Raw genomic sequence first — 57,671 nt, 5'->3', positions numbered from 1 at the left:
ATCAATTACGATATCATTCACGGGCTAGCGATGGAAGCAAGAGAGAAGCTCGGCAAGGTTAGACCTCTTTCCATCGGTCAGGCTTCGCGGATTTCCGGCGTAACGCCTGCTGATCTGTCGATCCTCCTCGTTCACTTGGAACATTACAACCGAGTTACCGCGGCGGCTCACGGATCATGACGGACGCTATTCAGCAGCAATTTTCGCAGCAGGCCGCAGGATTAGGGATTCAATTAACGGATCGCCAACACGCTCAATTCGAAACCTACTTCAATCTATTGGTTGAGTGGAACGAAAAAATGAATTTAACAGGAATAACGGAACGGGATGCCGTTTATGAGAAACATTTTTACGATTCGCTAACGATTGCGGGAGCTGTACAATTTGATAAAATGCAATCGCTAGCGGACATCGGTTCGGGCGCAGGATTTCCTTCTATTCCGCTTGCGATCGTGTATCCACATTTGCAAGTGACGATCATTGACGCGCTAGCGAAGAGAATTAAGTTTTTGGAGGAAGTGACTTCGCAGTTAGGGCTAACTAAAGTACTTTGTTTACACAGCCGCGCGGAGGATGCAGCTCGTAAGAGAGAGCATCGTGATCATTACGATGTCGTAACCGCAAGAGCCGTAGCGCGCTTGGCCGTACTCAACGAATTTTGTTTACCTTTCGTACGTCCGGGCGGATTATTCATTGCCATGAAAGGCACGGACATTTCCGCCGAAGTGGATGAAGGTCGTTATAGTTTAGCGAAGTTAAACGGGAAAATTCAGAACGTCAAGCAACTAACGTTACCAACAGAGGGCGCGGAACGACATTTAGTCATTTGTTCGAAGAAAGACCCGACTCCCGCAGCTTATCCTCGCAAAGCTGGAATACCGCTTAAGAGTCCGTTAATTAAGTCGTCTTCCTCTTTGAATTTCAACTAGAATAGATACGTTTAACGAATGTTCCACGTGAAACATCCCTCCGGAAAGGGGGACAATGTTTCACGTGGAACATTTTTACGTTTACGGAGACTATTTAAACGTGATATCCTAGAATAGGATTGCTAGATTAGGTTGTATCTTAACGATTTCGGGCTTGAAAGTTTTTTCTCAAGCAGGAAATCGGGTTGGAATAGCGAATATAATAGAATAACAGATCAGCGTGCCGCTTATGCGCCTCACGACGCATATTGTCGGCGCTTTTTCGTCGCTATGGACCAAATATCCGCCTATCTTACTTAATGTGGTGATCCGAGAGAAATGAAAGAGCAATTCTCAAGACTGCTCGGTTTATCTGACCGCAGCAATCAGGAAGAAGTTAAACAATTACCGATACATGAGATCGTGCCGAGTCCTTATCAACCGAGAACGGTGTTCGATGACGATCGGATCGATGAGTTATGTCAAACGATCAAGACTCATGGGATTATACAACCGATCGTAGTTAGAGTACGTGACGGGAAGTTCGAAATCATTGCCGGCGAACGTCGTTGGCGAGCGGTAACGAAGCTTGGGATGGATTACATACCGGGAATCGTTAGAGAAATCAATGATTCGCAAGCTGCTTCTGTAGCGTTAATAGAGAATCTTCAACGTGAAGGATTAACTGCTCTTGAGGAAGCCATTGCCTATCAAAAACTTATCGATTTACACCAGTTGACGCAAGAAAGCTTGGCACAACGATTGGGCAAGAGCCAATCCACGATCGCCAATAAGATACGATTGCTGCAATTAGGCGAAACGGTAAGGCTTGCCTTGTTGGAAAGAAAAATTACGGAACGTCACGGAAGAGCGCTTCTTTCTCTGCCAGACGAAGAAATGCAAAATAAAGTACTAAACGAGATCATCGAGAAGGAACTTAACGTTAAACAGACGGAAATCCGGATCGCGTTCTACTTGGAAGTTGCAAAACCTAAGAAAAAACGCATTTCCTTCACGAAGGATGTACGTCTTGCCTTGAATACGATTCGGCAATCCGTCGATATGGTTAACGGATCCGGGATACCGATTAAGGCTAGCGAAAAAGACTGCGATGATCATTATGAGATTATCATCCGAATTCCTAAGCGTTAATTCATTTGCGGATGCCCTTGTTAGAAATATACGCTGCCATTGAGCGGAAGTTGGTAAGCGTTGCGGGGGTCCGTTTTTTGTTTTCGAACATTCGTTTAATCTTCATCCGGCGTCTATGAAGGTGTTTGATATTTGTTTCATTAATATTGAGGTGAATTAGGTTGTCTAAAATAATAGCGATTGCCAATCAGAAGGGCGGGGTCGGTAAAACCACGACATCGGTTAATCTCGGCGCTTGTCTTGCTTCTCTTGGCAAACGAGTTCTGATTGTCGATATCGATCCCCAAGGCAATACGACAAGCGGAATCGGAATTAATAAAGCGGACGTGAATTATTGTATTTACGACGTGTTAATCAACGAAGTTCATCCTAAACAAGCGGTTTCGGATACGGAAATCCCGAATCTTAAGATTATTCCGGCAACGATTCAATTGGCTGGAGCGGAAATCGAACTGGTGCCAACGATGTCGCGGGAAATTCGTCTTAAGAAGGCATTGGCGCTTGTTCGCGGCGATTTCGATTACGTTCTGATCGATTGCCCACCATCCTTGGGGATATTGACCATTAATTCACTCACGGCGGCGGATTCGGTGCTAATACCGATTCAATGCGAGTATTACGCATTGGAAGGGTTAAGCCAGTTACTTAACTCGATTCGACTCGTTCAGAAACACTTGAATACATCGTTGCAGATCGAGGGCGTGTTGTTGACGATGTTCGATGCTCGCACGAATCTAGGTATTCAAGTTATTGAAGAGGTAAAGAAGTATTTTCAACAAAAGGTGTATCAGACCGTTATTCCGCGTAACGTAAGACTTAGCGAAGCTCCGTCTCACGGACAATCGATTATTACTTATGATCCGAAGTCCAAAGGTGCAGAAGTGTATCTCGAGTTGGCGAAGGAAGTGATCTCTTATGAGCAAGCGGCTAGGTAAAGGGTTAGATGCGCTAATTACTTCTCTTTCTATTAAAGAAGACGATAAGGTCGTTGAAATTCCGTTAACGCAGCTCCGCGCCAATCCCTATCAACCTCGTAAAACGTTCGATCCGGATGCGATTAAAGAGCTTGCGGAATCGATACGCGAGCATGGCGTCATTCAACCGATCGTTGTACGTCAAGCATTGGTTGGATTTGAGATAATCGCGGGAGAGAGAAGGTTCAGAGCTTCTCAATTACTGGGCAATGCAACCGTGCCTGCGGTTGTCCGAACATACAATGATCAGCAAGTCATGGAAATTGCATTAATAGAGAACGTGCAACGGGAAGATTTGAACTCTATCGAAGTGGCGGTCGCTTATCAAGGGATCATGAATCAGTTCAAACTTACGCAAGAAGAACTGAGCCTTAAGGTAGGGAAATCGCGTTCCCACATCGCAAACTTTCTCCGGTTGTTAGCACTTCCCGATGAAATCAAAGATTATGTTTCACGTGGAACATTATCGATGGGTCATGCGAGAGCGTTGGCGGGAATTAAAGACGAGTCCGTTAAACGCGAATTGGCGAAACAATCCGTGGCTTCCGAGTGGAGCGTGCGCGAATTGGAAGAGGCGGTTCAGAATACGGAGGCCAAGGTCAACGTAAAAGCGAAAGCCAAGGCGAAATCGAAGAAACGGGATCCATTCCTGGAGGAACTCGAAGAGTCGCTTCGCGAAAAATTTCAAACGACGGTTCGCATTAAAGCGAATAAAGATAAAGGTAAAATCGAGCTTTCCTATTTCGGGAAGAACGATTTGGAGCGTCTACTAGAATTGCTTAAAGCGTTGGCATAGTATGGAATAATCGATAGCATACCCAAGTTGTAATCTTCCTAAGGAAGCATTAAACTAAGGTATGCTATTGTTGCGTTTAGGACGGTGAAAAACGAATGATGGAATCGAAAAAAATAATCTATTTAGACAATGCCGCAACAAGCTGGCCGAAGCCTCCGACGGTAGCGGAAGCTATGGAGCGCAGCATGAGAGAGAGCGCGGCCAATCCGGGGCGCGGCAGTCATGCGATGGCCGTTAAAGCGAGTAGGGTGCTGTTCGAGACCCGCAAACGGTTAGCTAGGTTGTTCCGAATAAGTAATCCCAACGATATTGCATTCGCGTTGAATACGACGCATGCATTAAATCTTGCTATTCAAGGGATGTTGAAGCAAGGGGACCATGTAATTGCGACGACGGTAGAACACAATTCGGTCAGACGGCCTCTCGAAGCTTTGAAAAGGAAGCTGGGCATTCAAGTTACTTATATCGGTACGGATGCCAAAGGGTTATTGAATGTAAAAGAAGTAGAGCGTGCAATCCTTCCGAATACGAAAATGATCGTAGTTACGCATAGCTCGAATTTGCTAGGTTCTATCATTCCCGTTGCGGAGATCGGTGAAATCGCGCGCCGAAGGAACGTCAAGCTGCTTGTTGATGCGGCTCAAAGCGCAGGGGTGTTGCCGATTGACGTTGAGGGCATGGGAATCGATCTGTTAGCTTTTCCGGGTCATAAAGGTCTGATGGGTCCGCAAGGGACGGGAGGGTTGTACATCCACCCTAATCTGGAGCTTGAGCCTCTGATGCACGGAGGGACGGGGAGTAAGTCGGAAGCGCCTGAGCAACCGACGATTCGACCGGATCGATATGAAGCAGGAACTCAGAATACGGTCGGTCTAGCGGGACTGTCGGAGGGCGTCGGGTTTATTTTAAAAGAAACGACGGAAGTTATTCACAACCAAGAGCAACGATTAACCTTCCAACTCATGGAGGGGCTGCAGGGCATTCCGGGAATAACATTGCTCGGTCCGGATATCGGGGTGGAGCGTACGGCCATTGTGTCATTCTTGTTGGAGGGCGTTGATCCGTCGGAAATGGCTTTTCTGTTAGATCAACAATTCGGGATAGCGGTGAGGGCAGGATTTCATTGCACGCCTTTAGGACATGAGACTGCAGGGTCATACGAGACGGGGGCCGTACGCGCCAGTCCCGGATATTTTACGGAAAAATCGGAAATCGTATCAATGATAGAGGCGGTCGAGGAGATCAGCCGGAACCTGAGAAACGGAAAATAAGATCAGAGCAAGGGATGACGGGGGAGACAGGAAACATGGAAGGTTGGAATGAACAAATCGTGATCGCCATTGCGGCAGGTGTAGGTCTGCTGCTCTTGATATTATTCATATGGCTCATAGTCGTCACAAGTAAATTGAGGAAGTTAAAAGAAGCTCAGCGCAAGATCGTTGGAGATACGGGCGTACACAACATGGAAGAGGTTATGAACGCATTGCATGAAAGAATCTCGTCCATGGATAATCGGCAGCTTGTTCAAGGCGAGAAGCTGGAGCAACAAGAAAAACGCCTATCGACCTTGAAAGGGCGAATCGGCGTTCATCGGTTTAACGCGTTCTCGGATTCCGGAAGCGATCTTAGCTTCTCGGTAGCCTTCATTAATGATGATCAAGACGGGGTCGTCATCACCGGCATTCATGGTCGGGAACAAACGTTCCTGTACGCGAAGCCGATCGACAAAGGACAATCTGCCTACATGCTGACGCCGGAAGAGAAGATCGCGATCAATCTGGCAACGCAAAAGGGATAACCGAACTACTGCTACTGTTACTGCGTGTCTTATGTACAGCGCTTAATAGACTTTGAGCAATGATTTCCGACATCTTCACGACGAGATTTAAGCGGGTGTTCTGAAGGACGAAATATTCCATGAATCCTCCGACGTTCACGATGCCGGTCATATGGATATCTCCAACAGGCGGCAGCTCCTTGTTAACGCCTGCTCCGGGCCTTACGGGACCGGATCCGACTTGTATGCATCCGACGCTGGATACTTGTCCAAGACAGGCGTCTACGGCGATGACGAAGGGTTGCCGCGAGCTTCTCGAGATCTTAAGCAAGGTATCCCCTAGGTTCATGGCGTGTACCGGCTCCTCCAGGGTGCCGTAGAGATCGAAGGAAGTGCTGTATTCCCTAGCTAGTGCCGTGCCGACTAATGGTCCTAGAGAGTCTCCCGTGGAGCGATCGGTACCTACGCATACGATGACGATCCGACGATCTTGCGGTAACGCATCTAAATAATATTCAAGATTCTGCGACAGTCGGTTTAAGACGGTTGGTTCGTTAAAAGGAATCTTTAAAGAGAGCGCCGCTGAATCCGGTGCGGAGCCCGGACGTTTCTCCCACGCGCCGTTCATTCGTCCGATTCGCCTCCTACCCTAGTATGTTACTAGTATATGGACGAAAGAGCGTATTTATACTTGGACGACAAGCATAAATAGATTTGGCCGACCTGGGACGGCCAATAACGACGAAAAACCAATAAATTCCGAATCGCTTAGAAAGGATAAGGATTGTAAGTTTGTTATACTTGTAAGCAGGAGGTATTCGCGATGGACACTCTCTTAATCGCCTTCGATTCCACTCAACAAGCGCTGCGAGCGGAGATGCTCCTCGAGTATGCGGATATCGAAATCGACATTTGTCCGACACCGAAAGAAATCACGGCGGGGTGCGCTTTATCGATTGCGTTTCCTAGCCTCGAATTGGATCAAGTCAAACTAATTATTCTATCGGAAAACGTAGAGATCAGGGGTTTGTTCGAGAAAACGCCGGACGGATATTCGGAGATTGCTTGATACGATACGCAAGAATAGTTTTTTTAGTAAGGAGATTTGAAGTATGCGTTCTTTATATGCAGTAGAACAAGTTGTCCCCCACAAAAACCCGTGGAATCAATTCATTGATCAGATATGGGATATGATTCGCGATACGGAAATGTGGACGTCGGCGTCTATGGTACTTCTGCGGATTATTTTGATCTTTGTCATCACCCGGCTCGTCTTGATCGTCGTCAACCGATTCATCGATCATGTGACGCACGAGAAAAAATCGAAGCGGTTAAAGCTGAGAGTAAGACGCGTTCAGACGATGGCCAGGTTGATGAAAAATACGGCTTCGTATATCTTTAATTTCATAGCGATCCTCCTCATCCTAGGAGAGTTTAATATTCAGATTGCGCCTTTACTCGCCGGCGCGGGTGTAATCGGGCTGGCCATCGGCTTCGGAGCTCAAAGTTTGGTCAAAGACGTCATTACCGGATTTTTCATTATTTTCGAGGATCAGTTTGCCGTAGGGGACGTCATTCAGTCGAAGGATTTCAAAGGGACGGTCGAGATGATCGGACTGCGCGCCACAAGGATAAGAAATTGGACGGGCGAGGTTCACATCATTCCTAACGGCCTCATTAATGAAGTGACGAATTTTTCCGTTAATCCTTTGCTCGCGGTTATCGACATAACGATTGCTTATGAGAACACGATTGAAGAAATGATGAATACGATCCGGGGCGTTCTCGTCCAAATTAACGATGCTAACATTACGGCTACACCCGAAGTGCTAGGCATCCAGACGTTGGCGCTGAACCAGATGACGATACGAATTACGGCCAGGTGTAAACCGAACACGACCGGAGAAGTGACCCGGTTAATTAACACGGAGCTTAAGAAGGCATTCGAAACGTCAAGGACGGAAGCGACTACGTAATGTCGTCAATAGGATCGAACATGCGGGGTCGGGGGAGGGAAACTTAATGGAGCGGAAACAGTTTGAACTCGGCGATATCGTGCTAATGAAGAAGCAGCATCCATGCGGAGCGAATGAGATGGAGATCATCCGTATGGGGATGGATATCCGGATCAAGTGCGTAAAGTGCAAACATAGTATTCTTCTTCCTCGCGCCAAGTTCGAGAAGAGCCTGAAGAAGGTTTTGAAGTCGGCCGGTGGGGATCCACAGGGAGAAGGGGAGTAAACAACGGAGCGAAAATATGGATGAACGATCCAGTTGCATGTCCGTCCATTATTTGATATTATTATTCTTGCTGCGGAGAGGTACCCAAGAGGCCCAAGGGGGTTGACTCGAAATCAACTAGGCGTCGCGAGGCGTGCGTGGGTTCGAATCCCACTCTCTCCGCCATATAAGAAAAACGAGCCCGATTCCTGAAAAGGAATCGGTTTTTTGCATATGGCGAGTGGGATGAGAACGGGCCGTTAAGCGAATATGCCAAAAGGCATGTTCGTAGGCCCCGGCGTGATAGTCGCATTGAGCGTGAATGTGCCGAAGGCCACTAACACGCAGAGACGGAGCGAATCCCACTCTCTCCGCCATATAAGAAAAACGAGCCCGATTCCTGAAAAGGAATCGGTTTTTTGCGTATGGCGAGTGGGATGAGAACGGGCCGTTAAGCGAACATGCCAAAAGGCATGTTCGTAGGCCCCGGCGTGATAGTCGCATTGAGCGTGAATGTGCCGAAGGCCACTAATACGCAGAGACGGAGCGAATCCCACTCTCTCCGCCATATAAGAAAAACGAGCCCGATTCCTGAAAAGGAATCGGTTTTTTGCATATGGGGAGTGGGATGAGAACGGGCCTTCTACGGAATATGTAGAGGGTCTATTTATGGTTCGTCGTATTTTTTGCGTTCATCAAACCTATGATCAGAACACAAAAATGCTCGATTCTGATTATGATCCTTAAACAATGACTCCTCATCAATGATGTTATATAATATAACAAATAAATGATATATATAACATAATCATAACGCAAAGGAGCGGGAACGATGTTTATTGAAGCAAATCCTTACGCGTACCCTTATAATGGCCAGCTGAGAGCCGATAATACGGCTCTGATCGTGATCGATATGCAAATCGACTTTTGCGGCAAAGGGGGTTATGTCGACCGAATGGGATACGATTTATCGCTAACTCGTCGGGCGATTGAACCCATCAAGCGATTGTTAAAGCTGACGAGAGAGATTCCGGGTTTCACGATTATTCATACTCGGGAAGGTCATCGTCCGGATTTATCCGATCTACCGGACAATAAGAGGTGGCGCAGCAAACAAATCGGAGCGGAGATCGGATCTCCGGGACCGGCGGGACGAATTCTCGTTCGGGGCGAGCCCGGCTGGCAGATCATCGAAGAGCTAGCTCCGATATCCGGCGAGATCATTATCGACAAACCGGGTAAAGGCAGTTTCTACGCGACGGATCTCGATCTCGTACTACGAACGAGGGGAATTCAGAACTTGATTTTAACGGGAATTACGACCGATGTGTGCGTGCATACGACCATGCGCGAAGCGAACGATCGGGGTTACGAATGTTTGATCTTAGAAGACTGTACGGGCGCAACGGATCCCGATAACCATTCAGCCGCACTTAAGATGGTGACCATGCAAGGCGGGGTGTTCGGTAGCGTATCCGATTCGGTTAAGGTGGCGGAGTCGCTTGCATCGTTATCCCTCAGCGAGCAGAGAGGCGGATGAACGATGAAACTCCAATTGCAGGATCAATCTACTCCATTGTCCATTGAGCAATTGCGCAACGCCTATCGATCCGGTGAAACCTCTCCGGAAGAAGTCGTAACGGAAATCATTCGGCGCGCCGAAGAGGACGCCGACAAGAACATATGGATTACTCCGCCGCGCATGGAGCGTATCCGCCCGTACCTCGATCGGCTCTCCGAACTAAATCCGTCCGTCTGTCCGCTATGGGGCATACCGTTCGGGATCAAAGACAACATCGATTGGGCGGGCATTCCGACTACGGCTGCATGTCCGGATTATCAATATGTGCCTAAGGACAACGCCACGGTCGTCGAGAGACTAATAGCGGCTGGGGCTATCCCGATCGGAAAGACGAATATGGACCAGTTCGCGACGGGTCTTGTAGGCGTCAGAAGTCCTTATGGCGAAACGCACAACGCTTTAAGGGGCGAACTTATTAGCGGAGGCTCTAGCTCCGGTTCGGCAGTGGCGGTCGCCCGCGGACACGTCGCGTTCTCCCTGGGAACGGACACGGCCGGTTCAGGGCGCGTTCCTGCATCGTTAAACGGGATATTCGGATATAAGCCCAGCCTTGGCTCTTGGCCGATCCGAGGAGTTGTGCCGGCAAGCGCAAGCTTGGATTGCGTAACGGCGTTCACGAATAGCCTGGAAGATGCGCTGGAAGTCGACCGCATCGTACGAGGACCGGATGAGTCGGATCCATGGTCGAAGGAACTGCCATTGCCTCAAGCGGCTATTCCTTGCAAGTTGTTATTGCCGGAAGGGTCGCTACACTTTTACGGACCCTATGCAAGTGAATACGAACAAGCGTGGAAGAAGGCGGTCCGACGTCTCGAGCAATTAAGGATTCCAATTGAGTATGTGGATGTTCGCGGTTTTCACCAGGCGGCGAACTTGTTGTACGGAGGGCCGTTCGTCGAGGAAAGATGGGCGGGTCTCGGTAGCTTCATAGATGCGCATCCCAACAGCGTATTGCCGGTTACGGAAAGAATATTGCGCTCGGGATCGGCTTCGAAATACGATGGAGCATCGGTGTTCCGCGCCATGCATGCTCTTCAGTCGATTAAGCTTGAGACGAACAAGCTGTTGAAGGGTGCGGTGCTTATCATGCCGACGGCGGGTGGAACCTGGACGCGGGAGCAAGTTCGCAATGACCCCATTAAGACGAATACGGAAATGGGAACCTATACGAATCATTGTAATCTGCTGGATTTGTTCGGGGTGGCCGTACCCGCGGAAGCTGCGGATGAGAAGCTGCCGTTCGGAATTACGATATTCTCTCTAGCTTCTAACGAAGGTTATGCGATTGGAGCGGCACAGTTCTTCGTAAGCGGAGAAGGACATAAAACAACGATGCAACCAACGCCTAAACATACGCTTGTGGCAGTTTGCGGCTTACACATGAGGGGATTGGCACTTGAGACGCAGATGCTGCAATACGGAGCAAGGTTTTTACGCGAAGACAGAACGGTTGAAAAGTACAGGATGTTTAAGCTATCGACCAACCCGGCTAAGCCAGGCTTAGTTAAACGACCCGAAGACGGCAAATCCATTGCTCTTGAGGTGTGGGAAATGCCGCTCGATAAGTTCGGGCATTTCGTGGCTAACATACCGGCACCTCTTGGGATAGGCAAGGTCGAACTAGAAGATGGAACGGAAGTTCCCGGGTTCGTCTGCGAACCCTATTCGACTAGAGGATCCGAGGATATCACCGACTATGGGGGCTGGAAATCAGTAAAGTGAATGATCCGCGTGAGGCGCGCTAGATAAGGATGCGGGCAAAATCGTTCCCCAATCTCCCAAATTACCTTAAAGCGATCGACCGGATTCGGGTTCCGATATCCGGTCTTATTTGTTTTGTGGTAAAGTTTGGGTAACGCTTGATCAAGCTAGGTCGAGCCCGAACGGAGAATCGTATGCTAACGTCTAGAAGAGTAGTTCTCATCCTCATATCGTTCTTATTAGTTCTGCTTGGCGTGCGGCTCGTCTGGATATTTTATCTCACTCCGCAGAATATAGCTCAGACCGTCCAAGGTGTCGCGGATCTGAGAGATCGGGAACTCGATTCGGAAGGGTTAATCTCGCTGAGGGGCGAATGGGAGTTTTACCAGAATCAATTGATCATGGATAATAACGGAGCGCTTCCGTCCCCGACGGAGAGAACCATGTTGCAGGTGCCCGGAAAATGGAATGGACCGCCGTTCGGTTACGGCTCTTATCGGCTGCGAGTGTTGGTTAACGGCGACGCGGAGCAAATATACGGAATTAAGGTACCGATGATCCCCTCGTCATCGGAATTGTTCGTTAATGGGAAAATGTTGGGGCGTTCGGGCGAGACGGGCGAAAGCGCGGACGACTATACGGCGAGGAACGTTCCTTACACGGCAATCTTCGCATCTGATCGGGAGGAAATCGAGATCGTCGTTCAAGTGGCGAATTTCGATGACCGGTTGGGGGGAGGAATCTTCGGGCCGATTGTATTCGGCGACGGCATCTCGATTAGTCAGAATGCGCAAATGTCTTCCTGGCTGCAAATAAGCTTATGTCTGATTTTATTGGTACATGCAGCCTATTCCGTCATTTTATATTTCATGGGAGTCCGCCAGCGTGGGTTGCTTTATTTTTTCGGACTTGTCGTTTGCGCGATGATCTCTACCTTGATCGACGATAGTCAACTGCTTCTCGTGTGGTTTCCGATCGACAACGACTGGAGCTATAGGATTTTTTATATCGTCTATCTTGGGATTGCGGGATTTCTTATGCAATTCATGAGTTATCTTATGCCAGGAAGCGGGAGAAAGCGGGGTTTGCGAGCCTATACGACAGTCTGCGTCGCATATTCGTTGGCTGCTCTATTCTTGCCCGTTAATTGGCTGACGAGGATGGATGCTCTTCATACTATCATCATCATGATCCCTTATTTGGTCATTTCCGTGCTCGCTTTCCGGAGCGTGACGAAAGGGAATAAAGACACGATCTTTATTTTGATGGGAGTAAGCGCCGTAACGTTTAACATCATCTGGGGACTCATCAGAGCATCGTTTTGGCAGGAAATGGGTTTTTACCCGATGGATATGATCGCCGCTTTTGTTGCTTTTGCATCGTACTGGTTCAAGAGATACCTTAGGACATCCGAGCAAACGGTCAAGCATGCCATGAAAATGATGGAGGAAGATAGGCTGAAAGACCAGTTCCTGGCCAGAACGTCCCATGAATTGCGCAATCCGCTTCACGCTATGCTGAACATAGGCCATTCGCTGCTTAGAGGCAACGGCAACTATGACGAAACCGCTAATCGCGAAAACATGGAGCTATTGGTCTCCGTTGGCAAAAGAATGTCGTTGTTGCTGAACGATTTGCTCGACCTCGCAAGGCTGAAAGAGAACCGCATCAATCTGCAACTTCGCGCGGTCAACGTCCAAGGCGTCGTTTCGGGCGTCCTGGACATGGTGAGGTTTATGACGGAAGGAAAGCCGATTCAATTGATCAATCGGGTTCCGGACGATTTCCCTCCCGTGGTCGCCGACGAGAATCGCCTCGTTCAAATCTTGTTTAACCTTCTGCACAACGCGGCGAAGTTTACGAACGAAGGATACATCGCGGTCGACGCATCCTTTCGCAATGGACAAGCCTATGTTGCGGTGTCGGACACCGGCATTGGCATGAACGAGGACACGAAGCAAGTCCTGTTCGAGCCTTACGAGCAGGGGCGCGGCCCGATTCAAGCCGGAGATGTGAGCGGACTTGGGCTAGGGCTGAGCATTTGCAAGCAACTGGTGGAGTTACATCGGGGCACGATATCGGTAACTTCATCTCCGAACGAAGGATCGGAGTTTACCTTTACTCTACCGATATCGGATGAGGACGTACCGCAGGATGAAGTTACTCGGGAGGAAGTTCCCGCGAAGGCTTTAGTAATGCCGGACGTTATGAAAGAGACCGCCGCGGCGTTGCTGGCTTCGGGTCCGGAACTTTACAAACGGGATCCTGCGGACATAGCGAATATTCTGGTCGTCGATGACGACCCGGTGAATTTACGCGTCCTAGAAGAGGTTCTCGCGATGGAAAGCTACGAGATCACCAAGGCGAAGAACGGGAATGAAGCCATAGCTATACTGGCGACGAAAGAGTGGGATCTGGTCATCGCGGACGTCATGATGCCGCGAATGTCGGGGTTCGAATTGTCTCGCGCGATCCGCGAACGTTATAAAATAGCTGAACTTCCGATTTTGCTTCTGACCGCTCGGGGTCAACCGGAAGATATCGAAGCCGGCTTCCAAGCAGGGGCAAACGATTACTTAGTTAAACCGGTGGACGCTATGGAATTGAAATCCCGCGTACGGGCGTTAACGGACGGCAAGAAATCATTCCGCGAAAGGTTACGGATGGAAGCCGCATGGCTTCAAGCTCAAATCCAGCCGCATTTCCTGTTTAACACGCTCACTTCGATCGCCGCGTTAAGCGAGCTGGATACGGTAAGGATGCGCACGTTGGTCGAAGTATTCGGCAATTATTTACGGGCGAGCTTCGATCCGCGGAATTTGGAGCGGATCGTGCCTTTGCGGCATGAGTTGGATCTCGTTCGATCTTACCTGTACATAGAGAAAGAACGATTCGAGAATCGATTACAAGTGGAATGGGATGTCGATGAAAGTATTCACTTAACGGTTCCGCCCCTTTCGATCCAGCCCCTCGTCGAGAACGCGGTCCGACACGGCATTATGAAGCGCGTTGGCGGCGGCAAGATCCGAATCCGAATCGTCGAGTACGAGGATTGCGCGGAAGTCCGAATCGAGGACGACGGCGTGGGGATGGACGAGAGCACCCGGCGGCGGTTGTTGGACGACCATGGCGGCCAAGATCGGGGAATCGGCTTGCGCAATACGAATCGGCGGCTTAAGCAGTTATATGGTCAAGGTTTGCGGATTATCAGTTCCCCCGGTAGCGGCACGACAATCATTTTCATGGTAAAAAAGGCGAAATTCTAAAACGGATACAGGCCCCTTCTTCAAGGCGAAAGGCCCATGGGGGCCGGTACATCCTCTCTTCATCCCTCCTTAACAACACCCCCCTTGGGTTTTAATTCCCTCCTTCATCATGCCAATTTAATGTTATGTATATGTAATGTTTGTTACTCATACACAGAAAATAGTCCAATATTTTGTTCTTATCGTATAAAGATAATGACATAAAACTGATATATAATCGTATTAGCAAAGGGAATTAAAAATATATGTAAAGTTATATAACATACAAAAGGGGGACCAAGATGAAAAATGACAACGTTCATGCTCCCTATCTTCTCAAAGCAGTGGCACTCACCAAACGATTCGGATCGCTCGTCGCTAACCGCAACATAGACTTGGAGGTTAATCCGGGGACGATCCATGCGATTCTAGGGGAAAACGGGGCAGGGAAGAGTACGCTCATGAAAATGCTCTACGGCGTATACGAGCCCGACGAAGGCGAAGTGTTCATGGACGGAGAACGGGTGTCCCTTCATCCGCCGACGAAAGCCCGAGCAAGGGGCATCGGAATGGTGTTTCAAGATTTCCGGGTCGTGCCGGCATTGACGGTATTGGATAACATCGCGCTCGCGGTAGAGTCGGGATGGCGATTCAACCGGAAGAAGCTTCGTCAACGGATCGTGGACACTTCGGCTAAATACGGGCTTGCGGTCGATCCCGACGCCTATGTCTGGCAGTTGGATCTCGGTCAACGGCAAAGGCTGGAAATCGTGAAGGTGCTTCTCGCTCCCGGAACTCGAATCATTATTTTCGATGAACCAACTAGCGTATTAGTGCCCCAAGAAGTAGAGGCTTTCCTGAAGATGCTCGACCTGCTCCGCCAAGACGGTTACGGCATTCTGCTTATTACGCACAAGATTAACGAGGTGCTCGCCTGCGCGGATCGAGTAAGCGTGCTAAGAAGCGGGCAAATCACGTATACGGCAAATCGCGAAGAGGGCTTGGCGGGTGACGCCCTAATCGCCGCCATGATGGGCGACAAGACATTAAAGCCGGTCGTCAAACCGAGCGCCGATGGCGATAGAAAATCGGAAGTCGCGTTGCAGATTACGAACGGGACGATTAGCGGAGACCATGGCGAGTCGGTACTCGGAGATCTTCGTCTGACATTGCCGAAAGGTCAAATTATCGGGGTCGCCGGAATATCCGGAAGCGGGCAGCGCGAGCTGGCGGAGGTGTTATTCGGATTAAGAAAGCTGACTACAGGTCAGATCTCCATCGGCGGCAAAGAGATGCAAGCGAACGCCAAAGCGTTCATGGACGCGGGGGTGAGCTTTGTCTCGGAAGATCCGATCAAGGAGTCGGTCATCCCCGGATTTACCATTATGGAGCATATGGTGCTCGACGGAATCCGGCTTAAACCTAAAGGAGCCGGAATCGATTGGAAAGAAGTGAAAGGCGAACTAGACGGTAGCGAAGAAGCGAAAGCACTTGCTCTCGCGGATGGCAACCGGAGGGCGGATACGTTATCCGGCGGCAACGTGCAACGGATGGTGCTCTCGCGGGCGCTGATCCGCAAGCCGGAAATCTTGATCGTCAGTTATCCGAGCAGGGGGCTTGATATCGGGACGACGCGCACGATCCAGCAGCATCTCATCGAGCTTGCCGAGCAGGGAACAGCGATTATTTTATTTTCCGAAGACTTGGACGAATTGTTTAAGCTATCCGACCAATTGGTCGTTTTGTCCGGGAAGCGGCTCATCGGACCCTATCTTCCTTCCGAAACCGACGTTACCGAAATCGGATACCGCATGTTGAAAGGAGAATCTGCGTGAAACAACAAGCGAGCACAAGCACGAATACGATCGCGTTGTCCGCCGGAAGTTATTCCTTTCTAGCCCGCGTCAAGCCTTGGGCGATTCAAGCTTTAATTATGATCGCGCCGTTCGTCGTTTATGGATTGTTCTTGCTCTGTTATGAAGTTAACCCGGTCGAGTTGTACGTTTCGATGGTGAAATCCACGTTCGGCGATCTGTACGGGTTCGGGGAAGTGTTGTTAAAAGCCACTCCGTTCATTCTGACGGGTCTTGCGGCGGCCCTTCCGGCCAAAGCGGGTTTGGTAAACGTCGGAGGCGAAGGACAGCTTGCCATCGGGGCATTATTCGCGACTTGGTTCGCGGTATTTTATCTGAATGATTTTCCGGCGTGGCTCGGCATTCCGCTCATGATGATCGCCGGTGCGTTAGGCGGAGCCGTCTGGGCGGGCTTGGTTGCCGTATTGAAGGTGAAAGGCCGTCTGAACGAAACGATAACGAGCGTTCTGCTTAACTACGTCGCCACGTTCACCGTCGGGTTCTTCGTACACGGTCTGTTGAAAGACAAGGAGTCCTTTAACTGGCCTTTCTCCCCGGAGATCGCTTCATCCCTTAGGCTTCCGATTATTAACGGGACTCGGTTACACATCGGCTTCGTTGTCGCATTGGTACTTGCGGTGCTCGTCTGGTACGTCTTAACGAGGACGCGACTTGGATTCCGCATCCGAGTGCTCGGCAGCAATCGGCTTGCGGCAGAGCGCGCCGGCATGAACATCAACAAGATGTATTTCTGGGTACTCATTGCCGCAGGAATGCTGGCAGGCATAGCGGGGATGATTGAAATTGCCGGCATAGAAGGAAGGCTGCGCGCCTCTACCGGAGCCAACTTCGGGTATCTCGGCTTTCTAGCCGCGATGATGGCGTGGAACAAACCTTTGCGACTGATCGTAACGGCGTTCCTGCTCGGGATGATCAGCGTTGCGGGGAACACGCTCGAGATCAGCTCGGGATTGCCGTCCTCCTCCGTTAACATTCTGATGGCGCTCGTTCTGTTCTTCATTCTCGGCAGCGGAAGGTGGGCTAAGCGATGATTGCGGATATTTTGACCGGAGCGATTCGGTCCGGAACGTCGGTTATGCTGGCAAGTCAGGGCGAACTCGTATCCGAGAGAGCCGGGGTCATCAACCTCGGTACGGAAGGTTCGATGCTGGCGGGAGCGTTAGGAGGCTTCGCGGTGACGGTATGGACCGGGAATCCTTGGCTCGGGGCATTGGCGGGAGGGCTATGCGGTTTGTTGATCGCATCGATCCATGCTTTTCTCGTCTTAAGCTGCGGAGCCAATCAATTGGCTACCGGCCTTACGATTATGTTTTTCGGAATGGGGGTGACGGCGTTCTTCGGACGGGATTTCGTCAGTCAACAGATCGTCGGCTTTAACCCCGTTGCACTTCCGGGGTTGTCGGACATTCCGTTCATCGGACCGATTTTGTTTAACCATGATCCGTTGACCTACTTGTCCATCTTGCTTGTTCCTCTCTTGTGGTACGTGATCTTTCGTACCCGGGTCGGCATTATGCTAAGAACCGCCGGGGAACGGGAGGAAGTGTTGTTCGCCAGCGGCGTGAACCCTAAGCTCGTTCGTTATTTAGCGGTATTGGCGGGCGGATTCTTGGCCGGAATCGGCGGCGCGCAGTTATCGATCGCTTATACGCATAGCTGGGTTGAGAATATGACCGCAGGCCGGGGTGTAGTCGCCGTCGCTCTTGTTATTTTCGCCTCATGGAAACCGGCAAGAGCGATGCTGGGAGCTTACTTGTTCGGAGCCGCGCAGGCGTTGCAATTGACCGTTCAGCAGCAAGGGCTCGCGATTTCTCCGTTTTTCCTGTTCATGGTTCCTTATCTATTAACGTTGCTTGCTCTGTTGATCGTGGAGCGAAGGAAGAAGAGTCAGACGCCGGAGGCTCTAGGCAGGGTGTTCGCAGGGGAAGCGGGCGGATGACTGCCGAAGAAGCGAAGAAAACTGCCGAACCGGCACAAAGAGACGATGGCATGACGCACTAACCTAAATAGAAAAAACAAAGTGGAGGGAACCATCATGAACAAAATCGTAAAAAGAAAAGCTAGAAGTCTTTTTCTTGGCACCTTGGCCCTTATTATGTTGATCACCGGTTGCAGTCAGCCAGGAAACGAAAGCAACGGCTCGGCAAGCGGCTCTCCGGAAGGTTCGGCAACGGCAAACGCGGAGCAGGATAGCAAGATGGGAACGGGAGGAAGCGCGATCGGCTTTATCTTCGTCGGAACGAAAGACGACTACGGGTATAACCAAGCGGCTTATCTCGGAAGCGTGGCGGTGGAGAAAGCTTATCCCGACATGAAGGTGCTGCGCGCGGAGAACGTGCCGGAGACGGCGGAAGCGGAACGCGTCATGGAGCAAATGATCAAAGACGGCGCGAAAATCATTTTCCCGACCTCGTACGGACATCTGGAACCGGCTCTTAACGTGGCCAAGCGCCACCCGGACGTCGTGTTTTTCCACCAAGGCGGATTGAAGACGGCCAACAACGTCGGTACGTACTTCGGCACGATCTGGGAACCGGTATACCTTGCGGGGATAGCGGCAGGCAAAATGTCCAAAACAGGTAAGCTCGGTTACATCGTCTCCGTTCCGATTCCTCAAGTGTTGCTTAACGTTAACGCCTTTACGCTCGGTGCCAGATCGGTTAATCCGGAAGCGACGACGTCCGTCGTGTTCACGGGAAGCTGGTGCGATCCGGGCCAACAAGCGAATGCGACCAACTCGTTGATCGATAGCGGCATCGACGTGCTTAGCTTACATCAAGATTGCATGAAGACGGTGATCGAAACCGCGGAACGCCGCGACGTGATGACGGTAGGCTACCATGCGGACGCTTCTTCGCTTGCTCCGAACGGATGGATTACGGGCTCGTTATGGAACTGGCCGGACCTGTTCGTCGATATGGTCAAAACAGCGCAAGAAGGCGGATTTAAAGGCAGTAAATACGACGGAAAGTATCGCGGAACGCTGGCGGACAACGTCGTGCAAATGGGTTCCTTCGGCGCCAAGGTTCCGGCGGACGTCGTTCAGTTCGTAGAGGACAAGAAGGCCGAGTTGTTGGGCGGCACGTTGAAACCGTTCATCGGTCCGGTTAAAGATCAATCGGGAACCGTGCGGATCGCGGAAGGGGAAACGCCGACCGTCGAGGCGTTGGAAGGTTCGGATTATCTCGTAGAAGGCGTTATCGGCAGCATTCCTAAATGACGGGACATAGTCGCGAAATGGATTGGAGCAATCGCTTATGAGTGGACTGGGAGGGCTGAACAAGAGCCCGGATGGCGTTGTCATCGGTTTGGTGCAAATGAAGCTTCCCGTCGTGGAGACGCCGGCGCAGCTAGAGGAGCAGACTCGGAGAATCGTAGAACTAACGGCGAAGGCTAAGCGCGGATTGCGTAACATGGATCTCGTCGTGTTCCCGGAATACTCGTTGCATGGCCTGTCGATGAATACGGATCCGGCCATTATGTGCCGGGTCGACGGTCTGGAGGTTGAGGCTTTCCGTCAAGCTTGCCGGGACAACCGGATTTGGGGTTGCTTTTCGATCATGGAGGCGAACCCGAACGGCAACCCATACAATACGGGACTTATTATTGACGATCAGGGCGAGATCAAGCTGAATTATCGCAAGCTGCATCCTTGGGTTCCGGTTGAGCCTTGGGAGCCCGGAGATCTCGGTATTCCGGTATGTGACGGGCCTAACGGAAGTAAACTCGCTCTTATTATTTGTCACGATGGAATGTTCCCGGAGATGGCTAGGGAGTGCGCGTATATCGGCGCGGATATTATGATTCGCACGGCTGGATACACCGCGCCGATTCGCCACTCTTGGCAAATCACGAATCAAGCGAACGCCTTTTGCAATCTCATGTATACCGCGTCGGTGTGCATGAGCGGGAGCGACGGCACGTTCGATTCGATGGGCGAAGCGATGATCGTCGGTTTCGACGGCGTACCGCTCGTTACGGGCGGAGGCAGGCCGGACGAGATCGTCGCGGGAGAGGTTCGTCCGTCGCTTGTCCGCGAAGCGCGGCGCCTATGGGGCGTGGAGAACAATATGTATCAGTTTGCGCACCGCGGGTACGTTGCGGTAGATGGCGGCGCGGGAGATTGTCCGTACACGTACATGAAAGATTTAGTGAACGAGCGCTATAGATTGCCTTGGGAAGACGAGGTTGTCGTAAAAGACGGGACATCGGAAGGGTATCCGAAGCCGGTGCGTAAATATGCAGGGAGGGTACGGGAATCATGACGGAAAAACACACAACGGTGAAAACGGCGGAAGCGATGGAATGGTCGCCGATGCCGGATCACGTCGCCCTCTATCATCGCGAGATTCTGTCGGCTGCCGATGCGGACGAGATGGGGGTACGGGCTAGCTCGGTATTATGGGAGAAGATCGGCGTCGGCGGCGCCGTTCTTCCTCATTATCATAATGTAGCGGAGATCATTCATATTACGGTAGGCAAAGTACGGCTGCTATGTAACGGGGAGTGGAAATCTTACGCGGCAGGGGATACGTTTCTTGTGCCTGCGGGAGTCGTCCATTCGGTTGCCAACGACGATACGGTGCCGACGGAGCAGATTAGCATCTTCCTACCAGTAGAGGAGCAAGCACCTGGTAATCGATTCTTCGAAACGACGAAGGTACCGATTCCGACCGAACGGCAGTTGCAAGGCGGAAAGTAGGAAGGATAGGGAAGAGGGAGAGGGAGAGGGATGCCAGATGAAGACGGTGAGGGAGGCTCTTCCTTATGCGTTTGATTTTGACCCGGTACGAACGGCGCTAGTCGTCATCGACATGCAGAACGATTTCTGCTCGGCTGGCGGATTCGGGGAAAAGCTCGGCAACGACATCACGCCTACTCGAGCGATTATCCCCGTCATTCAGAAGCTGCTTCAAGTTGCCCGCGATGCAGGTATCCTGATCGTTCATACGCGGGAAGGACATCTGCCGGATCTGTCCGATTGCCCGCCGGCTAAGCTCGAGCGGAGCAAGAGGATGGGAGCGGGAATCGGGGACGAAGGTCCGATGGGCCGAATCTTGATTCGCGGGGAGCAGGGTCACGCGATCGTCGCGGAGTTAGCGCCGCTTGAAGACGAAGCGATTATCGACAAGCCGGGCAAAGGCGCGTTCTACAAGACGGAACTAGAGCATTTGCTAGAACGGAACGGAATCGAGTCTCTGGTGCTGTGCGGCGTTACGACTCATGTATGCGTGCATACGACGCTGCGGGAGGCGAACGATCGGGGGTATCGCTGTCTAGTGTTGGAAGACGCGACGGCCGCATTCGATCAAAGCGATCATCAAGCCGCTATTCATATGGTGCGGCAACAGGGCGGTATTTTCGGATGGACGTCGGGGGCGGAGTCTCTTATTGCGGTAATAGAGCGGTAATTTAAGGGCGATGAATGATGGAAATGATGCGCCGATGAAGAAGATGAGAAGAGAAAATGATGAGATTATTGCGCCGGTGAAATTGATGAAACGATGCAGATGGTGTGCCGGTGATGACAACAAGGACAGCTTTTACAGGGAAAGGAATGCGCGGCGATGGACGACCCGATCAGAGAAGGCTTTACGGTCAAATCCTTGTTCGATGTTCCTCAATTCAAGGATGCCGTTCTTCTAGGCGGCGAAGCGGGCTTAAACAGCTTGATTAGCCGCATCAACGTAATGGAGGTTCCCGACGTCATCGACTGGGTGCGGCCCGGCGAACTGCTCATGACGACGGGATATCCGTTTAAGCACGACCCCGAAGTGCTTGTGCCGCTCATCGAGCAATTGGCGAGCAAGGGCGTCGCAGCGCTCGGCGTGAAGACGAAACGTTTCTTCGACGAAGTGCCTGCCGCCGCGATCGAAGCCGCCAACCGGTACGGCATGCCGCTAATCGAGCTGCCGCCGGGCACGACGTTCTCGGATGTCGTTCGCGAAGTCATGGAGCGGGTGCTCGTCTCCGAATCGAAAGATCTTACGATTCTCCAAGGTCGCGTTCAACGCCTGTCCCACGTGCTGCTACACGGGGACGGGCTTTCCTCGTATTTGAATCATTTGCAGGTCATGATCCGCAATCCGGTAATCCTGCTGGATCCTCATAACCGCAGAACGGGATCTCCGGATGCGGAGAAACTGTTCGAGCTCATTGAGGAAACGGAATGGGTTAAATTCCGCGAGGATCAGACGCCGGAGACGAACGTGTTGCAGATCGGAGAACGGAGCGTTCGCGTTCATGTCGCGACGGTACCGGATGGACAAGTCCGTTCGTACCTCTTGTTGATTCTCGAATATTCGGCCGAATACGGAGCGGTCGATACGCTTACGATCAACTGGGCGGGACGGTTGCTTGGATTCGAGATCAGCAACATGCAGGCGAGGAAAAATATCGAGGTCAAATATTTCGATCAGTTTCTGCAAGATTGGCTGGCGGGGCGCATCGTGTCGACGGTCGATCTGAGGCTTCGCGCGGAAGCTTGCGGATGGCCGCTAGCGGAGGACGCAGTCTATTTAGCCGGGGTCGTGTCGTTCTGGGAGCGGAAGCCGGAGGTCAAATCGCTGCAAGAGCTGGCGAAACGGCTTAATTGGGAAAGCGATTCCCGCGGAAGCGATCTGAAGTGGACGGTGCTGGAAGGGGAGTTAGTCGTTCTATTTACGCTGAGGAGCGAGGAGATCGGAGGACTCCATGCTAGACAACAGCTGACCGGGAACTTATGGACGATCTTGAGACCGATGATTCAAGAGAAGCAGGTATCGTTGTGCTTAGGCAGAGAGGTTAGCCGTCAAGCGGAGGTGTCCGGCAGTTATCGCGATGCGAAACGAGCCGCCGACATCAGGCGCGTCTGCAGGCTGAAGGATGAGACGCTTCGGTACAACGAGCTTGGCGTCTACTTGTTGCTCTATCGGCTGCAAGGAACCGACGAAATGGAAGAGTTTCAGCGACTTTACTTGAATCCTTTGCTAGAATTGGACGCCAAACAGCAGGGGGCGCTATTGAATACGCTTCGGACGTACTTCGATTGCAACTGCAACGCGAAAGAAACGGCCGAGCGGATGTACCTTCACTACAATACGATCAACTACCGGCTCGACCGGATCAAGAACGAGCTAGGCTTAAGGTTGGATGACCCGGAAACCAAGCTGCTGCTTCAATTGGCGATCAGGTCGAACGATATTGAATGAGGAAAAGGGGACTAATTCGCAACCTAGTACGCATATCGATCATTTTGAACGTATGGCTGCCTTTAGTCCGTTGTGGATTAATGGGATTAGTTTCTAACGGCGGCCGCAGCCGCTATTTCGTCGGAAACAATTGTTTTGAAAACCTAACGGAGCTGCACGGCGTTATTTATACCCAAATGGCATGATTTCACTGGAAAACATACAAATAAGAGCGTCCATTTCCGTTAGATTTTGAAAAACGCTTTTTTGAGCAAAATAACGTCCGTAGCTTCCGTAAGCTGTAAGCTAGTGTTGTAAGAGCAGTAAGTCTGAGTATTGATACGACGAGCAAACGTGTGTAGGAGCAACAAGATAAAAGCAAAATAACGAAGAACCCTTCACAGGGTTCTTCGGGCGACGTTTAATGAGTTGCATTCGAAATTCGTAACCATGACGTTGCTGATTTAACTCAGCGCTTCGGTTGTCCGGAAATTGTTAACCCTGTGTTGCAGACGAATAGTCTTTAGCACAACGCCTCGCTTCCGTAGCCTACTCCGATTGGAACGTTTCCTCTTGCGGTTGTTGCGCCCAGTCGTTCAAGGGAACCACACCTCTCGTTTTCCGTCGCCGAGATATAGAATGGCTTAAATCCTCCCGCAATATGCATGCCGATGAAATAAAGTTCTAATGGAACTGTTTCATTTTTTTCCACTTGCGATTGTGGTTAGAGGTTTTGGGGAATTTCTGACCTTTGCGCAATACGACATGCTGGGGGTCGTTAATCCCCATATGGAAGGCATCTTCTCCGACCTCCATATACTCTCCGTCATTCGGAGCACGCTGTCCGGGTTCGAACTGCGTCTGTTCGCCCATTGTCATCACCCCCTGTCTAAAGGATAGTGTAGCGCGAAACTTCTTGCGGTATTCGGGCTATTGTGATAAAGTATTCAGGCATGCGAATTTAACGCATGCTCCTTGCTTCCCAGCCGGTTGACAAGCTCATCGGTATACCAAGTGGGGGGCCAAAGACCTTAAGGAGGTGAACGGAAGATGCGCAACTACGAGTTGATGTACATCATCCGTCCGGACGTGGAACAAGAAACCGTTCAAGCTGTCGTGGAAAAATTCCAGGGCATCATCGGGAACGGCGGAGAGATCGTGAAGCACGACATTATGGGTAAACGTCGTTTAGCTTACGAAATCAACAAACACCGCGATGGGACGTATGTGTTGGTTCATTTCTCGGCGACGTCAGATGTTGTGACGGAGTTGGAACGCGTTCTGAAGATTACGGATGAAGTTATCCGTCATATGGTCGTCAGAGAACAAATCGCGTAAGTAGCCACACTGTACCAGGCGGATAACCGCCGCAAGCCTAATGTCATGTCTAGTGGAGGGAAGCCGCGATGTTGAATCGAGTTATTCTCATAGGGCGCCTGACCAAGGATCCCGAATTGCGTTACACGCCTGCAGGCGTAGCCGTTACCCAATTTACTTTAGCGGTAGACCGTCAGTTCTCCGGCAGTAAAGAAGAGCGCGAAGCGGATTTTATCCCGATCGTAACGTGGAGACAGTTAGCCGAGACGTGTGCGAATTATCTTCGTAAAGGCCGTTTGGCCGCCGTGGAAGGCCGCATTCAAGTGCGCAACTACGAGAACAACGAAGGCCGACGCGTATATGTAACGGAAGTTATCGCCGATAACGTTCGATTCCTGGAATCAGCCAACCGCGAGGGCGGCGGAGGACAAGGAAGAGAAGAAGGTTCCGGCGGCAACCCGGGTGCAGGCGGAGGCGGGTACGGAGGCGGCAACCGCAGCTCTGGCTCTCGCAACAGCGGCAACAATAGTGATCCCTTCGCCGATGACGGGCGACCGATAGATATATCGGACGATGATTTGCCATTTTAACTGGAAAGGACGGATAACAAATGAGCGAACAACAAACAGCAGCACCAGCACGTGAAGAGCGCCCTGCGCACAGCCGTACAGGCGGCGGTGGCGGAGATCGCGGTGGAGACCGTGGCGAACGTGAGCCCCGTAAATTCCGCCGTGGCGGCCGTAACAAACGTAAGAAAGTTTGTTACTTCACTGTAAATAAAATCACTCACGTGGATTACAAAGAGTTGGACTTGCTTCGTAAGTTCATCAGCGAGCGCGGCAAAATCTTGCCACGTCGCGTGACCGGAACGAAAGCGAAATACCAACGCATGTTGACTGTGGCGATCAAACGCGCACGTCAAATGGCTTTGCTTCCTTACACGACTGAGTAGTCGTTTCGAGAGCTCCCGTTCTACGGTTTCCGTAGATTCGGGAGCTTTTTTGTTTTTCACAGATAGATGAGTTTTACTAAAGAGAGATAACGCTTACATAAAGTGGCATCTTCGACCAAATGAAACCGGTTGCAAATTTATTTTCGACATGTTATAGTTTGAATCAGAAACCGCTTTCTGAAACACAAGAAATTGTGTAACCGGTTTCTGAAATGAAATCGGATACAAGAAACGACGGTGAACAGGGCGAATGAAACCAAATATTGACCACGTCGCGGAGCGAGCGCAAGTATCCAAGGCGACCGTGTCCCGAGTGCTTAACAACAATCCTCAAGTCAAGGGGGAGATCAAAGAACGCGTACTTCGCGCGATAGAAGAGCTCGGTTACCGTCCTAGCGTTATCGCGAGAAACTTGGCGACGAACCGGACGAATAACATTGGACTGATCCTTCCGGATATTACGAACCCGTACTTTCCAGTACTGGCTCGCGGGATCGAGGATGCTGCCCACAGACTCGGTTATACGCTTTTTATCGGCAATACTGATAATGATCCGAAAATAGAGCAGGATATTATTTACAAAATGGTGGAACAACAGGTAGGGGGGATTGTGCTGATCTCTTCGACGCTCGATGAGAAGACGGTCAACGAGCTGACTAGTCTGCATACGCCAATCGTACTCTGCGACCGACTCATTGAGGACAAGCCGTTCGACGCGGTGTCGATCGATAACTATAAAGCGGCACAAGATTCGATCAACTACTTGATCGAGCGGGGGCACACCCGAATCGCTCATCTCGCCGGTCCTAAAAATATTCAATCGGCGGTAAGTCGAAGAACGGGTTATATGGATGCTATGCATGCGGCAAATCTTGAACCATTCGTCAGCGTAGGCACATTCAGCTACGAGTCGGGCGTGCACCAGATGGGCGCCGTGATTGACGAGTATGCGCCGACGGCCATTTTCGCGGCGAACGATCTATTGGCGCTAGGCGCGATGCAGGAAATCCATCGCCGTGGATTGCGAGTGCCCGAGGATATTTCGATCATCGGTTGCGATGACATTGCGTTCTGCGCCATGTCGCGACCAACGCTGAGCACGATTTCGATACCTGCCTATCAGATTGGAGTCACCGCTGTGCAGCTGTTAGATGATCAGATGAAGGGGGTGAGGTCGGGCTCAAAGAACGTGATTTTGGAGCATAAGCTTATACACAGAGAATCATGTAATGGGGTGGACCAGAAATGAGTGCAAGTATTGTGGTTGTGGGGAGCCTGAATATGGATATGGTGGTCAGCCTAAACCATCGTCCGGATCGGGGAGAAACCGTATTAGGTACCGATTTCTTCATGAACGTAGGAGGTAAAGGCGCCAATCAGGCAGTCGCGGCCTGCAAGCTCGGGGCTGACGTGGCCATGATTGGAAAAGTGGGCGGCGACTTGTTCGGCGACCAACTGCTTGCCAATCTGGAAGAGGTCGGAGTCGATTGTAGCGTAATCGAGAAAGTGGCTGGGGAAGCGACGGGCGTCGCGTTCATCACATTGGATCCGCAAGGGGACAATAGCATCGTCGTTGCTGCGGGGGCCAATCTGTTGCTAACTCCGGAGGACGTGCGCAAGCAAGAAGATCTGATTAAGCAGGCTAAGCTGCTCATGGTGCAGCTTGAAATTCCGCTTGAAACCGTGAAGGAAGCGATTACGATCGCGAAGCGGCATCAGGTTCCGGTACTGCTGGATCCTGCGCCTGCGCAACCGCTGCCGGAAGAGTTACTGGCGATGGTGGATTATATTCTGCCTAACGAGAAGGAAATTACCCAGTTGACGGGTGTTAAAGTTTCCGACCAGTTAACCGCGAAGCTTGCGGCTGTCGAATTGATCAACCAAGGCGTATCGACCGTGTTTGCTAAGCTAGGGGAAAAAGGCGTAGTCGTCGTAGGGGCGAATCGAACCTTCTTCGTGGAAGCTTACAAAGTGAATGCCGTAGATTCTACGGCGGCCGGCGATGCTTTTGCCGGTGCGGTAGGAGCGGCGATCGTAAGCGGGAAAGACATCTGGGCGGCAGCGAAATTCGCCTCCGCCATCGGCGCGATGACAACGACGCGCAAGGGAGCGCAAGCTTCCATGCCGTTGCTTGAGGAAGCCGAGCAATTCATTAAACAAGCAGCACACAACCAGTGATTAAAGGGGAGTTCTACAACATGAAGACTAAAAAATTCAGCTTGCTAAGCGTAATCGTTCTTTCAATCGTTTTGGTTATTTCGGGATGCGGCAATTCGAATAATAAATCCAGTGAATCTCCGGCAGCATCTCCATCAGCTTCGCCGTCTGCGTCTAACGGGTCTGCACCGGCGCCGGCTTCTGACATTAACGCCCTTTACTATGTAAACAGTACGCTTGGCGACAAGAGCTTCTTCGACTCTGCGCAAGCGGGTATGGATAAAGCAGTCAAAGAACTTGGAATTAAAGCTAAAACGGTTGAAGGCGGAGCTAACTCCGCGGACTGGGCATCCGGTCTGGAAGCCGTAGTGGCTAGCAATAAATATAACGTCGTTGTCGTCGGTACGAGCCAAATGATCGATGTGACGAAGGATTTGGCTTCACGCTATCCCGATATCAAGTTCATCTTCTTCGATGATTTAATCGAAGGCGTTCCTAACGTTTATTCGATGCTTTACTCGCAAAGCGAAGGTTCGTTCCTTGCCGGCGCGTTCGCGGCATTGGTAACGACGAATACAGAGCTCAAAGGGGCAAACCCGGAGAAAGTCGTCGGATTCGTCGGCGGTATGGATATCCCGATCATCAATGACTTCAAATCGGGTTACGAGCAAGGCGCAGCTTATGTAGACAAAGACGTGAAAGTCGTTACTTCTTATGTAGGAGATTTCGTTAACGCTCCTAAAGGCAAAGAATTGGGCTTGGCGCAAATCGATTCGCAGAAAGCCGACATCGTATTCGGCGTAGCGTCCGCAGCGGGTCTTGGCACGCTGGAAGGCGCGAACGAGAAAGGCGTGTACTCGATCGGAGTCGACGCCAACCAAAATCCGCTTTACCCGGGAAGCGTTCTGACATCCATGATGAAAAACGTTGACCAATCGATCTTCCGCGCATTCGAATTGATGGTCAAAGGCGAATTGGCTTTCGGCAGCGGCGAAGTGCTGGGTATCAAAGAAGGCGGCGTAGGTATCGCTAAAGACGAGATGTACGAGAAATACGTTCCGCAATCAATCAGAGATAAAATGACCGAGATCGAGGACAAGTTGGGTAAAGGCGAGATCACCGTAAAATCTTCTTTATAAGAATACTGGCTATAAGAATTGAAGGAGGGGTGAGGTTAACCTCATCTCTCCTTCGTTTCACTGGGGCCCCGTATACGAATGAAGTCATTTTCTGGCTGGGGGGATAGCGATGCCGATTTTACTAGAGATGAAAGACATTCATAAAGTGTATCCTAACGGAACCGCCGCTAACAGGGGCGTCGATCTGACCGTACACGCGGGAGAAATACACGCGCTAGTCGGAGAGAATGGGGCAGGTAAGTCGACCTTGATGAAGATCCTGTTCGGGCTGGAAGCTCCGACGAGCGGAACGATTGAATACAAAGGACAACCGGTTAGCTTTAGCGGACCGAAGGACGCCATTCAGCAAGGTATGGGTATGGTACATCAGCATTTTATGTTGTCGCCTTCCTTGACGGTTTCGGAAAATATCGTGCTCGGCGACGAACCGAAGAAAGGCCCTTTTTCGTTGTTCCGCGATCGTGCGAAGGAATATCGGGAAGTGGAGCATTTGGTCGCGACGTACGGCTTGAAGGTAAATCTGCAGGCAAAGGTCGAGACGATTCCGGTTGGACAGAAGCAACGGGTGGAGATACTGAAGGTGTTGTACCGGGGTGCGAAGCTGATCATTCTGGACGAGCCGACGGCGGTGTTGACGCCGCAAGAGACGGACGAGCTGTTCGACTCGATTCAAGCGCTGATCAGCGAAGGCCATACGATTATTTTCATTACGCATAAGCTGCGCGAGGTCATGCGCATTTCCAACCGTATAACCGTGCTTAGAGCAGGCAAATCGATCGCGACTTTGCAGACGAAGGACACGAATCAAGAAGAAATTTCCCGACTGATGGTTGGGCGTGAAGTACTGTTCCGAGTGAACAAAATACCGGCAGAACCTAAGGATGTCGTGCTTGGCGTCCGTAATCTTGAGGCGCTGGACGACAAGGGTACGAAGGCGTTGCAGGGGATTTCTTTCAACATTCGCAGCGGGGAAGTTCTCGGCATTGCAGGCGTGGAAGGCAACGGACAGACCGAGCTGGTAGAGACGATTACCGGACTTCGCAAAGCGGTTGCGGGCAATATAAGCTATCTGGGCAAGGAATTGCTCGGTACGAGCGTAGCGGAGATTCGCCGGATGAAAGTCGGCCATATCCCGGAAGATCGGCAAACCTCCGGAGCCAGCCTGACTTCTACGATTGCGGAAAATTTGATTCTCGACCACTATCGGAATCCCGAGTTCAAACGGGGGATTTTTCTAAATAAGAAAAAAATCAAGCAGTTCACCCAGACGATGATGCAGACGTACGACGTACGCGCGCAGAACGAGGAAATTCTGGCAGGCGCACTGTCGGGCGGCAATCTTCAGAAAGTCGTCGTGGCGCGGGAGTTGTCGAAAAATCCGAAGCTGCTCATCGCTTCCCAACCGACTCGCGGGGTCGATATTGGAGCGATCGAGTTCATCCATAGGGAAATTATCAAGCGTCGGGACGGCGGCGCGGCGGTTATGGTCGTCTCGGCCGAACTGTCGGAAGTCATGGCGCTGAGCGACCGAATTGCCGTTCTGTACAACGGCGAGATCGTGGCGCTTCTGGACAACACTCCGGACCTGACGGAACAAGAAATCGGTTATTACATGTTAGGCATCAAGAAACAGGAACAGGAGGCGGTACGATGAAATCGTCCAGAATGTTAGTGCTGGAAGTCAGCGGAATTCTGATGGCGGTTGTAACCGCGCTGCTGTGCGGATTCGTCGTTATCTTTCTAACCAGCAGCGAACCGTTTGCGGCCGTTAGCGCCTTGTTCCTCGACCCGTTGTCCAGTTGGTTTAACGTCGGCACGATATTAAACAAAGCGGTTCCTTTGATTTTAACGGGTCTAGCGCTTTCCGTCGTTTTCCAATCGGGCGTATTCAGCATGGGAGCCGAAGGCCAGCTTTACATCGGCAGCTTTCTCGCCGCGCTCACCGCGGTGTACTTGCCGGGCTTGAATCCATGGATTCATCTGCCGCTCGTATTGATAGCCGCGCTTATCGGGGGGGCCATCTACGGGGCGATTCCGGGGTTATTGAAAGCCTATATGAACGCCAATGAGATCGTCACCACGCTGATGCTTAATTTCGTGGCGATACTGCTCACCTCTTATTTCGTGAATAATCAGTTCAAGTCGCAAGGCGGCGGCTACGCGAAAATGGAAAACATCGACAAGAACATTTTGTTAGCGAAAATCATTCCGGGGACAAGCGCCCACGCCGGTATTCTGATCGCGCTAGCGGCAGTTGTTCTCGTATACTTGCTCCTCTATAAAACGTCGATCGGATACGAACTTCGACTGGTCGGGAAAAATGGACATTTTGCCCGCTATGGCGGTATCGCAACGCGCAAAATCATTGTCATCAGCGTCATGATCAGCGGTGCGCTGGCAGGATTAGCCGGAATCGTGGAAATTCTCGGGATTCAACAAACGTTTAAGCAAAACTTCTCGGCGGGGCTCGGTTTTGACGGAATTATCATTGCGTTGCTCGCTCGAAACCACCCAGTGGGCGTGCTCGTCGCCGGATTATTCTACGCGTATATCCAGGTAGGCGCCCAAACGATGCAATACGGGAGCGATATGCCTCGCGAGGTTGCCGTCATTATTCAAGTCATGCTCGTGTTGCTCGTAACAGCCCAGGCGATTTTCACCTTCCTTAAACAAAGGTATGCCAAAACCGAGCAAAAGGCGGTGAAGTAAGATGGTGTGGCAAACGATATGGAACCAGATCATTGACCTGTCGTTAATCGCTGTTCTATTTCGAGTGATGACGCCGATCCTGCTGGCCGCCTTGGGCGGGCTCATCTCGGATATCGGAGGCGCCATCAACATCGGGCTCGAAGGACTCATGTTGTTGTCGGCGTTCACGTCTATCGCAGTCGGATCCAGCACCGGAAACTGGGCGCTCGGCGTGCTGGCGGGGGTTGGAGTATCCATGCTGGTCAGTTACGGGATGGGATTCTTCTCGCTCAAGATGAAGGTCGATATTATCATTACGGGCTTCGCGGTTAATATCTTCGGCTCGGGCTTTACGATTTTCCTGATGAGCAAGATTTTCGGCGTGACCGGGAACTACTCCCCAAGCAAGGCTGCGCCGATCCCGACTGTGAATATCCCGTTCTTAGAAGACGTGCCCGTGCTGGGCAAGCTGCTAAGCGGACACAGCCTTATGGTCTGGATCGCCTTCTTATCCGTCGTATTTTGCATGGTTCTGATCTACAAGACGCCTTATGGCGTGCATCTTCGATCCGTTGGCGAAGCGCCTCAGGCTGCGCAATCGCTCGGTATTCCGGTCAAGCGGATTCAATATTCCGCGCTGGCCTGGAGCGGCGTCTTCGCTGGTCTAGCGGGTGCCTTCATGTCCAACGGGCTGACGAATATGTTCGTTAAAGACATGACCGGCGGAACAGGGTTCCTCGCGCTAGCGGTCGTACTTCTTGGTAACCGTAACCCGATCGGCATACTGTTAGGCTCGCTGATCTTCGGTCTCGCCAGCGCGTTAGCTACGATCGTGCAGACGGTGCCGGATGCTCCGATTCCGAGTCAATTCATTCAAATGATTCCTTATGTCGTGACGATTGCAGCGCTTGTATTTTTCGCAATGCGACAGAAGAGAAAGCTCGCTACTATAGCCTAAAGGGGATAAGAACACGATGGCGGAGACAGAAGTTAGGAAAATTATTATCGATTGCGATCCGGGGCATGACGATGCCATTGCCATATTGCTGGCGGGAGCGAACCCGAAGGTTGAATTGATCGGAATTACGACCGTGGCGGGCAATGCGGAAGTCGATAAAACGACCATTAACGCGTTGAAGGTATGCGAAATAGCAGGATTAAAGGATGTTCCGGTCGCTAAAGGTTCGGCACAACCGCTCGTGCGTAAGCGGGAGACGGCGGCAGACATTCATGGCGACAGCGGAATGGACGGTCCTTCGCTTCCGGCTCCGACGAAGACGATCGCGGCCGAGCATGCGGTAGATTTTATTATTCGAGAGCTGCTTGCTTCCGATGGGGATATTACGCTCATCCCTGTTGCGCCGCTGACGAACATTGCGATGGCGATGCGCAAAGAACCCGCGATCGTACCGAAAATTCGCGAAATCGTCCTCATGGGCGGAGGCACGTTCGGCAACTGGACGCCTGCGGCGGAATTCAACATTTTCGTAGATGCCGAGGCGGCTAAGGTCGTCTTCGAGAGCGGCGTGCCGCTAACGATGTTCGGGCTCGATTTGACGCATAAAGCGCAGGCGACTCCGGAAATTCAGGAGCGGTTTAAGCAGATCGGCAATCCGGTTTCCGATTTCGTGGTGGAACTGTTGCAATTTTTTATGCACACGTACAAGGAAGTATTCGGCTTCGATGGCGCGCCTGTCCATGACGCCTGCTGCGTCGCGTATTGCATTGATCCGTCCATATTTACCTGCCGCAAGCTTCATGTAGATATCGAGACGAAGGGCGAATTTAGCTACGGGATGACCGTGGTCGATATGCTCGGGGTAACGGGCAAGGAACCGAACGTAAACGTGGCGTTAGAACTCGATCAGGACAAATTCTGGGATATGATGATCGGCACGATGTCGAATTACTCCAAGACCCTATAACAGATAAGACAGCGAGGCGAAAAACTTGAAACCGATGATTCTGGACGTGGATACGGGTATTGATGACATGATGGCGATCGCTTATGCGACGCACTCTCCTGAATTGAAGCTGATCGGCATCACGACGCTGTTCGGAAATGTAACCGTTGAGGAAGCGACTCGCAACACGCTGTACGTGCTCGAGTTGCTGGATAGCGAACATGTGCCGGTGTACGCCGGAGCGGACAAGCCGTTGGCTCGGAATAAGGATTCGTATGCCAAGCACGTGCACGGCGAAGACGGCTTGGGCGGCGCATTACTTGACGCTCTTCCAAGAGGTCAAGCCGAGTCGCTAACCGCCGCGCAATTCATGGTGGAGCAGGTGCGGAGGATGCCCGGACAATTAAACATCGTTGCCGTAGGTCCGATGACCAATCTGGCCACGGCTATTCGGTTGGATCCGGAATTCGTGAAGCTGGTCGGACAAGTGGTCATCATGGGAGGGGCTGTCACCGTACCCGGTAACGTTACTGTGCATGCGGAAGCGAATATTCATAGCGATCCCGAAGCAGCCGAGATTGTGTTCGGCTCGGGACTGCCGATAAAGCTGGTCGGGCTAGACGTAACGATGAAGACGCTGCTGCCGCGTACTAGGCTGCAAGAATGGCGCGATAAAGACACCAAGATATCGCGCTTCCTGGCGGACGCGACGGATTTCTATATCGATGCTTACGAGAGGTTCAGCCCCGGGATCGGCGGCTGTGCCCTGCATGATCCGTTGGCGGTAGGTATGGTCATCGACCCTACGTTCTGCCGGACGGAATCGATGCCTGTGAGGGTCGTCACGGAGGAGCGGGATACTGCTGGTCAAACCTATGCCAACCGTGACGCCCTTCCGGACGAACGGCCAAGCATAGAAGTTTGTCTCGAAGTGGACGCGGACCGGTTCCTTGGGCATTTTATGAGCCGGGTCGTTTAAGGCTGCCATAGAGCTAAGTTAAGCGCACGATTGGGCTGGTACTTACGCGCACCATAGCGCGCGAGGAACCCAGCAGAATATGGGGTGCTCATGTTGATCCTGGTCAAGTAAGCTTTTCCCGAGATTGCAACTACTGTCATGAACTACATTAAGTGCGGGTTCAAAAAGTCTCGTTTTCAGCACCGAGAAGGTTGGATGAAGCTTAGGGAATTGGATTTTTTGAACAACTACATTAACGGGGGAGGAATTATGATATGAAAGCATGGGAGAAAGCATACCATTTGATGCAAAACGCGAATCCGGTCGTTCTGGACGAGGAAGAGCAAACCTGGCTTGCGATGAACCAGGTGGAAGAATTCTACGATATGACTTTGAAAATGTTCTGGCACAGCAACGTTCCAGGCTCCGGAGCACCGGAAATGCTGGCGGTCGCGGCGGTCCAATCGATGCACAATATGGGCTATCAGACCGACCATCTGCTCCCTCTGCTCGAGGCTGGAGAAGCGGCGTTCGAGAAGAAAGACATGATGGAGCTTCAGCGGATTACCGCGCGGCTGATGAACGAGATGTCCCGTCTACCGAAAGACGAAGGAGCCGATTATTGGCGCTATCAAGCTTACGAGACATGGGAAGCGTACGAGGCTAAGGCGAAGTTCCCTGCTTACGGGTCGTACAATGTACATGCGGAAGAATTCGCATCGCGCATGTACGCGGGATGGCTAGCCCAGATCGTCGGCGGCGCGCTCGGAACCGCGATCGAAGGGTATACGTCGCAGAAGCTGCAGGAGAAGTTCGGCGAAATTCGGAGTTACGTGCGTAAGCCGAATACGTATAACGATGACATTACGTTCGAGATCGCCTTCTTGAGCGCGTTCGATAAGTTTGGATACGAGGTTTCGTCCGCGGGGATCGCGGAGGAATGGGTAGCTCTCGTACCAAGCGGCTGGTCCGCTGAAGATATCGCCTTGAAGAACATCCGGAGCGGAATCTATCCGCCTGAAAGCGGATATTTCAACAATCCGTTCCGGGAATGGATCGGCGCTCAGATGCGCGGCGCGATCTGCGGCATGGTTGCTCCGGGCAACCCGAAGGAAGCGGCGAAGCTGGCTTGGAAGGACGCGGTCGTCTCGCATGCGAACAACGGCGTGCTGGGAGAAATCTTCAACGCGGTATTCGTATCGCTCGCTTTCGTCGAGAAGGATATTCGGAAAATCGTTGAGTTATCGGTAGACGCGATTCCATCCGACAGCGAATATTACGCATTCGTATCGACCACCCTGGAATGGTGCCGTCAGCATGCCGATTGGCGGGAAACTTGGAAGCTGTGCGAGGAAAAGTTCAAACAATACAACTGGATACACGCTTACCCGAACGCGATGGCCGAAGTGGTAGCGCTGTGGTACGGCAACGGCGACTTCGACGAGACACTGCACATCATTGCGATGGCGGGTCAGGACGTCGATTGCAATGCAGCGCAAATCGTTACCGCGCTGGGCATCATGAATGGACTTTCTTCCATCGACAGCAAATGGACCGATCCGATCGGAGACGTGCTCGACACGTATTTACGCGTGATGAAGAAAATGAAAATTACCGAATTGTCCGAGTGGACGGTTGCTGCGGTGCGGAAGCATCAAGTCCAGTAATCATTCCATCGGCTAACAAATTGGCACATCTGAAGCAGCAGCGATTACAGATTATTTTCTGTGATCGCTGTTTTATTTTTACGATACTCTGGCGCTGTCTCATTCAGAGATCCGGTTCCGATCGAACGCGAGTCGAACGCTCAACAGCAACTAATAACGTTATCTCGTACCGCTATTCGTCCCAAAAGTTACCCTGAGAACCGCAATAACGTTACACGATAACGCTATCTCGTAACAGAAGAAGAAAAAGGACTCATTCCAAGGAAATAACGTTATGCGATACCGCTAGGTGACTCCGAAGCGCCCGGCGAATCGAAATAACGTTATTTCGTATCGCTATCTCGCCGCACAAAATAGAAAACACACCAATCCCAATGAAATAACGGAACACCATTCCGCTATTCGCCCCATAGTCGGTAGCGTCAAGTAGTCTGTGTAGTAGGTTTTTCCATCGGGACGATGGATAGAAAAAATCAATTTGTTTAAGGTCGTGTGACTTGAGGCGCGTAGCTCAAGCGAAGGCGCGGGAGCTACCGCTTTATGTCCTTTGTCTTGAATATTTCTCAGTGTACATCTTCTCAAATGCTGCTTTGGTGTCCGGGTCTACAAAGCCTCGAATTGCTCTTCCGCACCATTTCTCATTGTAGTCTAGGGATTGGAGGTAGATGATTTTCTCTGCTGCTTCAATGTTAGTTAGACTATTCATTGGCTTCAGGCGCTTGCGTAACTCTTTGTTCGTCCGTTCAATGGGGTTCGAAGTGTAAATCGCAGGTCGTGTGAGTGCTGGGAACTTGTAGAAGGTCAGTAACGTCGGGAGTTGTTCCTCCCACGACTTCACTTCCTTCGGATATTGCTTGCTCCATTTGGCTTTGAACCCATCGAAGACCGCCAAAGCTACATCGCCATCGAATGCCGTGTATACACCCTTCAAATCTTCGAGAAACTCGGTTTTATCGTTGACTCGAATTTTTGGAAAGGTACTTCTCACTTTATGGACGATACAATGCTGCACATCGGCTTGAGGATACACTGCTCGAAAAGCTTCCTCAAGTCCAGGTAGTCCGTCAAAAACGCCAACTAGTACTTCGGTTGCTCCGCGGTTCTTTAAGTCAATTAAGACCTCTTTCCAAACGTTAGAACTCTCTTGGCCACCGACGTAAAATCCTAGAATTTGACGTATCCCTTTCTCGTCGATACCCATGACCAAGTAAACAGCCTCGCTACTGACTGTATTACGTTTGAGCTTAACATAGAGGCCGTCCAAATAGATAACGGAGTAGCGTTTCTCTAGCGGGCGCTTCTGCCACTGTTCGATGTCCTCCATAACCGTCTGAGTAATGTTACTGATGGTGGTCGGAGAATACTGAGTACCGAACATGCTCTCGATGAACTTGGCAACTTCGCGTGTGCTCATTCCGCCTTTGTACATATGAATGATGGCCTCTTCCAGCCAGCCTTCCCTACGTTGGTAGGGTTGGAACAAACGTGTTTGAAAAGTCCCTTTACGGTCGCGAGGAACTTGGAGTTCGTTTATGGTTCCGTAACGGGTTTGGAACGTACGCTTGTAGTGACCATTACGACTGTTTCGCTGATCCTGTTGCTCGTTAAGCATGTAGTTCTTAATTTCTTCACGCATGAGCAGTTCTAGTTTCTCCTGCAACAGCTTTTTTACAGCATTTTCAAGTAGATTGTCGTACGCATTTTCGGATATAGTAGTCATCGAGTAGGGCTCCTTCTTGGTGATGTCGTAATCCCGAGGATACCCTACTTTTTTGTTGCCTGTTAAGGCTCCAAATGTTGGTACACAGACTACTTTACATCATCCCATAGTCACCTGGAATACCGCAATAGCGGAACGGAATTCCGCTATCTCGCCACACAAAACAAAAAACACACCAATCCCAAAGAAATAACGGAACACCATTCCGCTATTCGCCTCAAACTCATCTGAAATATCGCAATAGCGGAACGGAATTCCGTTTTCGTCATTAATACAGGGTGAAAATGGTTCAATCACAACCGATAGATTCTACCCCACATTGTTTGTCTATTGCAGACTTCCACAATCAACTTCGAATGAAGGTCAAATACTGATTTTGGGTTGGAGCCTTAAATTATTGACGATATACTTGCGATCCCAAGTCTATCCATCCCGGGATTCGGTGTGTATACTAGGAGCGCAGGCTGAATTCTAAATTCAAGTTGAGAGAATATATGTGCTCGGAGAAGGGTGATTGCAGCATGTTAGGAATAGGTATCTTACTAGGCTTTCATCTTCTTGGTATGATTCTGCAACATGCTTTATCCCTTCCGTTACCCGCCAACGTGCTGGGGCTTTTACTGTTCGTTGTTTCCCTGTTCGCAGGTTGGATTAAGCTGGAGTGGGTGGAGGTATCGGCGAACTTCCTGCTAAGGCACATGATGTTGTTCTTCATTCCGATCATCGTGGCGAGCCAATTGTTCTTTCCTTTTATGAAGGAGCAGTGGCTGGCGATCGGGTTGAGCTGGCTCGGTAGCACTTTAATCGCGTTGTTCGTGACAGGGTGGGCGACTAAGGCGTGGACGGCGGGAGAGAAGGAAGCCAATGAGTGATTGGAAAGAGATGTTGTTCGCGGAGCCGCTATTCGCTATCGCGGTCACAGTGCTGATCTACTTAGGCGCAGAAGGGCTGCATGCCAGATGGAAGTGGCTCCATCCCTTGCTAGCGGCTAGCGTAGGCGTTATGGCTCTGCTCGCGTTGCTCGATGTTCCCTATGAATCCTATGCGGTCGGCGGCCGCTGGATCGAGTTCTGGCTCGGCCCGGCTACTGTGGCGCTTGGCGTTCCGCTCTATAAACACGCCGCGTATATTCGGCGGCAATTGCCCGCGATCCTCGGCGGAATCGCGGTCGGAACGATGAGCGCCATGGCTAGCGCCGGCGCGCTGGTCTGGGGGCTGGGAGGCACGCGGGAGCTGATGCTTACGATGATGCCGAAGTCCGCGACTGCGCCGATCTCGATCGAAGTCGTTCGCCAGCTCGGCGGACAGCCGGAGTTGGCGGCGGTATTAACGGTGCTTACCGGCTTGCTCGGCAGCATGATCGGGCCGAAGCTGCTGCGAATGGCCGGTTTCGGCGATCCGATGTCCATGGGCACGGCTATCGGCACGTCATCGCACGGCATCGGCACCGCCCGGGTGATGCGCGAGTCGGAATTGGTCGGCGGCATCAGCGGGTTCGCTATGGGCGTTGCGGGAATATTGACTTCTATTTATGCAGTTCCTTTGTATTTGTTCTTATGACGGCTGGCGGCTGGGTTGGCGGAATTGCTTCAACCGGTCGTCGAGGAAAAAGTAAGGTTGATCCGGACGATTTCGGAACGGCTGCCGATCCGGATCGGCGGGCCCCAGAAGCCGTAACCGGAAGTGACGATGGAATGGAATGAGCCCTTCCGCACATGTCCCCAGTCATTCTCGTAGAGGGCCCGGGTGAGCAGGTGACCGGGGGCGATCTGTCCTCGGTGAGTGTGTCCGGACACCATTAAATCGATGCCGTTCTGCGCGGCGATATCCAGGTCGTACGGTTGGTGGTCCAACAAAATCATCGGCCGGCTCACATCGACGCCATTTACGAGCGCCGCCACGTCGGATCGGTCGGTTTCCGTCCGGTCTTTGCGGCCGATCAGCGTTAGCTTGTCGTCCATAATCGTTATCGTTTCGTCGTACAACACGTTCATATTGCTGCGTTCCAATGCTTCGATCAGCTTCTCGACGGGACCGTCCAACTTGTCGTGATTGCCGAGAGTCGCGTATACTCCGTACTTCGATTTAACTTCGCTTATAATATCGTCGATTCCGCTATCCAGATAAGCGTCCAAATTGTCGTCGATAATATCGCCCGGGTACAAGACGATATCGGGTTCTAATTTGTTGATCTCCTCTACCATGCGTCTGGCATGCGAAGGACCGGATAGCAGGCCGAAGTGCGTGTCCGCCACCATGACGACGTTCAGCTTGTCCAATCCTTGAACGTCTTTGTCGATGTTGACATCGTAAGCGCGCACGACCGGACTGTATGCGTTAAACGTACCGTATCCGATTAGCGCCACGAGCGCGGCCAACGTGAGGAAGCCTGCCCACTTTTGCGCGCGATGGCGAGGTAGCGGCGTCAGCCTAAGCAACCATAGGATGACATGAACGATCGGCAACAGCATGACTAGCAGCGCGAATATGGCGATCCAGTACGACCCGATCATGCTCAGGAACGCGATATCGGGCAACAACCGACCGAATACGAATGAAAGGGCTAGAAAAACGATCGCAACGATATAGACGGTTTTGAACGAGGCGAATTCTCTCGGTTTCATCCAGCGCCATCCGCTCCAGCCGATATAGAAAACAAGAAAACCGTAGACGATTAGGGCTAAAATAGCGAATAAGACGAACATGCTCGACCTCTTCTCGTATAATAGTAGGGTTCTGGATGACGAGCGCTAACGAACCTTTTGGATAGCATACCATCGACGGGTGCTAGATTCCAAACCTCGACTTCGCTTGATCGGACATCCAGTGCATGCCTGTCTCAAAGTCGAAACGTCGTTTCCCTTCATTCGGGGAAGCAGGCGTTTCGGTTTAAATAAGTTAAGGCCGGAAATACGCGAATGTATAGTATTGTATAATGGAAGCAGTAGACTTGAACGCCTTAACAAGGAGCCGCGCAGATTCCGCCATGTTCATTCCGACCGGCAAGATCAGGATTCCCCCGCTGAACGAGGGAAATCGGCCCCGACCGCGCTTGGACAATATATTGAGCGCCGATTCGGGGCCATCATTAACGCTCGTAACGGCGCCATCCGGCTATGGTAAAACGACCGCCGTCTCCGATTGGGCCCGCCGTTCGCTTATCCCCGTCGGCTGGCTGTCCCTCGATCCGGAGGATAACGACGCCGTCCGATTCTGGAACGGAGTCGCCGCTTCCATCCGGGAGTCGACCGTGTTCAAGGACGATTCTTACATTCTAGACATGGACGCCTCCCTCCAGCCGCTAGAAGTCCGCATCGACCGGCTAACGGAAAGTCTGTACCGGCTTAATAAAAATCTGGCCGTCGTACTGGACGACTATCACCATATTGGCAACCCGGAAATCCATCGACAGCTAGAAAAATGGCTCGATCGACTACCACCGTTCGTCCGTCTGATCGTCCTCAGCCGCTCCAACCCCGGATTCCAGGTCGCTCGGCTGCGCGCGAACGGCCGGCTGCTCGAGCTCGGCGTTTCCGATTTGCGTTTTCGACCGGAGGAAGCGTCCTCTTATTTGAATGACGGGCTGAAGCTCGGCCTCTCCCCGGACGACGTAGCCAGCTTCGTCGGGAAGACGGAAGGCTGGATTACCGGAATCAAGCTGTTCGCCCTGGCGCTGGACGTTCGGGACGATCGTTCGGAATTCATCGATTCGGTGAACGGCGGACGGCGCCATATTAAAGAATATCTAGCCGAAGAAGTTTTTGCCGGGCAATCGGAGGAGCTTCGGCATTTTCTGCTTCGCACGTCCGTCTTGGACCGAATGTCGGCCCCCCTGTGCAACCGGCTGACCGGGAGGACGGACGGGGGAGAGAGTCTGGAGCGTTTGGTCAAGTCGGGATTGTTCATCGTTCCGCTGGACGACCGAGGAGAATGGTATAGATACCATCCCCTCTTCGCCGAATTTCTGCGGGACAAGCTCCGTAGGCTGGACGAAAGGCTCGACTTGGACTTGACGCGCCAAGCAGCGCTATGGCTCCAGGAAACCGGGTATGAACGCGAAGCGGTTCCTTATTGGCTCCGCGCGGCCGAATATGTCCAAGCGGGGTCTCGCATCGGCGAACTTGCGCCCTATCTGCTCAAGGAGGGCTCCTGGAGCTTGCTCAAAAGCTGGCTGGATCAACTCCCTTCCCGAATGGTGCACGGCTCGGAGCGCCTCTCCATCGCATACGCTTGGTCCGCCCTGCTGTCCGGTCTAAGCGTCGAAGCAGAGAGCGGGCTGCGCAAGTCGGGCCGGACCCTGTTGAAATCCGCCTCGCGAGCCGATGACTCCGAATCGCTGAACGATTGGCTCGGGGAAGCCGCTCTTGTGCGGATGATGTCGGCCTTTTACCGTAGAGACTTGCGATCCGCCCTGGCCTACGCCAAAGAATCCGTCGTACGGAAAACGGCGATCAGCGACTTCATCCGAATCGGAATCGACTTCAATACGCACGAGGCCAGGCTGTCCAGAGGCTTACTCGGCATGAACGGACATCTGCGCAAAGCCGCCGCCTACTTGAAGCAAATGGAGCCGGACGTCGCGGCCGATCCTGCCAATACGCTGGCTACCGGTTACAGCTACGCCGTGCTCGGCGAGATTCTGTACGAATGGAATCGTCTGCCCGCGGCCGAAGAAAGCTTGCTTAAGGGCGTGCGGATCGGCGAATCGTCGCGCAATCCGGGCCTCTGGGTTCCCGCCATGATGAGCCTGATTAAGCTCAAGGCAAAGCTGGGCCATCGCGGGCAAGCCGCCGATCTTCTGCACGAGCTTTCCCGCAGCCCTATTCCCGCCGGCTCTTCCATATGGTCCAGGGTCGTCGGGGCGTTCTTGGTCGAACGGCGGTTAGCGGAAGCCTGTCGCGAGGAGGCCGCCGAGTGGCTGAAGCGGACAGCCGTTTATTTAAGCGATACTGCCCAGGTTGTCCGCGAATATGAGCATACGGTGCGGATACGGTCGCTCCGGGCTCTCGGCCATTTGCCGATGGCGCTAGAAAACGCGGAGAGGCTGTCGCTGTCCGCGGAAAAAGAGGGCCGTACGCTCAGCCATGTCGAGTTCGTCAATTTGCAAGCGATGATCCACGGCGCGGAAGGGAGAGTCGAACGAGCAACGGAACTGTTGAGCGACGGGCTTCGTCTCGCCGAGAGGGAAGGCTACGTCCACCTGTACACCGACGAAGGCGTACCGATGGCGAACCTGCTGCGGCATACGCTGGACCGGGTCGTCTCCGGCGAGCTGCGGCACGTGTCAGCGAGGTATATCCGAATGCTTTTGTCCGCCTTCGGCGGAGCGACCCCGGAAGAATCCGGACGCGTGTCAAACCCCCGCAATGCCGCCGCGATCCCCCCCGATGCGTCGGAGGAATTGTCCGCCAGGCAGTGGGAAATTCTCGATCGCGTGTCGACCGGGGCTACGAACCAGCAAATCGCCGACGACTTGTTCATCAGCGTGGGGACTCTCAAAATCCATTTGAACCGGATTTACAAGAAACTGAACGTGGACAACCGCGAACAAGCGATCCGTTGGGCCGTTCGGGAAAAGCGGCTTCGCGAACCGCCGGTCAAGGGTGGCTATCCAAAAGAATATAACCCCTAATATAACTCTTGCGGCGCTAGCTTGTCCGATATACTTATCCCTAATCGAACGATTAGGAGATGAGCGAGAATCATGTCGAAAGGGATTCATCAGCGCGCACGGAGGCCGCTTGCGCTAATCGCCGGCCTGTTGTCGGGGATGTTGGCGCTTCCGGCGGGCGCTTTCGCGGCGGGATTGTTGCAGGAGGCGGAGGATTATCGCTTGGCTTCCGTGTCCTACGAAATGACCGTCGGAGACTTTAACCGGGACGGCTTGGCCGATCTGGCCGTCGGCGTCTACGGAACGAATACGGTACAAATCCGGTTGGGCAACGGGGACGGCACCTTTCGGACCGGGGAATCTTACGCGGTGGAATTTCCCGCCAATCTTGCAACGGGGGATTTCAACGGGGACGGGAAGCTCGATCTCTTCACCTACCACATACATACGACCAACAACGGCGAGTCCGGTGGCGGGATTTATGTGACGACTCCATACGGGACGACTCTGTTTGGAAACGGCGACGGAACTTTCGCAAACCCGGTTCCCTTCTTTCCGCAAACGGGAATCTTTCCGCCAACCGACTCCATTCCGATCGTCGGAGACTTCAACGGCGACGGGAAATCCGACGTGGCGGTTACGCTGAACGGGTGGGTGGCGGTTGCCCTCGGGGACGAAACCGGCTCGCTCAAGCTCTCCCACCTTACTCCGCAGATCACTTCGGCGATCAAAGATTGCCAAGCGTCCGACTTGGACGGAGACGGGAAAACGGATCTGGTCTGCATAAGCGACACCGCCCCGCGAACGCTTACGGCCCTGTACAGCAACGGCGAAGGCACCTTCGCCGTCGCTCCGGACATCTGGGCCGGAGCATCTCCCGTCGCCCTGGACAGCTACGACGTTAACGGAGACGGCCTAGGCGACGTCGTTGTCTCCGACTCCTCGGCGCCGGGAATTTACATCGTTTTCGGCAGCCGAGACAGGATATTGAATCAGTCCTCCTCTTTTCTGACCGACATCGACGCCCAAGGTCTCAGCCATGGCGACTACGACGAGGACGGCAGAACCGATATCGCCCTCGTCCGCGAAGACCGGATTTCCCTCTTGCTCGGAAGGGAAGACGGCGCGTATTCGACGGCAGACGTATACGCGCCGGGAGCGGGCCACTCTATCCAGCCCGGTTCTTCGGTCAGCGAGATGTTTAACGGCGACAACCGAAGCGATATCGCCGTCCTGACGTCCTTGAACAATTCATCCTCGCATCTTCTCGTTTTTAACTCGGTCGTCCCGGGGACGTTCCGGCTCTCGTCTTCCGCTTATTCGGCGGCGGAGGGAGACGGCTCCGTTACCTTCGCGGTTTATCGCGACGGAGGCAGTTACGGCACGGCCACTGTAGATTACGCGACGGCGGACGGAACGGCGACGGCGGGAAGCGACTACGAGGCTTCTAACGGCACGCTCGCCTTCGGCCCAGGGGAAACTTTACGGACGATTTCCGTTCCGATCCTGGACGACTCCGTTCATGAAACGGACGAAACGTTTACGCTGTCGCTGTCCAATCCGTCGGAAGGAGCCGCGATCGGCACCCCGGCATCCGCCGCGGCGACGATCGTGGACGACGACCCGTCCGCTCCGCTCCCGGATACGGAAGCGCCGACATGGCCCGCCGGCGCTTCGCTCGACGCGACCGGCATCGCGTCAACGAGCCTCTCTCTCGGCTGGCCGGCCGCGTCGGATAACGTAAGCGTCGAAGCTTACGAGATTTATGTCGGAGGCAATCCCGCTCCGATCGCTACCGTGACGGGGAGCGTTTATGCCTACCCCGTCTCCGGGTTAACGTCGGGAACGGAATATGCCTTTACCGTCGTGGCCAAGGATGCGGCGAACAACGAGAGCTCCGGGCTAAGCCGCACGGTCTCAACGGCCGCGATCCCTCCTTCCGCTCCGGGCGGGACTAACGGCACTGCCGCTCCGTTGTCCGGCAACGCGAACGCAAGAGAGCTTGTTCTGTTCGCGAACGGCAAACCGCTGCCGCTGACCCCCGAGTTCGCAAGCCGCATCGCGGAGTATACGGCGACCACGGATGCGGAAGAGATCGAAATCCGACTAACGCCGGAAGAGGAATCTACCGTCGTCAAGTTAGATAACGCGATCATCCTCGGCACGAAAAGGCTCTCTCTGCGGATGGGAATCAATCCGATCGAATTTTCCTTGAAGGCGCAAGACGGAACGTTGAAGAAGATCGCGATCCGAATCGAGCGAATTCCTCCGGCCCCCGCGGAGAAGGCTTGCTCCTTCGCCGACCTTGACGGCCATTGGGCCAAGGCCCGGCTCTGCGATGCCACGAAGAGCGGCATCGTTCAGGGCGTCTCCGCCGAGGCTTTCGAGCCTGATCGCCCCGTCACGCGGGCGGAATTCGCGGCCATGCTCGCGCGGACGCTAGGAAATTCCTCCGACAACGGGCGGCCCCCCGGTATCCCGTTCGTCGACGCCGAAGACATTCCGGCTTGGGCAACTTCCGCTATCCGTTATGCCGCAGCGAACGGAATCCTGACGGGATATCCCGACGGCTCTGTCCGATCGGGCGAGCCGGTCTCCAGAGCCGAGATGGCCGCCATGATCGCTAGGGCGATGAAGTGGACGACGACTGCCGTCTCGACGGTTTTCTCGGACGACCGGGATATCCCTTCTTGGGCAAAGCCTTATATTCAAGCCGCCTATGAGAAGGGGATCCTGCTCGGCACGGGAAACAACCGATTCGTCCCGGGAGCGCCCGCTACCCGCGCGGAAAGCGCGGTCACCATGCTGCGATTGCTGGAACGTCTGGGGCGATAGCACCGGCGTCTCTTCCCGGAAAGCAACTTTCCCCATTAGAAAGCGGCATTTATTGCGCTGGAAAACATAGAAGAAATCAAAAACCCCTTGCGTACCTACTAGAAATGTAGGCCCGCAAGGGGTTTTCCTAAAATTTAAGCCGCGACGTCGCGTTTCGTGAACAACAGCCAAGAGACGAACTGGAATACGACGTAATAAGCGACGAGCATCGAGATCGAGAATCCGAGCGTCATCTCGGGCCGGATCGGCTCGGAGCCCGGTAAATACCGCGTCAGGTCAATGTTCGCGAAGAGCAAATATTTCGACCAACTGTAGCTGCTGAGGATCATCGTGAGCGTGTTGCCGACGAGCATGAACAAGAGCGAGAAGGCGATCGCCATCGAAGAGCTGCGGAACGCAGCCGAGATCATGAAGGCGAGCGTGACGTACATGAACAGCGAGACGACGGCATAGCCGTATTTCTGAAGCGAATCCGCGATCATGGACGTTTCCTGAACGAGTCCATCCGCGCCTATCGTAAGATGAGGCAGCGTCAATCCGTCGAAGCCTTGAAGAACGGCGCCTGCTCCGAAGGCGGCCGCGAACATGATAACGAGCAGCAATAGGGCGAAGATCATCGTCGAGATATATTTACTCATCATGATTTTCATCCGCGAAGCAGGTCCGACGAGCAATAACTTGATCGTACCCCAGGTGAATTCCGCCGCGATCATGTCGGCGGCGACGATGACGGTCAGGATCGTGACCAGCATGACCATCGAGGCCGAGCTATTCACGTAATCCCATAACGATTGTTCGTTAGGGTTGATGTTATTGGCTAAATAGTACTCGTTGATCTTGATCGAGTCGGTCATATATTCCCGATAATCGGTGTCGATCTCTTTGTCATCTTGCAATTGCTTCTGCATTTGTTGATTTTGCGAGGTTAAGCTTTGCTGCCAGTTCGAATGGTCGCTCCGGCTTTCGTCCCATTTCATCAAGCCGCTCATCAGTCCTACGGCGAGCAAGAGGAATCCGATCATCATCCATGTACGGGGACGACGGTAAATCTTCATGTTCTCGTTACGTATTAGATTTCCTAGTTTAGACAACCATCTCACCTCCGGTCATTTCCAAGAATCTGTCCTCCAGAGATTTTTGGGATGCGGAGATGCCGTAGACGTCAAGATCCGCCAGAACCAGGCGCCTCGCGATGTCAGGGATACGCGATTTATCGGTCATGAGCTCAAGCTGAGCTCCCGAAATCGAGATTTTCAAATCCTGGAAGGACTCGGATAGAACCCGTAAGGCCAGTTGAGGATTATTCACGTCGATCGTAACCTTCAACTGCGCCGATTCCCCCGTTCCCTCTTCCTGCAAGGAGCGAACGTCGATTAATTTGCCCCCCTGGATAATCGCCACGCGGTCGCACATCAATTCCATCTCCGACAGCAAGTGGGACGACACGATAACGGAGATTCCCTCCTCCTGCGTGAGCTTGCGCAAGTAATCGCGCAATTCGCGAATCCCGGCAGGATCTAGACCGTTCGTCGGTTCGTCGAGGATCAAGACGGAAGGACGATGCAGAAGGGCTTGAGCGACGCCGAGCCTCTGTCTCATCCCAAGCGAATAACGCTTGACCTTCTCATGAATACGGTTCTGCAAGCCGACGAGCTTGATGACCTCATCTATGCGTTCCTTCGTCACGCCGGAATGGCGACGCGCGAAATGGATCAAATTCTGATATCCGCTGAGAAACTTATACATCTCGGGATTTTCTACTATAGCTCCGATATGAGTCATGGCTTGCTCGAACTGCTTGCGGACGGAGACTCCTTTTACGAAAACCTCGCCCTTCGTCATCGAGATCAATCCGACGATCATCCGAATCGTTGTCGTTTTACCGGCACCGTTCGGGCCTAGAAATCCGAATACTTCTCCCGCGGGTACATCAAAGGACAAACCGTCGACGATAGTGCGTTTGCCGATCGTTTTGGATACGTTACGAAGCTGTAACACGGCTTCTTGCATGTTCGACTAACCTCCCAATTTGTTTCGCTTGCAAGACTGAGTATAACGAATAAAAGGTCCGTTCCATCATGGTCTTGAGGAGAGTTTGCAACCTATACTTTAGTCGAGTATCGCATGGTTGAACTTGGATCGGGAGGAAGCTTTTCAATTTTATTTTTACCGGTTAATGAAAGATTAAGGTGAATATGTAACAATGATATCTTGTAAATCGTCTATATGTGCGAGTTCAAAAAGTTCGGTTTTCAGCACCGAGAAGGTTGGATGAAGCTTAGGGACTGAGGAACGGAGCGTAGGAAGAACCTACGTGAGTACCGGAAGGGCCGGCTGAATTCAAGATTCGATGTCGAGTACGCTTCTAGGTCGGCTTCGTGATCAAAATCGGAATTTTTGAACAACCTCTATTTGACGTTCAGAGAAATTGAGATAAATAGAGAGATAATAGATAGCGGAATTAGGAGAGGGAGAGAAGAAACATGAAAAAACATCGTCGTCTTAAAATTGCCGTCGTATCTACGGTCATGGCTCTAATCGTATTGGTCGGGGTCGGTTATGCGAATAGGGGAGCGCTGTCGGCGCTAGGATATGATTGGTTTCTGTCCGATAAAGTCGAGAAAAGCTTCGCGGGTTCTTACAAACCGCTTACGAACCGGCCGACCGCCAGCGAGCCTCCTCAGGTCGAGGATCCGTTCAGCATGCTGCTTATGGGAGTTGACGCGCGTGCGCGCGAACGGGGTCGTTCGGACACGCTTATCTATACGGTCGTTCGTCCCAAAGACGGCAACGTTCTGATGATTTCGATTCCGAGGGATACGTATGCGGACATCGTCGGGAAGGATAAAATGGATAAAATCACGCACGCGTACGCTTTCGGCGGACCCGAAATGGCGGTAGACAGCGTGGAGAAGCTGCTTGAAGCGAAGATCGACCACTATGCGTCCATCAATTTTCAAGGCTTCATTAAAGTCGTAGATAAGCTGGGAGGCATCCATCTGCCGATCGGCAAAGACATCGTCAACAAAGGCGCGGATCATGAGAAGTTTACCGTCAAAGCGAATAAGGATAGTTATAGCGGCGTAGAGGCGTTGAACTATGTGCGTTATCGCGAAGATGCCGGCGGAGATATGTCCAGAACCGAACGTAACCGCGTATTCCTGGAGGAATTGGTTCATAAGGCGGCTTCCCTGAAGCAATGGAACAACATCCCGGAAGTATTGGATATCGTCGGCGATAATTTCATCACGGATCTGCCGCCCGCGTCGATGAGCGATCTGGCCAAGCAGTTCCTGCAAACCGGCCAAAACATCCAAAGCTATACGTTAAAAGGCGACGGAAAACGGATGGGGAGACAAAATCTTTGGTACTTCGTTACGGATGAGGACGATCTGAATCAGGTTCGCACAACGGTCGCGGCTTGGTTGAATCCGGAAACGCCCGAGGATCAATTAACGGTTCCGGGAGACCCGGATGAATCTACGGACAAGAAGACATCCAACAATCAAGCCGCATAAAATGACAAGATGTGGCATCTCCAATGGTGAATCTAGAGCTCAACATGATATAATGGGGTCACTGCCGTTTGATTCGGACGGAGGAGGACTAATTAATGAACATTGCTTTTTTCTTGCTGCCTAAGCAAGAGGTCGTCTGCGTAAGCGAAGATGCGACCTTACGACAGACGTTGGAGAAAATGGAACGCCATCGCTATACGGCCGTGCCCGTCATTAGCGAAACGGGAGAGTACAAATCGACCGTAACCGAAGGAGATTTGCTGTGGTATTTGAAAGCAAACCCGGATCTTAGCTTCGATCAGCTTCATCGCGCGTCGCTTTGCGACGTTCCATTAAGAATGAATAACTTGGCGGTCCGCATCGACGCGAACATGGAAGATCTGATTTCCTTGGCCAAGACGCAAAACTTCGTTCCCGTCGTGGACGATATGAACCGTTTCATCGGAATCGTGCGCCGGAGCGATATTATCGATTACTGCGAGAAGTTGCTTCTCCCCATTCAGTCGGATGAAAAAGGATTGAAGAGGGAAGCGTAGGAAAATATGGGACAACCATGGAGGAACGATGAGCTACAGCCGGCATAATAGACCTAAACGCAGGATTTTCCCGTTCATGATCGTGATTGCGATCGCGATCGTCGCAGGCGGGGCATGGGCCGCGACGACTTTATTCGCGGACCGGGATACGGACCGGGTGTCATCCGCCGGTCCGAGCGCGAAAGCGACAAAAGACGCCTCGAACTCCCATACGCCAGAGAGTAACGAGCCAACCGCCTCTACACCGACGACGGTGGAGGAGGAAGCGGGCATGATCGACGTGCCGACGGCTTCCGAACTGGGTAAAACCTATGACGTGGTCATCTCCAACGGTCGCGTCATTAATCCCGAGACGAAGCTGGATCGGGAAGGGCTCAACGTTGCCGTTCAAGACGGTCAAATCGTTCTAGTGACGGATCAGAAGCTTAAGGGCAAGCGAGTCATTGACGCAACCGGCCTCGTAGTGGCGCCGGGTTTCATAGACAACCTGAGCTATGACCCGAATCCGATCGGCGTATGGAATAAGATTGCCGACGGCGTGACCGCGAACATTGCGATGCACGGCGGAACGTCAAGTCCGGAGAAATGGTATCCGTACTACGAGCGCAACCGGACACCGGTGCATTTCGGCGCATCGTTCTTCTATACCCAAGCCCGCAATCAGTTTAAGCTGAGCCGATACGATACCGCTAAGCCTGAGCAAACGCAGACGTTGGTCGATCAGGCGGAGAAGGCGTTGAATAACGGAGTGCTCGGGATTTCATTCAGCTTGGAATACGTACCGGGCGTGAACGATAAGGAAATCTTGCCGCTGATGAAGCTGGCTCACAAGTATAACGTACCGGTTTACTTCCACGCGAGATATTCCGACATGGAAGAGCCGGGGACGAACATCGATGCGATCAAAGAATTGATCGGGTATGCGCGCGCATCTGGCGCGGCGGTCCATATCGACCATATTAACAGCACCGGCGGCACGTTCTCCATGACGCAATCGCTTAAGATGGTCGCGGACGCGATCGCGGAAGGACTGGACATCACGTCTTGTATCTATCCATACGATTATTGGGGAACGTACTTGAATTCGGCAAGGTTCGATGAAGGTTGGCAAGAACGGTTCCGCATCACTTACAAGGATCTGCAGATCGCGGGAACGAATGAACGGCTTACGGCGGAAACATTCAGAAAGTATCAACTGGAAGGCAAGCTCGCGGTCGCGTATGCGATTCCGAAGCAGGACGTTATCGATTCGCTGAAAGCGCCTTACGTTATGATCGGAAGCGATGCGATTCTTGAGCCCGGCTTCAATAATCATCCGAGAGCTTCCGGAACGTTCGCCAGAACGATCGGTCTGTACGTTCGGAAGGAGCAGGTGATCTCGCTCTCCGACGCGATCGCGAAGATGTCGCTTATGCCCGCTCAACGGTTGGAGAAGCAAGCTCCCGCCTTGCAGAAGAAAGGCCGGATCGCCAAAGGAATGGACGCGGACATCGTCGTGTTCGACTATAACACGATTAACGACAAGTCGACGGTCGAGAAGCCGGAGATCGTATCCGCGGGCATCGAGTACGTACTCGTGAACGGCCAAGTGGCGCTAGACGAGAAGGGCATTCATAAGGACGTTCACGTCGGGCAACCGATCAAGAGCGAGTTCCTCCGCGTGAAAGCGGGCGGGTCGACGCTGACTTGGGAAGGCAGTCCGTTATCGTTGTTGGAATATCGCGGCGCGAACTATGTAGATCTTGAATCGTTAAAGGCTCATGGCTATGAAGTGACATGGGATAAGATCGCTCGCAAAGGCACGGCGATTAGCGGAGGCACCGCAAGTAAAGTAAACGTGCCGAAGCCTCAAGTCGGCGAGTTGATTCTGGAGCGGGGTTACCAGCTTGCGTGGGAAAATGGCGTCTCGACGGAACTATTGTCCGTTGGAGATCGTAATTACGTCCCTTTATCGGCACTGAAGTCCCAAGGATGGAAGTTGACGAAAGAAAGCAGCGACTACAAGCTGGATGCAGCATAAGTATTGCCATAAGCGGATAGAAAACCCGGAGACGATCATCGTTTCCGGGTTTTTGTTGGCTTGTCGTGGGACGCGGGTTTTATGATATAATGAAGTTTGCAGCTTTCTGGACTTCTACAGCTAAGACGAGTTGAAGCGTAGGAGGAGTAGCGATGGAACGAGACTTGGATGTCGCGACTAGGGCACGGATGATCGAGTGGCTGAAAACCGAGGTCGTCGATCAGACGTCCCGGCTATTCAAGGCGATGTGGGATGGCAGCACGTCCCGGGTCGTCGACGGTCTGGCGGGTTTGATCGCAAGCACGTATATTCTGGGCCGCCGATTAGGTATTCCCTACCGCGACCTCGATAAGGCGATTTCGGACAAGTTAGCGAAGCTTAAGCAAGAAGGACATCAGTTGGAAGATCAGTACCAAGATTTAACCGAATTGTCCGAACATATCCGCAAGAGGTGAATGGGTTGAACATAAGCTGGAAGTCGCTGGTCTGGAGCGCGGCGGCCGTATTGTTGCTGCTTACGCTAGCGACGCCTTTGAATTTCATCACGATTTTCCTGGTGATGACACCGTTCGTTGTTCTATATACGATGTTTAACCCTAAGATGTTCATCATGCATCTCATCCCCATCGGGGTAATCGCGTTTTTCCTGTCGGGATCATTCGGTCCGGTCGTGGCGACGCTCGCCTTCTTTTTCCTGGTTCCTGCTATCGCGATGGGGCATCTGTATAAGAAGGGGAAAACGGCCAGGTTGGCGGTCACGGTCGGATTCGTTATCGTTCTGGCTCAGTTACTGCTGGAGTTAGTCTTATTTTCCGTCATGTTCGATATCGATCTGAAAGCGGAATTAGCCGCGATGTTGGCGGACAATTTCAAGCAATTCGAAGCTGCCCAGATCGTCACCTCGGGCTGGGCTGCAGAGATGGCAACGGCCTATAGCGACGTGATCATGAATTTGTTGCCGATGCTGCTGCTGCTTTCCGCTCTATTCTTTACGATCGTTACCCATGCCTTATCCCGTTTGGCGTTGCGCACGGTAGGTTTTCAAGCCCCTGCCTTGCCGCAAGCGAAGACTTGGAGAGTACCGAAAAGCTTGGTGCTGTATTATGTAATCGCGATGATTGCTTTGCTCGTTATGCCGGAGGGCGACAGCGGGTATTGGAAGATCGCCGTATCGAATCTGGTGCCGATTCTGCAGATGGTCTTCGTTATCCAGGCGATCGGGTTTTTCTTCTTCCTGGCGGATGCCAAGAAATGGCCGAAAGTGGTTCCGCTGTTGCTGTGCATACCGCTAATGCTGCTTCCTCCGGCCCACATCATCGGTCTGATCGACGCGGCGTTCCCGCTGCGTAAATATTTCGTGAAATAAGGTTCGATCCGGAACGACGGGGATCTTGAATAAGTTGTTCCATTTCATCATTAGACGGGAGCGAAAGCGGATATGCCCAAGTTTCTCGTGCAGCGTTGGCACGGTATGCATATCGTCTGGGCACTTGTGCTCATCTTCATCTTAACCGTTGCATTGGCTTGGTACCAATGGATATTCGGTTTATTAGGTTTGGCGCTTGGGGGAGTCGTCGCCGTCTACGGGATACTCGCGGAGAGAGCGTTCCGGCATGACCTGAACGATTACGTTCTAACGCTGACCCATCGAATCAAGAACGCCGGCAATGACGTGATCGGGCATCTTCCTTTCGGCATCCTTATCTATAACGAAGAGAAGGACATTCAATGGCATAATCCGTTCATCGGTACGATTATCGGCAAATCCTCGATCGTCGGAGAATCGCTTAACACGCATTTCCCCGTCTTGCAGCAACCGGTCAAAGACAAGGAAGTCGGAACCGAGATTACGATAGGCGGCCGCGTATTCGAACTGTTGCATCGCGCGAACGAACGGATTGTTTACGTCGTGGACATTACCGAGCGTTGGACGCTTAAGAAACGGTATGACGAGGAAAAGCTGGCGCTCGGAATCGTGACGATGGATAATCTCGAAGAGGTCGCGCAAGGAATGGACGAACAGCAGCGCGCGTTGATGTTATCCAAGGTAACCGGAGAAATCAATGAATGGGCTCTGAAGTACGGTCTGTTCCTGAGACGGTTATCTTCCGATCGTTATATGATCATCACGAACCAGATCACGCTCAAGAGTCTCGAGCAATCGCGGTTCGAGCTGTTGGACGACGTACGCGAGATTACGATCGAGCAGAAGCTTCCAATGACGTTAAGCATAGGCTTCGCTTCCGGTGCGGCTAACGTTATCGAACTGGGACATCTGGTTCAGGGCAGCTTGGATATCGCGCTCGGGCGCGGAGGAGATCAAGCGGTCGTGAAGTTCGGACAGCGTCAAAGCTTCTACGGCGGCAAGAGCAATGCCGTCGAGAAAAGGACGCGGGTTCGCGCGCGGGTAATCTCCCACGCTCTTCGCGATCTCATGAAGGAAAGCGATAATATCATTATCATGGGCCACAAGATGCCCGATATGGATGCCATCGGCGCGGCCATCGGCGTCATGAAGGCTGCGCAGCTCTACGGCAAAGAAGCCTATATCGTTCTGGAAGGCGTTAATCCCGCCATTCATCGGATGATGGATATGTTGAAAGAGGACGAGAAGCTGATCAAACGATTCATCTCTCCGGAGCATGCGCTAAGTTTAATCGGCAAGAGGTCATTGGCGGTCGTGGTGGATACGCACCGCGCGACGATGGTTGCGGAGCCTCGTCTATTGCAAGGCACCGATCGGATCGTGATCGTGGATCACCATCGCCGAAGCGAGGAGTTCATCGACGATGCGGTGCTCGTCTATATGGAGCCTTATGCGTCTTCTACTTGCGAGCTCGTAACGGAGCTTCTGCAATATATCCACGAGCGCGTCGTTCTCGACGTACGGGAAGCTACGGCGTTGCTCGCGGGAATTACCGTCGACACGAAGAGCTTCGCTTTCCGGACCGGCTCCCGGACGTTCGAGGCCGCTTCCTTCTTGCGCCGCAACGGCGCGGATTCGGTGCTCATCCAACGGATGCTGAAAGAAGATCTGGAAGAATACATTCGTAAGGCGGAGATTATTCGTAACGCGGAAGCCTATCGGGATTGCATCGCGATTGCGGTAGCGGATTCCGGCAAGCAAGTGCAGCAACTGCTGATCGCGCAAGCGGCGGATACGTTGCTGAACATGACGGGAATTAAAGCTTCGTTCGTTATCGGATTGAGGCAGGACGGCCTTGTCGGGGTCAGCGCCAGATCGCTCGGCCAGATTAACGTCCAGATCGTAATGGAGCGGCTAGGCGGAGGCGGACATTTCACGAACGCGGCCGCACAGCTTCAAGGTTCGGTAACGGAAGTATTAGCGAAATTAAAACACGTTTTACAAGAACTCGAGAAGGAAGAGGGGTTATTCGAATGAAAGTAATTTTCTTGCAAGACGTTAAGGGTCAGGGGAAGAAGGGCGAGGTTAAAGAGGTGTCCGAAGGGTACGCGCGCAATTTTCTATTGCCTAAGGGCGTCGTTCAGCTAGCGACCGAGGGAGCGAAGAAGACGTTGAATCAACAAACGGCTTCCGCGCTGAAGAAGAAGGAAAACGAGAAAAACGAATTCAAGGCTCTGGCGGATCGCCTGTCCGAGATGACGGTTGTCATAAAAGCAAAAGCCGGAGAAGGCGGACGTCTATTCGGTGCCATTACGAGCAAACAAATCGCGGAAGCGTTGGAATTGCAAAAAGTATCGATCGACAAACGCAAGATCGAGCTTGACGATCCGATCCGGGTGCTCGGCGTAACGAAAGTAACCGTAAAATTGTATCCGGACGTAAAGGGCACGCTAAACGTACAAGTCGTGGAGGAATAGTCCGATGAACGGAAGCGGGGATCAGCAGCTGCTGTACGATCGCATACCGCCTCAGAATCTTGAGGCGGAGCAAGCCGTTCTCGGCGCTATTCTGCTGGAGTCCGAAGCGCTAATCGCTTCCATGGAACGCCTGAAGGCCGAGGACTTCTATAGCGTCTCCCATCAACGCATCTTCGACGCGATGGTGGCTCTTAACGACGATAATCAGCCGATCGACCTCGTTACCTTGACCGCTCGCCTTCAAGATTTGGGGCAGATGGACGAGGTCGGCGGGGTCATGTATTTGGCTAAGCTGGCAAATTCGGTTCCAACCGCGGCCAACGTGGAATACTATGCTCAGATCGTGGAAGAGAAGTCCATTCTGAGACGGCTGATCCGCACCGCCACGCAAATCGTCTCTAACGGTTACGCGACGGAAGACGACGTAGGCGTTCTGCTTAACGACGCCGAAGCGCGGATCATGGAAATCTCCAGCCGGCGTTCCGCGACCGGGTTCATCAGCATCCGCGACGTGCTTATGGAAGTGTTCGAGAAGGTTGAATTCCTCTATAACCATAAAGGCGGAGTGTCGGGAATCCCTTCCGGGTTCATCGATCTGGATAAAATGACGAACGGGTTTCAGCGCAGCGACTTGATTATCGTAGCGGCGCGGCCTTCGGTCGGTAAGACGGCCTTCGCTTTGAACGTCGCCCAGAACGTAGCGGTTCGCGCTTCGGAGACGGTTGCCATCTTCAGCTTGGAGATGTCGGCGCCTCAACTCGTTCAACGTATCGTCTGCGCGGAGTCCAACGTGGACGCGACGCGGATGCGGACGGGACATCTGGAAGGCGATGATTGGGAGAAGCTGTCGATGGCGATCGGTGCGCTGTCCGAGGCTCAAATCTATATCGACGATACTCCCGGTATTACCGTGTCCGATATTCGGGCCAAATGCCGCCGGCTCAAGAAAGAGAAAGGGCTAGGGATGATCCTCATCGATTACCTTCAGCTCATCCAAGGGCGGGGCAAAGCGGGCGAGAACCGTCAACAGGAAGTATCGGAAATTTCCCGTACTTTGAAACAGATCGCCCGCGAACTGGAAGTTCCGGTTATCGCGCTCTCGCAGCTCTCGCGGGGCGTCGAGCAGCGGCAGGACAAGCGTCCGATGATGTCGGATCTTCGGGAATCCGGATCGATCGAGCAAGATGCCGATATCGTTGCTTTCTTATATCGGGATGACTACTACGATAAGGAATCGGAGAAGAAGAATATTATCGAGATCATTATCGCCAAGCAACGGAACGGTCCCGTCGGCACGGTCGAGCTCGTGTTCTTGAAAAATTTTAACAAATTCGTCAGTCTTGATCGATCTCACGGCGAAGCCTATGCGGGCAGCGCATAAACCGACAAAGTTAGGCTGAATTCCGAA

At 52.4% G+C, this 57,671-nt stretch carries 51 protein-coding genes and 1 tRNA gene (1 of these 52 running past the window's edge); 46 read left to right on the top strand and 6 right to left on the bottom strand.

Annotated elements, in window-relative coordinates:
• The 7 genes from mnmG to HH215_RS23070 all read left to right on the top strand — a co-directional run.
• A protein-coding gene (mnmG, locus tag HH215_RS23100) for a tRNA uridine-5-carboxymethylaminomethyl(34) synthesis enzyme MnmG (protein ID WP_169282045.1) crosses the window boundary here: on the top strand, nucleotides 1-180 show its 3' end. Its footprint begins 1,722 nt before the window's first position; only the last 180 of its 1,902 coding nucleotides appear in the window; its start codon lies off the left edge, out of view; it ends in the stop codon at nucleotides 178-180.
• Nucleotides 177-929 (top strand): 16S rRNA (guanine(527)-N(7))-methyltransferase RsmG, encoded by a 753-nt coding sequence (rsmG, locus tag HH215_RS23095; RefSeq protein ID WP_169282044.1) that lies wholly within the window; start codon nucleotides 177-179, stop codon nucleotides 927-929. Before mnmG ends, rsmG begins: the two co-directional genes overlap by 4 nt.
• A gap of 318 nt (nucleotides 930-1,247) precedes the next feature.
• Complete coding sequence (gene noc, locus HH215_RS23090; RefSeq protein ID WP_169282043.1) at nucleotides 1,248-2,060, top strand: nucleoid occlusion protein; 813 nt, start codon at nucleotides 1,248-1,250, stop codon at nucleotides 2,058-2,060.
• A 161-nt stretch (nucleotides 2,061-2,221) separates the two neighbouring features.
• Nucleotides 2,222-2,995: a ParA family protein gene (locus tag HH215_RS23085; RefSeq protein WP_169282042.1), complete on the top strand. Its 774-nt coding sequence runs from the start codon at nucleotides 2,222-2,224 to the stop codon at nucleotides 2,993-2,995.
• On the top strand, nucleotides 2,976-3,830 hold the full coding sequence (locus HH215_RS23080; RefSeq protein WP_169282041.1) for a ParB/RepB/Spo0J family partition protein: 855 nt from the start codon (nucleotides 2,976-2,978) through the stop codon (nucleotides 3,828-3,830). The genes HH215_RS23085 and HH215_RS23080 overlap by 20 nt, the downstream gene beginning before the upstream one ends.
• Nucleotides 3,831-3,925: 95 nt before the next feature.
• A complete protein-coding gene (locus tag HH215_RS23075; RefSeq protein ID WP_375140457.1) occupies nucleotides 3,926-5,101 on the top strand; it encodes an aminotransferase class V-fold PLP-dependent enzyme in 1,176 nt (391 codons plus the stop codon).
• A gap of 35 nt (nucleotides 5,102-5,136) precedes the next feature.
• Nucleotides 5,137-5,628 (top strand): DUF4446 family protein, encoded by a 492-nt coding sequence (locus HH215_RS23070; protein WP_169282040.1) that lies wholly within the window; start codon nucleotides 5,137-5,139, stop codon nucleotides 5,626-5,628.
• Here HH215_RS23070 and yyaC read toward each other — a convergent pair.
• The gene (gene yyaC / locus HH215_RS23065) at nucleotides 5,603-6,235 is read right to left on the bottom strand and encodes a spore protease YyaC (protein ID WP_169282039.1); all 633 of its coding nucleotides are present in this window, start codon (nucleotides 6,233-6,235) and stop codon (nucleotides 5,603-5,605) included. The two genes, HH215_RS23070 and yyaC, sit on opposite strands and share 26 nt — an antisense overlap.
• A 195-nt stretch (nucleotides 6,236-6,430) precedes the next feature.
• Here yyaC and HH215_RS23060 point away from each other — a divergent pair, with 195 nt between their 5' ends.
• The 15 genes from HH215_RS23060 (at nucleotide 6,431) to HH215_RS22990 (ending at nucleotide 23,419) form a co-directional block, all read left to right on the top strand.
• On the top strand, nucleotides 6,431-6,676 hold the full coding sequence (locus HH215_RS23060; RefSeq protein ID WP_169282038.1) for a putative Se/S carrier protein: 246 nt from the start codon (nucleotides 6,431-6,433) through the stop codon (nucleotides 6,674-6,676).
• Nucleotides 6,677-6,719: 43 nt separating this feature from the next.
• Nucleotides 6,720-7,583 carry a mechanosensitive ion channel family protein gene (locus HH215_RS23055; RefSeq protein ID WP_169282037.1) on the top strand — a complete coding sequence of 288 codons (864 nt, stop codon included), beginning with the start codon at nucleotides 6,720-6,722 and terminating at the stop codon, nucleotides 7,581-7,583.
• A 46-nt stretch (nucleotides 7,584-7,629) separates the two neighbouring features.
• On the top strand, nucleotides 7,630-7,848 hold the full coding sequence (locus tag HH215_RS23050) for a DUF951 domain-containing protein (RefSeq protein WP_169282036.1): 219 nt from the start codon (nucleotides 7,630-7,632) through the stop codon (nucleotides 7,846-7,848).
• A 74-nt stretch (nucleotides 7,849-7,922) separates the two neighbouring features.
• Nucleotides 7,923-8,013: transfer RNA gene (locus HH215_RS23045), tRNA-Ser, on the top strand.
• A 646-nt stretch (nucleotides 8,014-8,659) separates the two neighbouring features.
• Nucleotides 8,660-9,367: a biuret amidohydrolase gene (gene biuH, locus HH215_RS23040; RefSeq protein ID WP_169282035.1), complete on the top strand. Its 708-nt coding sequence runs from the start codon at nucleotides 8,660-8,662 to the stop codon at nucleotides 9,365-9,367.
• A gap of 3 nt (nucleotides 9,368-9,370) precedes the next feature.
• Nucleotides 9,371-11,131 (top strand): allophanate hydrolase, encoded by a 1,761-nt coding sequence (atzF, locus tag HH215_RS23035; RefSeq protein WP_169282034.1) that lies wholly within the window; start codon nucleotides 9,371-9,373, stop codon nucleotides 11,129-11,131.
• A gap of 173 nt (nucleotides 11,132-11,304) precedes the next feature.
• Nucleotides 11,305-14,376: a hybrid sensor histidine kinase/response regulator gene (locus tag HH215_RS23030; protein ID WP_169282033.1), complete on the top strand. Its 3,072-nt coding sequence runs from the start codon at nucleotides 11,305-11,307 to the stop codon at nucleotides 14,374-14,376.
• Nucleotides 14,377-14,657: 281 nt separating this feature from the next.
• The gene (locus tag HH215_RS23025) at nucleotides 14,658-16,190 is read left to right on the top strand and encodes an ABC transporter ATP-binding protein (RefSeq protein WP_169282032.1); all 1,533 of its coding nucleotides are present in this window, start codon (nucleotides 14,658-14,660) and stop codon (nucleotides 16,188-16,190) included.
• The gene (locus HH215_RS23020; RefSeq protein ID WP_254450191.1) at nucleotides 16,187-17,260 is read left to right on the top strand and encodes an ABC transporter permease; all 1,074 of its coding nucleotides are present in this window, start codon (nucleotides 16,187-16,189) and stop codon (nucleotides 17,258-17,260) included. The genes HH215_RS23025 and HH215_RS23020 overlap by 4 nt, the downstream gene beginning before the upstream one ends.
• Nucleotides 17,257-18,168, top strand: a complete 912-nt coding sequence (locus HH215_RS23015; RefSeq protein WP_169282031.1) for an ABC transporter permease — start codon at nucleotides 17,257-17,259, stop codon at nucleotides 18,166-18,168. The genes HH215_RS23020 and HH215_RS23015 overlap by 4 nt, the downstream gene beginning before the upstream one ends.
• A 96-nt stretch (nucleotides 18,169-18,264) precedes the next feature.
• The gene (locus HH215_RS23010; RefSeq protein WP_217362237.1) at nucleotides 18,265-19,449 is read left to right on the top strand and encodes a BMP family ABC transporter substrate-binding protein; all 1,185 of its coding nucleotides are present in this window, start codon (nucleotides 18,265-18,267) and stop codon (nucleotides 19,447-19,449) included.
• Between the two features lie 37 nt (nucleotides 19,450-19,486).
• Nucleotides 19,487-20,494 carry a formamidase gene (locus tag HH215_RS23005; protein ID WP_169282030.1) on the top strand — a complete coding sequence of 336 codons (1,008 nt, stop codon included), beginning with the start codon at nucleotides 19,487-19,489 and terminating at the stop codon, nucleotides 20,492-20,494.
• Nucleotides 20,491-20,931: a cupin domain-containing protein gene (locus HH215_RS23000; RefSeq protein WP_169282029.1), complete on the top strand. Its 441-nt coding sequence runs from the start codon at nucleotides 20,491-20,493 to the stop codon at nucleotides 20,929-20,931. The genes HH215_RS23005 and HH215_RS23000 overlap by 4 nt, the downstream gene beginning before the upstream one ends.
• 37 nt (nucleotides 20,932-20,968) lie before the next feature.
• Nucleotides 20,969-21,640, top strand: a complete 672-nt coding sequence (locus HH215_RS22995) for a cysteine hydrolase family protein (RefSeq protein WP_169282028.1) — start codon at nucleotides 20,969-20,971, stop codon at nucleotides 21,638-21,640.
• Nucleotides 21,641-21,796: 156 nt separating this feature from the next.
• Complete coding sequence (locus HH215_RS22990; RefSeq protein WP_169282027.1) at nucleotides 21,797-23,419, top strand: PucR family transcriptional regulator; 1,623 nt, start codon at nucleotides 21,797-21,799, stop codon at nucleotides 23,417-23,419.
• Between the two features lie 663 nt (nucleotides 23,420-24,082).
• On the opposite strand, the gene HH215_RS22985 is transcribed toward HH215_RS22990, so the two are convergent.
• Nucleotides 24,083-24,271, bottom strand: a complete 189-nt coding sequence (locus HH215_RS22985; protein ID WP_169282026.1) for a YjzC family protein — start codon at nucleotides 24,269-24,271, stop codon at nucleotides 24,083-24,085.
• A 177-nt stretch (nucleotides 24,272-24,448) separates the two neighbouring features.
• Here HH215_RS22985 and rpsF point away from each other — a divergent pair, with 177 nt between their 5' ends.
• The 12 genes from rpsF to HH215_RS22925 all read left to right on the top strand — a co-directional run bounded on the left by rpsF (nucleotide 24,449) and on the right by HH215_RS22925 (nucleotide 36,180).
• Nucleotides 24,449-24,736 carry a 30S ribosomal protein S6 gene (gene rpsF / locus HH215_RS22980; protein WP_169282025.1) on the top strand — a complete coding sequence of 96 codons (288 nt, stop codon included), beginning with the start codon at nucleotides 24,449-24,451 and terminating at the stop codon, nucleotides 24,734-24,736.
• 68 nt (nucleotides 24,737-24,804) lie between these two features.
• Complete coding sequence (gene ssb / locus HH215_RS22975) at nucleotides 24,805-25,305, top strand: single-stranded DNA-binding protein (RefSeq protein ID WP_169282024.1); 501 nt, start codon at nucleotides 24,805-24,807, stop codon at nucleotides 25,303-25,305.
• Nucleotides 25,306-25,325: 20 nt separating this feature from the next.
• Complete coding sequence (rpsR, locus tag HH215_RS22970; protein ID WP_169282023.1) at nucleotides 25,326-25,667, top strand: 30S ribosomal protein S18; 342 nt, start codon at nucleotides 25,326-25,328, stop codon at nucleotides 25,665-25,667.
• Between the two features lie 250 nt (nucleotides 25,668-25,917).
• Nucleotides 25,918-26,916: a LacI family DNA-binding transcriptional regulator gene (locus tag HH215_RS22965; protein WP_169282022.1), complete on the top strand. Its 999-nt coding sequence runs from the start codon at nucleotides 25,918-25,920 to the stop codon at nucleotides 26,914-26,916.
• Nucleotides 26,913-27,845 (top strand): ribokinase, encoded by a 933-nt coding sequence (gene rbsK / locus HH215_RS22960; RefSeq protein WP_169282021.1) that lies wholly within the window; start codon nucleotides 26,913-26,915, stop codon nucleotides 27,843-27,845. Before HH215_RS22965 ends, rbsK begins: the two co-directional genes overlap by 4 nt.
• 20 nt (nucleotides 27,846-27,865) lie before the next feature.
• Entirely contained in the window at nucleotides 27,866-28,963 is a 1,098-nt protein-coding gene (locus tag HH215_RS22955; RefSeq protein WP_169282020.1) for a BMP family ABC transporter substrate-binding protein, read from the top strand.
• A gap of 109 nt (nucleotides 28,964-29,072) precedes the next feature.
• Complete coding sequence (locus HH215_RS22950; RefSeq protein WP_169282019.1) at nucleotides 29,073-30,617, top strand: ABC transporter ATP-binding protein; 1,545 nt, start codon at nucleotides 29,073-29,075, stop codon at nucleotides 30,615-30,617.
• Nucleotides 30,614-31,672 carry an ABC transporter permease gene (locus tag HH215_RS22945; protein WP_169282018.1) on the top strand — a complete coding sequence of 353 codons (1,059 nt, stop codon included), beginning with the start codon at nucleotides 30,614-30,616 and terminating at the stop codon, nucleotides 31,670-31,672. The genes HH215_RS22950 and HH215_RS22945 overlap by 4 nt, the downstream gene beginning before the upstream one ends.
• A 1-nt stretch (nucleotide 31,673) precedes the next feature.
• Nucleotides 31,674-32,609 (top strand): ABC transporter permease, encoded by a 936-nt coding sequence (locus HH215_RS22940; protein ID WP_254450190.1) that lies wholly within the window; start codon nucleotides 31,674-31,676, stop codon nucleotides 32,607-32,609.
• A 16-nt stretch (nucleotides 32,610-32,625) separates the two neighbouring features.
• Nucleotides 32,626-33,576 carry a nucleoside hydrolase gene (locus HH215_RS22935; RefSeq protein WP_169282017.1) on the top strand — a complete coding sequence of 317 codons (951 nt, stop codon included), beginning with the start codon at nucleotides 32,626-32,628 and terminating at the stop codon, nucleotides 33,574-33,576.
• A gap of 25 nt (nucleotides 33,577-33,601) precedes the next feature.
• Nucleotides 33,602-34,534 carry a nucleoside hydrolase gene (locus HH215_RS22930; protein ID WP_254450189.1) on the top strand — a complete coding sequence of 311 codons (933 nt, stop codon included), beginning with the start codon at nucleotides 33,602-33,604 and terminating at the stop codon, nucleotides 34,532-34,534.
• 254 nt (nucleotides 34,535-34,788) lie between these two features.
• The gene (locus tag HH215_RS22925) at nucleotides 34,789-36,180 is read left to right on the top strand and encodes an ADP-ribosylglycohydrolase family protein (protein WP_169282016.1); all 1,392 of its coding nucleotides are present in this window, start codon (nucleotides 34,789-34,791) and stop codon (nucleotides 36,178-36,180) included.
• A 538-nt stretch (nucleotides 36,181-36,718) separates the two neighbouring features.
• Here the strand turns inward: HH215_RS22925 and HH215_RS22920 are convergent.
• Nucleotides 36,719-37,900 (bottom strand): IS256 family transposase, encoded by a 1,182-nt coding sequence (locus HH215_RS22920; RefSeq protein WP_169280657.1) that lies wholly within the window; start codon nucleotides 37,898-37,900, stop codon nucleotides 36,719-36,721.
• Between the two features lie 521 nt (nucleotides 37,901-38,421).
• Between HH215_RS22920 and HH215_RS22915 the strand changes: the two genes are divergently transcribed.
• Both HH215_RS22915 and HH215_RS22910 read left to right on the top strand, forming a co-directional pair.
• Nucleotides 38,422-38,772 (top strand): CidA/LrgA family protein, encoded by a 351-nt coding sequence (locus HH215_RS22915; protein WP_169282015.1) that lies wholly within the window; start codon nucleotides 38,422-38,424, stop codon nucleotides 38,770-38,772.
• Nucleotides 38,765-39,460, top strand: coding sequence for an LrgB family protein (locus HH215_RS22910; protein ID WP_254450188.1), 696 nt, complete (start codon nucleotides 38,765-38,767; stop codon nucleotides 39,458-39,460). Before HH215_RS22915 ends, HH215_RS22910 begins: the two co-directional genes overlap by 8 nt.
• A gap of 29 nt (nucleotides 39,461-39,489) precedes the next feature.
• Here HH215_RS22910 and HH215_RS22905 read toward each other — a convergent pair whose 3' ends face one another.
• Nucleotides 39,490-40,605 (bottom strand): metallophosphoesterase, encoded by a 1,116-nt coding sequence (locus tag HH215_RS22905; protein WP_169282014.1) that lies wholly within the window; start codon nucleotides 40,603-40,605, stop codon nucleotides 39,490-39,492.
• 245 nt (nucleotides 40,606-40,850) lie between these two features.
• On the opposite strand from HH215_RS22905, the gene HH215_RS22900 reads away from it, so the two are divergent.
• Nucleotides 40,851-43,532 (top strand): winged helix-turn-helix domain-containing protein, encoded by a 2,682-nt coding sequence (locus tag HH215_RS22900; protein WP_169282013.1) that lies wholly within the window; start codon nucleotides 40,851-40,853, stop codon nucleotides 43,530-43,532.
• Nucleotides 43,533-43,604: 72 nt separating this feature from the next.
• Entirely contained in the window at nucleotides 43,605-46,346 is a 2,742-nt protein-coding gene (locus tag HH215_RS22895) for an FG-GAP-like repeat-containing protein (RefSeq protein WP_169282012.1), read from the top strand.
• A 134-nt stretch (nucleotides 46,347-46,480) separates the two neighbouring features.
• On the opposite strand, the gene HH215_RS22890 is transcribed toward HH215_RS22895, so the two are convergent.
• Nucleotides 46,481-47,437, bottom strand: coding sequence for an ABC transporter permease (locus HH215_RS22890; RefSeq protein WP_254450187.1), 957 nt, complete (start codon nucleotides 47,435-47,437; stop codon nucleotides 46,481-46,483).
• A complete protein-coding gene (locus HH215_RS22885; RefSeq protein ID WP_169282011.1) occupies nucleotides 47,430-48,356 on the bottom strand; it encodes an ABC transporter ATP-binding protein in 927 nt (308 codons plus the stop codon). The genes HH215_RS22890 and HH215_RS22885 overlap by 8 nt, the downstream gene beginning before the upstream one ends.
• 473 nt (nucleotides 48,357-48,829) lie before the next feature.
• Between HH215_RS22885 and HH215_RS22880 the strand changes: the two genes are divergently transcribed.
• From HH215_RS22880 to dnaB, 8 genes are all read left to right on the top strand, one after another.
• Nucleotides 48,830-49,864, top strand: coding sequence for an LCP family protein (locus tag HH215_RS22880; protein ID WP_169282010.1), 1,035 nt, complete (start codon nucleotides 48,830-48,832; stop codon nucleotides 49,862-49,864).
• A 95-nt stretch (nucleotides 49,865-49,959) separates the two neighbouring features.
• Complete coding sequence (locus tag HH215_RS22875) at nucleotides 49,960-50,400, top strand: CBS domain-containing protein (RefSeq protein WP_169282009.1); 441 nt, start codon at nucleotides 49,960-49,962, stop codon at nucleotides 50,398-50,400.
• Nucleotides 50,401-50,428: 28 nt separating this feature from the next.
• Nucleotides 50,429-52,420, top strand: a complete 1,992-nt coding sequence (locus HH215_RS22870; RefSeq protein WP_254450186.1) for an amidohydrolase family protein — start codon at nucleotides 50,429-50,431, stop codon at nucleotides 52,418-52,420.
• A gap of 152 nt (nucleotides 52,421-52,572) precedes the next feature.
• Nucleotides 52,573-52,875, top strand: coding sequence for a MazG-like family protein (locus tag HH215_RS22865; protein WP_169282008.1), 303 nt, complete (start codon nucleotides 52,573-52,575; stop codon nucleotides 52,873-52,875).
• 5 nt (nucleotides 52,876-52,880) lie between these two features.
• Entirely contained in the window at nucleotides 52,881-53,786 is a 906-nt protein-coding gene (locus HH215_RS22860; RefSeq protein ID WP_169282007.1) for a DUF2232 domain-containing protein, read from the top strand.
• Between the two features lie 72 nt (nucleotides 53,787-53,858).
• Nucleotides 53,859-55,823, top strand: a complete 1,965-nt coding sequence (locus HH215_RS22855) for a DHH family phosphoesterase (protein ID WP_169282006.1) — start codon at nucleotides 53,859-53,861, stop codon at nucleotides 55,821-55,823.
• On the top strand, nucleotides 55,820-56,263 hold the full coding sequence (gene rplI / locus HH215_RS22850) for a 50S ribosomal protein L9 (protein ID WP_169282005.1): 444 nt from the start codon (nucleotides 55,820-55,822) through the stop codon (nucleotides 56,261-56,263). The genes HH215_RS22855 and rplI overlap by 4 nt, the downstream gene beginning before the upstream one ends.
• 4 nt (nucleotides 56,264-56,267) lie before the next feature.
• Nucleotides 56,268-57,644: a replicative DNA helicase gene (gene dnaB / locus HH215_RS22845; RefSeq protein ID WP_169282004.1), complete on the top strand. Its 1,377-nt coding sequence runs from the start codon at nucleotides 56,268-56,270 to the stop codon at nucleotides 57,642-57,644.
• Nucleotides 57,645-57,671 lie beyond the last annotated feature (27 nt).

Source organism: Cohnella herbarum, assembly GCF_012849095.1.
Taxonomy (GTDB): domain Bacteria; phylum Bacillota; class Bacilli; order Paenibacillales; family Paenibacillaceae; genus Cohnella; species Cohnella herbarum.
This window is presented reverse-complemented; position numbering and strand designations above follow the sequence as displayed.

Bases quoted from the DNA above. Each gene is read 5' to 3' on its own strand.
- rsmG (WP_169282044.1), top strand. From the start codon at position 177: ATGACGGACGCTATTCAGCAGCAATTTTCGCAGCAGGCCGCAGGATTA.
- noc (WP_169282043.1), top strand. From the start codon at position 1,248: ATGAAAGAGCAATTCTCAAGACTGCTCGGTTTATCTGACCGCAGCAAT.
- HH215_RS23080 (WP_169282041.1), top strand. From the start codon at position 2,976: ATGAGCAAGCGGCTAGGTAAAGGGTTAGATGCGCTAATTACTTCTCTT.
- HH215_RS23075 (WP_375140457.1), top strand. From the start codon at position 3,926: ATGATGGAATCGAAAAAAATAATCTATTTAGACAATGCCGCAACAAGC.
- HH215_RS23070 (WP_169282040.1), top strand. From the start codon at position 5,137: ATGGAAGGTTGGAATGAACAAATCGTGATCGCCATTGCGGCAGGTGTA.
- yyaC (WP_169282039.1), bottom strand. From the start codon at position 6,235: ATGAACGGCGCGTGGGAGAAACGTCCGGGCTCCGCACCGGATTCAGCG.
- HH215_RS23060 (WP_169282038.1), top strand. From the start codon at position 6,431: ATGGACACTCTCTTAATCGCCTTCGATTCCACTCAACAAGCGCTGCGA.
- HH215_RS23055 (WP_169282037.1), top strand. From the start codon at position 6,720: ATGCGTTCTTTATATGCAGTAGAACAAGTTGTCCCCCACAAAAACCCG.
- HH215_RS23050 (WP_169282036.1), top strand. From the start codon at position 7,630: ATGGAGCGGAAACAGTTTGAACTCGGCGATATCGTGCTAATGAAGAAG.
- biuH (WP_169282035.1), top strand. From the start codon at position 8,660: ATGTTTATTGAAGCAAATCCTTACGCGTACCCTTATAATGGCCAGCTG.
- atzF (WP_169282034.1), top strand. From the start codon at position 9,371: ATGAAACTCCAATTGCAGGATCAATCTACTCCATTGTCCATTGAGCAA.
- HH215_RS23030 (WP_169282033.1), top strand. From the start codon at position 11,305: ATGCTAACGTCTAGAAGAGTAGTTCTCATCCTCATATCGTTCTTATTA.
- HH215_RS23025 (WP_169282032.1), top strand. From the start codon at position 14,658: ATGAAAAATGACAACGTTCATGCTCCCTATCTTCTCAAAGCAGTGGCA.
- HH215_RS23015 (WP_169282031.1), top strand. From the start codon at position 17,257: ATGATTGCGGATATTTTGACCGGAGCGATTCGGTCCGGAACGTCGGTT.
- HH215_RS23010 (WP_217362237.1), top strand. From the start codon at position 18,265: ATGAACAAAATCGTAAAAAGAAAAGCTAGAAGTCTTTTTCTTGGCACC.
- HH215_RS23005 (WP_169282030.1), top strand. From the start codon at position 19,487: ATGAGTGGACTGGGAGGGCTGAACAAGAGCCCGGATGGCGTTGTCATC.
- HH215_RS23000 (WP_169282029.1), top strand. From the start codon at position 20,491: ATGACGGAAAAACACACAACGGTGAAAACGGCGGAAGCGATGGAATGG.
- HH215_RS22995 (WP_169282028.1), top strand. From the start codon at position 20,969: ATGAAGACGGTGAGGGAGGCTCTTCCTTATGCGTTTGATTTTGACCCG.
- HH215_RS22990 (WP_169282027.1), top strand. From the start codon at position 21,797: ATGGACGACCCGATCAGAGAAGGCTTTACGGTCAAATCCTTGTTCGAT.
- HH215_RS22985 (WP_169282026.1), bottom strand. From the start codon at position 24,271: ATGGGCGAACAGACGCAGTTCGAACCCGGACAGCGTGCTCCGAATGAC.
- rpsF (WP_169282025.1), top strand. From the start codon at position 24,449: ATGCGCAACTACGAGTTGATGTACATCATCCGTCCGGACGTGGAACAA.
- ssb (WP_169282024.1), top strand. From the start codon at position 24,805: ATGTTGAATCGAGTTATTCTCATAGGGCGCCTGACCAAGGATCCCGAA.
- rpsR (WP_169282023.1), top strand. From the start codon at position 25,326: ATGAGCGAACAACAAACAGCAGCACCAGCACGTGAAGAGCGCCCTGCG.
- HH215_RS22965 (WP_169282022.1), top strand. From the start codon at position 25,918: ATGAAACCAAATATTGACCACGTCGCGGAGCGAGCGCAAGTATCCAAG.
- rbsK (WP_169282021.1), top strand. From the start codon at position 26,913: ATGAGTGCAAGTATTGTGGTTGTGGGGAGCCTGAATATGGATATGGTG.
- HH215_RS22955 (WP_169282020.1), top strand. From the start codon at position 27,866: ATGAAGACTAAAAAATTCAGCTTGCTAAGCGTAATCGTTCTTTCAATC.
- HH215_RS22950 (WP_169282019.1), top strand. From the start codon at position 29,073: ATGCCGATTTTACTAGAGATGAAAGACATTCATAAAGTGTATCCTAAC.
- HH215_RS22945 (WP_169282018.1), top strand. From the start codon at position 30,614: ATGAAATCGTCCAGAATGTTAGTGCTGGAAGTCAGCGGAATTCTGATG.
- HH215_RS22940 (WP_254450190.1), top strand. From the start codon at position 31,674: ATGGTGTGGCAAACGATATGGAACCAGATCATTGACCTGTCGTTAATC.
- HH215_RS22935 (WP_169282017.1), top strand. From the start codon at position 32,626: ATGGCGGAGACAGAAGTTAGGAAAATTATTATCGATTGCGATCCGGGG.
- HH215_RS22925 (WP_169282016.1), top strand. From the start codon at position 34,789: ATGAAAGCATGGGAGAAAGCATACCATTTGATGCAAAACGCGAATCCG.
- HH215_RS22920 (WP_169280657.1), bottom strand. From the start codon at position 37,900: ATGACTACTATATCCGAAAATGCGTACGACAATCTACTTGAAAATGCT.
- HH215_RS22915 (WP_169282015.1), top strand. From the start codon at position 38,422: ATGTTAGGAATAGGTATCTTACTAGGCTTTCATCTTCTTGGTATGATT.
- HH215_RS22910 (WP_254450188.1), top strand. From the start codon at position 38,765: ATGAGTGATTGGAAAGAGATGTTGTTCGCGGAGCCGCTATTCGCTATC.
- HH215_RS22905 (WP_169282014.1), bottom strand. From the start codon at position 40,605: ATGTTCGTCTTATTCGCTATTTTAGCCCTAATCGTCTACGGTTTTCTT.
- HH215_RS22895 (WP_169282012.1), top strand. From the start codon at position 43,605: ATGTCGAAAGGGATTCATCAGCGCGCACGGAGGCCGCTTGCGCTAATC.
- HH215_RS22885 (WP_169282011.1), bottom strand. From the start codon at position 48,356: ATGCAAGAAGCCGTGTTACAGCTTCGTAACGTATCCAAAACGATCGGC.
- HH215_RS22880 (WP_169282010.1), top strand. From the start codon at position 48,830: ATGAAAAAACATCGTCGTCTTAAAATTGCCGTCGTATCTACGGTCATG.
- HH215_RS22875 (WP_169282009.1), top strand. From the start codon at position 49,960: ATGAACATTGCTTTTTTCTTGCTGCCTAAGCAAGAGGTCGTCTGCGTA.
- HH215_RS22870 (WP_254450186.1), top strand. From the start codon at position 50,429: ATGAGCTACAGCCGGCATAATAGACCTAAACGCAGGATTTTCCCGTTC.
- HH215_RS22865 (WP_169282008.1), top strand. From the start codon at position 52,573: ATGGAACGAGACTTGGATGTCGCGACTAGGGCACGGATGATCGAGTGG.
- HH215_RS22855 (WP_169282006.1), top strand. From the start codon at position 53,859: ATGCCCAAGTTTCTCGTGCAGCGTTGGCACGGTATGCATATCGTCTGG.
- rplI (WP_169282005.1), top strand. From the start codon at position 55,820: ATGAAAGTAATTTTCTTGCAAGACGTTAAGGGTCAGGGGAAGAAGGGC.
- dnaB (WP_169282004.1), top strand. From the start codon at position 56,268: ATGAACGGAAGCGGGGATCAGCAGCTGCTGTACGATCGCATACCGCCT.